63 protein-coding genes and 1 tRNA gene (1 of these 64 running past the window's edge) are annotated in these 57,164 nt (G+C 32.3%); 15 read left to right on the top strand and 49 right to left on the bottom strand.

Going from position 1 to position 57,164, the window contains the following annotated elements:
- The 3 genes from fmt to L3X39_RS14600 all read right to left on the bottom strand — a co-directional run.
- Positions 1–860, bottom strand: partial view of a methionyl-tRNA formyltransferase gene (gene fmt, locus L3X39_RS14610; protein WP_237232606.1) — the 5' portion only. 88 nt of this gene lie to the left of the window's left edge; the window shows 860 of its 948 coding nt (coding positions 1–860); the start codon lies at positions 858–860; the stop codon falls past the left edge of the window.
- Positions 861–943: 83 nt separating this feature from the next.
- Positions 944–2,848, bottom strand: coding sequence for a RecQ family ATP-dependent DNA helicase (locus tag L3X39_RS14605; protein WP_237232605.1), 1,905 nt, complete (start codon positions 2,846–2,848; stop codon positions 944–946).
- Positions 2,849–3,388 (bottom strand): AAA family ATPase, encoded by a 540-nt coding sequence (locus L3X39_RS14600; protein ID WP_237232604.1) that lies wholly within the window; start codon positions 3,386–3,388, stop codon positions 2,849–2,851.
- Positions 3,389–3,577: 189 nt separating this feature from the next.
- Between L3X39_RS14600 and L3X39_RS14595 the strand changes: the two genes are divergently transcribed.
- The 3 genes from L3X39_RS14595 (at position 3,578) to murA (ending at position 5,903) form a co-directional block, all read left to right on the top strand.
- Positions 3,578–3,871 (top strand): DUF493 domain-containing protein, encoded by a 294-nt coding sequence (locus tag L3X39_RS14595; protein ID WP_237232603.1) that lies wholly within the window; start codon positions 3,578–3,580, stop codon positions 3,869–3,871.
- 64 nt (positions 3,872–3,935) lie between these two features.
- Positions 3,936–4,586 (top strand): DUF4290 domain-containing protein, encoded by a 651-nt coding sequence (locus L3X39_RS14590; protein ID WP_237232602.1) that lies wholly within the window; start codon positions 3,936–3,938, stop codon positions 4,584–4,586.
- A gap of 6 nt (positions 4,587–4,592) precedes the next feature.
- On the top strand, positions 4,593–5,903 hold the full coding sequence (gene murA / locus L3X39_RS14585) for a UDP-N-acetylglucosamine 1-carboxyvinyltransferase (protein WP_237232601.1): 1,311 nt from the start codon (positions 4,593–4,595) through the stop codon (positions 5,901–5,903).
- A gap of 50 nt (positions 5,904–5,953) precedes the next feature.
- On the opposite strand, the gene L3X39_RS14580 is transcribed toward murA, so the two are convergent.
- The 18 genes from L3X39_RS14580 to L3X39_RS14495 form a co-directional block, all read right to left on the bottom strand.
- Complete coding sequence (locus tag L3X39_RS14580; RefSeq protein ID WP_237232600.1) at positions 5,954–7,258, bottom strand: cryptochrome/photolyase family protein; 1,305 nt, start codon at positions 7,256–7,258, stop codon at positions 5,954–5,956.
- 2 nt (positions 7,259–7,260) lie between these two features.
- Positions 7,261–7,728: an SRPBCC family protein gene (locus L3X39_RS14575; protein ID WP_237232599.1), complete on the bottom strand. Its 468-nt coding sequence runs from the start codon at positions 7,726–7,728 to the stop codon at positions 7,261–7,263.
- Position 7,729: 1 nt separating this feature from the next.
- Positions 7,730–8,191: a TspO/MBR family protein gene (locus L3X39_RS14570; RefSeq protein ID WP_237232598.1), complete on the bottom strand. Its 462-nt coding sequence runs from the start codon at positions 8,189–8,191 to the stop codon at positions 7,730–7,732.
- Positions 8,178–8,354, bottom strand: a complete 177-nt coding sequence (locus tag L3X39_RS14565) for a Lacal_2735 family protein (RefSeq protein WP_237232597.1) — start codon at positions 8,352–8,354, stop codon at positions 8,178–8,180. The genes L3X39_RS14570 and L3X39_RS14565 overlap by 14 nt, the downstream gene beginning before the upstream one ends.
- A 5-nt stretch (positions 8,355–8,359) precedes the next feature.
- Positions 8,360–8,896, bottom strand: coding sequence for a glutathione peroxidase (locus L3X39_RS14560; RefSeq protein ID WP_237232596.1), 537 nt, complete (start codon positions 8,894–8,896; stop codon positions 8,360–8,362).
- Positions 8,893–9,576, bottom strand: a complete 684-nt coding sequence (locus L3X39_RS14555; protein WP_237232595.1) for an SDR family NAD(P)-dependent oxidoreductase — start codon at positions 9,574–9,576, stop codon at positions 8,893–8,895. Before L3X39_RS14555 ends, L3X39_RS14560 begins: the two co-directional genes overlap by 4 nt.
- Positions 9,577–9,598: 22 nt before the next feature.
- Complete coding sequence (locus tag L3X39_RS14550) at positions 9,599–9,814, bottom strand: hypothetical protein (RefSeq protein WP_237232594.1); 216 nt, start codon at positions 9,812–9,814, stop codon at positions 9,599–9,601.
- 135 nt (positions 9,815–9,949) lie between these two features.
- Positions 9,950–10,174: a hypothetical protein gene (locus L3X39_RS14545; RefSeq protein ID WP_237232593.1), complete on the bottom strand. Its 225-nt coding sequence runs from the start codon at positions 10,172–10,174 to the stop codon at positions 9,950–9,952.
- A gap of 4 nt (positions 10,175–10,178) precedes the next feature.
- Positions 10,179–10,874 (bottom strand): GTP cyclohydrolase I FolE, encoded by a 696-nt coding sequence (folE, locus tag L3X39_RS14540; protein ID WP_237232592.1) that lies wholly within the window; start codon positions 10,872–10,874, stop codon positions 10,179–10,181.
- 52 nt (positions 10,875–10,926) lie between these two features.
- On the bottom strand, positions 10,927–11,199 hold the full coding sequence (locus L3X39_RS14535) for a TIGR03643 family protein (protein WP_237232591.1): 273 nt from the start codon (positions 11,197–11,199) through the stop codon (positions 10,927–10,929).
- Complete coding sequence (locus tag L3X39_RS14530; RefSeq protein WP_237232590.1) at positions 11,196–11,624, bottom strand: hypothetical protein; 429 nt, start codon at positions 11,622–11,624, stop codon at positions 11,196–11,198. Before L3X39_RS14530 ends, L3X39_RS14535 begins: the two co-directional genes overlap by 4 nt.
- A 202-nt stretch (positions 11,625–11,826) precedes the next feature.
- Positions 11,827–13,359, bottom strand: coding sequence for a cryptochrome/photolyase family protein (locus L3X39_RS14525; protein WP_237232589.1), 1,533 nt, complete (start codon positions 13,357–13,359; stop codon positions 11,827–11,829).
- Entirely contained in the window at positions 13,360–14,670 is a 1,311-nt protein-coding gene (locus L3X39_RS14520) for a DASH family cryptochrome (RefSeq protein WP_237232588.1), read from the bottom strand.
- Entirely contained in the window at positions 14,646–14,789 is a 144-nt protein-coding gene (locus tag L3X39_RS14515) for a DUF2256 domain-containing protein (protein WP_237232587.1), read from the bottom strand. Before L3X39_RS14515 ends, L3X39_RS14520 begins: the two co-directional genes overlap by 25 nt.
- Positions 14,776–16,206, bottom strand: a complete 1,431-nt coding sequence (locus L3X39_RS14510) for an SDR family oxidoreductase (protein ID WP_237232586.1) — start codon at positions 16,204–16,206, stop codon at positions 14,776–14,778. The genes L3X39_RS14515 and L3X39_RS14510 overlap by 14 nt, the downstream gene beginning before the upstream one ends.
- Positions 16,207–16,256: 50 nt before the next feature.
- Entirely contained in the window at positions 16,257–16,889 is a 633-nt protein-coding gene (locus L3X39_RS14505) for a flavin reductase family protein (protein ID WP_237232585.1), read from the bottom strand.
- Positions 16,886–18,199, bottom strand: a complete 1,314-nt coding sequence (locus tag L3X39_RS14500) for an ABC1 kinase family protein (RefSeq protein WP_237232584.1) — start codon at positions 18,197–18,199, stop codon at positions 16,886–16,888. Before L3X39_RS14500 ends, L3X39_RS14505 begins: the two co-directional genes overlap by 4 nt.
- 6 nt (positions 18,200–18,205) lie before the next feature.
- The gene (locus L3X39_RS14495) at positions 18,206–18,862 is read right to left on the bottom strand and encodes a TetR family transcriptional regulator C-terminal domain-containing protein (protein ID WP_237232583.1); all 657 of its coding nucleotides are present in this window, start codon (positions 18,860–18,862) and stop codon (positions 18,206–18,208) included.
- 309 nt (positions 18,863–19,171) lie between these two features.
- On the opposite strand from L3X39_RS14495, the gene L3X39_RS14490 reads away from it, so the two are divergent.
- Positions 19,172–20,020, top strand: coding sequence for a DUF2911 domain-containing protein (locus L3X39_RS14490; RefSeq protein ID WP_237232582.1), 849 nt, complete (start codon positions 19,172–19,174; stop codon positions 20,018–20,020).
- A 54-nt stretch (positions 20,021–20,074) separates the two neighbouring features.
- Here the strand turns inward: L3X39_RS14490 and L3X39_RS14485 are convergent, their stop codons facing one another.
- The 13 genes from L3X39_RS14485 to L3X39_RS14425 all read right to left on the bottom strand — a co-directional run bounded on the left by L3X39_RS14485 (position 20,075) and on the right by L3X39_RS14425 (position 32,662).
- Positions 20,075–20,275, bottom strand: coding sequence for a helix-turn-helix transcriptional regulator (locus L3X39_RS14485; RefSeq protein WP_237232581.1), 201 nt, complete (start codon positions 20,273–20,275; stop codon positions 20,075–20,077).
- On the bottom strand, positions 20,265–20,741 hold the full coding sequence (locus L3X39_RS14480; protein ID WP_237232580.1) for a hypothetical protein: 477 nt from the start codon (positions 20,739–20,741) through the stop codon (positions 20,265–20,267). Before L3X39_RS14480 ends, L3X39_RS14485 begins: the two co-directional genes overlap by 11 nt.
- Before the next feature lie 97 nt (positions 20,742–20,838).
- Positions 20,839–21,828, bottom strand: a complete 990-nt coding sequence (locus tag L3X39_RS14475; protein WP_237232579.1) for a Gfo/Idh/MocA family protein — start codon at positions 21,826–21,828, stop codon at positions 20,839–20,841.
- On the bottom strand, positions 21,806–23,518 hold the full coding sequence (locus L3X39_RS14470; RefSeq protein WP_237232578.1) for a sodium:solute symporter family protein: 1,713 nt from the start codon (positions 23,516–23,518) through the stop codon (positions 21,806–21,808). The genes L3X39_RS14475 and L3X39_RS14470 overlap by 23 nt, the downstream gene beginning before the upstream one ends.
- Before the next feature lie 115 nt (positions 23,519–23,633).
- Positions 23,634–26,159, bottom strand: a complete 2,526-nt coding sequence (locus L3X39_RS14465) for a PIG-L family deacetylase (protein WP_237232577.1) — start codon at positions 26,157–26,159, stop codon at positions 23,634–23,636.
- Positions 26,160–26,262: 103 nt separating this feature from the next.
- Positions 26,263–26,733: a hypothetical protein gene (locus tag L3X39_RS14460; protein WP_237232576.1), complete on the bottom strand. Its 471-nt coding sequence runs from the start codon at positions 26,731–26,733 to the stop codon at positions 26,263–26,265.
- A gap of 120 nt (positions 26,734–26,853) precedes the next feature.
- Entirely contained in the window at positions 26,854–27,918 is a 1,065-nt protein-coding gene (corA, locus tag L3X39_RS14455) for a magnesium/cobalt transporter CorA (protein ID WP_237232575.1), read from the bottom strand.
- A 32-nt stretch (positions 27,919–27,950) separates the two neighbouring features.
- A complete protein-coding gene (locus L3X39_RS14450; RefSeq protein WP_237232574.1) occupies positions 27,951–28,493 on the bottom strand; it encodes a mechanosensitive ion channel domain-containing protein in 543 nt (180 codons plus the stop codon).
- A gap of 51 nt (positions 28,494–28,544) precedes the next feature.
- Positions 28,545–29,492, bottom strand: coding sequence for a septum formation inhibitor Maf (locus L3X39_RS14445; protein WP_237232573.1), 948 nt, complete (start codon positions 29,490–29,492; stop codon positions 28,545–28,547).
- A gap of 27 nt (positions 29,493–29,519) precedes the next feature.
- Positions 29,520–30,113, bottom strand: coding sequence for a Maf-like protein (locus L3X39_RS14440; RefSeq protein WP_237232572.1), 594 nt, complete (start codon positions 30,111–30,113; stop codon positions 29,520–29,522).
- Complete coding sequence (locus L3X39_RS14435) at positions 30,113–31,027, bottom strand: geranylgeranylglycerol-phosphate geranylgeranyltransferase (protein ID WP_262910994.1); 915 nt, start codon at positions 31,025–31,027, stop codon at positions 30,113–30,115. Before L3X39_RS14435 ends, L3X39_RS14440 begins: the two co-directional genes overlap by 1 nt.
- Before the next feature lie 356 nt (positions 31,028–31,383).
- Positions 31,384–31,914 carry a KdsC family phosphatase gene (locus L3X39_RS14430; protein WP_237232570.1) on the bottom strand — a complete coding sequence of 177 codons (531 nt, stop codon included), beginning with the start codon at positions 31,912–31,914 and terminating at the stop codon, positions 31,384–31,386.
- Positions 31,895–32,662 carry a Rossmann-like and DUF2520 domain-containing protein gene (locus tag L3X39_RS14425; RefSeq protein ID WP_237232569.1) on the bottom strand — a complete coding sequence of 256 codons (768 nt, stop codon included), beginning with the start codon at positions 32,660–32,662 and terminating at the stop codon, positions 31,895–31,897. Before L3X39_RS14425 ends, L3X39_RS14430 begins: the two co-directional genes overlap by 20 nt.
- 59 nt (positions 32,663–32,721) lie before the next feature.
- On the opposite strand from L3X39_RS14425, the gene L3X39_RS14420 reads away from it, so the two are divergent.
- From L3X39_RS14420 to L3X39_RS14410, 3 genes are all read left to right on the top strand, one after another.
- The gene (locus tag L3X39_RS14420; protein ID WP_237232568.1) at positions 32,722–33,114 is read left to right on the top strand and encodes a group III truncated hemoglobin; all 393 of its coding nucleotides are present in this window, start codon (positions 32,722–32,724) and stop codon (positions 33,112–33,114) included.
- 75 nt (positions 33,115–33,189) lie between these two features.
- Positions 33,190–36,375: a cytochrome c biogenesis protein CcsA gene (locus L3X39_RS14415; protein ID WP_237232567.1), complete on the top strand. Its 3,186-nt coding sequence runs from the start codon at positions 33,190–33,192 to the stop codon at positions 36,373–36,375.
- Positions 36,376–36,388: 13 nt separating this feature from the next.
- Positions 36,389–37,261 (top strand): FkbM family methyltransferase, encoded by an 873-nt coding sequence (locus tag L3X39_RS14410; protein WP_237232566.1) that lies wholly within the window; start codon positions 36,389–36,391, stop codon positions 37,259–37,261.
- Here L3X39_RS14410 and L3X39_RS14405 read toward each other — a convergent pair.
- Positions 37,248–37,973: a DUF3307 domain-containing protein gene (locus L3X39_RS14405; RefSeq protein ID WP_237232565.1), complete on the bottom strand. Its 726-nt coding sequence runs from the start codon at positions 37,971–37,973 to the stop codon at positions 37,248–37,250. The two genes, L3X39_RS14410 and L3X39_RS14405, sit on opposite strands and share 14 nt — an antisense overlap.
- Positions 37,970–38,569, bottom strand: a complete 600-nt coding sequence (locus tag L3X39_RS14400) for a SatD family protein (protein WP_237232564.1) — start codon at positions 38,567–38,569, stop codon at positions 37,970–37,972. Before L3X39_RS14400 ends, L3X39_RS14405 begins: the two co-directional genes overlap by 4 nt.
- A gap of 214 nt (positions 38,570–38,783) precedes the next feature.
- On the opposite strand from L3X39_RS14400, the gene mscL reads away from it, so the two are divergent.
- A complete protein-coding gene (mscL, locus tag L3X39_RS14395; protein ID WP_237232563.1) occupies positions 38,784–39,224 on the top strand; it encodes a large conductance mechanosensitive channel protein MscL in 441 nt (146 codons plus the stop codon).
- Between the two features lie 3 nt (positions 39,225–39,227).
- On the opposite strand, the gene L3X39_RS14390 is transcribed toward mscL, so the two are convergent.
- Positions 39,228–39,887 carry an HAD family hydrolase gene (locus tag L3X39_RS14390; RefSeq protein ID WP_237232562.1) on the bottom strand — a complete coding sequence of 220 codons (660 nt, stop codon included), beginning with the start codon at positions 39,885–39,887 and terminating at the stop codon, positions 39,228–39,230.
- Between the two features lie 198 nt (positions 39,888–40,085).
- On the opposite strand from L3X39_RS14390, the gene L3X39_RS14385 reads away from it, so the two are divergent.
- The 3 genes from L3X39_RS14385 to L3X39_RS14375 all read left to right on the top strand — a co-directional run bounded on the left by L3X39_RS14385 (position 40,086) and on the right by L3X39_RS14375 (position 42,421).
- Positions 40,086–41,492 (top strand): MATE family efflux transporter, encoded by a 1,407-nt coding sequence (locus L3X39_RS14385; protein WP_237232561.1) that lies wholly within the window; start codon positions 40,086–40,088, stop codon positions 41,490–41,492.
- 41 nt (positions 41,493–41,533) lie between these two features.
- Positions 41,534–42,256, top strand: coding sequence for a bacillithiol biosynthesis deacetylase BshB1 (gene bshB1 / locus L3X39_RS14380; RefSeq protein WP_237232560.1), 723 nt, complete (start codon positions 41,534–41,536; stop codon positions 42,254–42,256).
- 89 nt (positions 42,257–42,345) lie between these two features.
- Positions 42,346–42,421 (top strand) — tRNA-His (locus L3X39_RS14375).
- 56 nt (positions 42,422–42,477) lie between these two features.
- Here L3X39_RS14375 and L3X39_RS14370 read toward each other — a convergent pair.
- The 4 genes from L3X39_RS14370 to L3X39_RS14355 all read right to left on the bottom strand — a co-directional run bounded on the left by L3X39_RS14370 (position 42,478) and on the right by L3X39_RS14355 (position 45,882).
- Positions 42,478–43,488: a M28 family metallopeptidase gene (locus L3X39_RS14370; protein ID WP_237232559.1), complete on the bottom strand. Its 1,011-nt coding sequence runs from the start codon at positions 43,486–43,488 to the stop codon at positions 42,478–42,480.
- A gap of 71 nt (positions 43,489–43,559) precedes the next feature.
- Complete coding sequence (locus tag L3X39_RS14365; protein WP_237232558.1) at positions 43,560–44,612, bottom strand: M28 family peptidase; 1,053 nt, start codon at positions 44,610–44,612, stop codon at positions 43,560–43,562.
- Positions 44,613–44,738: 126 nt separating this feature from the next.
- The gene (locus L3X39_RS14360; protein WP_237232557.1) at positions 44,739–45,110 is read right to left on the bottom strand and encodes an FUSC family protein; all 372 of its coding nucleotides are present in this window, start codon (positions 45,108–45,110) and stop codon (positions 44,739–44,741) included.
- A gap of 4 nt (positions 45,111–45,114) precedes the next feature.
- The gene (locus L3X39_RS14355) at positions 45,115–45,882 is read right to left on the bottom strand and encodes a DUF3108 domain-containing protein (protein ID WP_237232556.1); all 768 of its coding nucleotides are present in this window, start codon (positions 45,880–45,882) and stop codon (positions 45,115–45,117) included.
- A 187-nt stretch (positions 45,883–46,069) separates the two neighbouring features.
- Between L3X39_RS14355 and L3X39_RS14350 the strand changes: the two genes are divergently transcribed.
- Complete coding sequence (locus L3X39_RS14350) at positions 46,070–46,909, top strand: universal stress protein (RefSeq protein WP_237232555.1); 840 nt, start codon at positions 46,070–46,072, stop codon at positions 46,907–46,909.
- A 183-nt stretch (positions 46,910–47,092) separates the two neighbouring features.
- Positions 47,093–47,431, top strand: coding sequence for a DUF4870 domain-containing protein (locus L3X39_RS14345; protein WP_237232554.1), 339 nt, complete (start codon positions 47,093–47,095; stop codon positions 47,429–47,431).
- A gap of 49 nt (positions 47,432–47,480) precedes the next feature.
- On the opposite strand, the gene L3X39_RS14340 is transcribed toward L3X39_RS14345, so the two are convergent.
- From L3X39_RS14340 to L3X39_RS14310, 7 genes are all read right to left on the bottom strand, one after another.
- The gene (locus L3X39_RS14340; RefSeq protein ID WP_237232553.1) at positions 47,481–47,858 is read right to left on the bottom strand and encodes a nuclear transport factor 2 family protein; all 378 of its coding nucleotides are present in this window, start codon (positions 47,856–47,858) and stop codon (positions 47,481–47,483) included.
- A gap of 78 nt (positions 47,859–47,936) precedes the next feature.
- Complete coding sequence (gene dnaN, locus L3X39_RS14335; protein ID WP_237232552.1) at positions 47,937–49,055, bottom strand: DNA polymerase III subunit beta; 1,119 nt, start codon at positions 49,053–49,055, stop codon at positions 47,937–47,939.
- An 84-nt stretch (positions 49,056–49,139) separates the two neighbouring features.
- Positions 49,140–50,807: a gliding motility-associated ABC transporter substrate-binding protein GldG gene (gene gldG, locus L3X39_RS14330; protein ID WP_237232551.1), complete on the bottom strand. Its 1,668-nt coding sequence runs from the start codon at positions 50,805–50,807 to the stop codon at positions 49,140–49,142.
- Positions 50,800–51,285, bottom strand: a complete 486-nt coding sequence (locus L3X39_RS14325) for a hypothetical protein (protein ID WP_237232550.1) — start codon at positions 51,283–51,285, stop codon at positions 50,800–50,802. The genes gldG and L3X39_RS14325 overlap by 8 nt, the downstream gene beginning before the upstream one ends.
- Positions 51,282–52,001: a gliding motility-associated ABC transporter permease subunit GldF gene (gldF, locus tag L3X39_RS14320; RefSeq protein WP_237232549.1), complete on the bottom strand. Its 720-nt coding sequence runs from the start codon at positions 51,999–52,001 to the stop codon at positions 51,282–51,284. The genes L3X39_RS14325 and gldF overlap by 4 nt, the downstream gene beginning before the upstream one ends.
- Positions 52,002–52,058: 57 nt before the next feature.
- A complete protein-coding gene (locus L3X39_RS14315) occupies positions 52,059–52,355 on the bottom strand; it encodes a putative quinol monooxygenase (protein ID WP_237232548.1) in 297 nt (98 codons plus the stop codon).
- 5 nt (positions 52,356–52,360) lie between these two features.
- On the bottom strand, positions 52,361–53,254 hold the full coding sequence (locus L3X39_RS14310) for an SAM hydrolase/SAM-dependent halogenase family protein (RefSeq protein ID WP_237232547.1): 894 nt from the start codon (positions 53,252–53,254) through the stop codon (positions 52,361–52,363).
- A gap of 175 nt (positions 53,255–53,429) precedes the next feature.
- Here L3X39_RS14310 and L3X39_RS14305 point away from each other — a divergent pair, with 175 nt between their 5' ends.
- Positions 53,430–54,383 (top strand): PhoH family protein, encoded by a 954-nt coding sequence (locus L3X39_RS14305; protein ID WP_237232546.1) that lies wholly within the window; start codon positions 53,430–53,432, stop codon positions 54,381–54,383.
- Entirely contained in the window at positions 54,384–55,331 is a 948-nt protein-coding gene (locus L3X39_RS14300; protein WP_237232545.1) for a phosphoribosylaminoimidazolesuccinocarboxamide synthase, read from the top strand.
- 109 nt (positions 55,332–55,440) lie between these two features.
- Here the strand turns inward: L3X39_RS14300 and L3X39_RS14295 are convergent, their stop codons facing one another.
- Positions 55,441–56,928: a hypothetical protein gene (locus L3X39_RS14295; protein ID WP_237232544.1), complete on the bottom strand. Its 1,488-nt coding sequence runs from the start codon at positions 56,926–56,928 to the stop codon at positions 55,441–55,443.
- Between the last annotated feature and the right edge of the window lie 236 nt (positions 56,929–57,164).

The following is a 57,164-nucleotide window of genomic DNA, read 5'->3' as shown; positions in this document are numbered from 1 at the left end:
GTTATTTTAAGGTAGCCATTTGATACAGCAACTTTTAATTCTTTTTTATTTGAAATGATAATACCATTCGTTAATGAATGATTTGTAAACTCTTTTTCAGCAGCATAAATTTTTACATCTAATGTTTCGTTGCCATTAATTAGTGTGCACCACGCAGCAGGATAGGGGCTTAAGCCTCTAATTAGATTATAAATATTTTCTAAGGACTCATTCCAATCAATCTTACAATTCTCTTTGTTTAGTTTATAAGCCGTTTTTAAATCTTTTATATCTTTCTGAGGAATTGTTTTTACATTTTCTTTTTCAATTAAAGAAACTGTTTTTAAAACCAATTTGCTTCCCAAAGTCATTAACTTGTCGTGCAGGCTACCAGCATTTTCTTTAGGATTAATTTGTATCGCTTCTTGAAGAATCATATCACCAGTATCAATTTTATCATCAATAAAAAATGTAGAAACTCCAGTTTTTGTCTCACCATTAATAATAGCCCAATTTATGGGAGCTGCACCCCGATAATTTGGTAATAGAGATGCATGCAGATTAAAAGTGCCTAACTCAGGCATTTGCCAAACCACTTTTGGAAGCATCCTAAAAGCTACTACAATTTGAAGGTTTGCTTTTAGTGCTTTTAACTCAGTTAGAAAGTCCTCACTTTTTAAGTTTGTGGGTTGAAGTACATTTAATCCAACTTCTTGAGCATATTGTTTTACCGCGCTTTCATTTAATTGACGCCCACGACCTGCAGGTTTATCGGGTGCAGTAATTACACCAACAATATTATAATTGCTTTCTACCAATGCTTTTAACGTAGTAACTGCAAAATCGGGCGTACCCATAAATACAATTCTTAAATCTTTCATCTACTTAAGTTTACTTTTTTAATTGTCATTGTAATTCGCATCTTTTTTTCCAATAAATATTGATTATTTCAGGAATACATATTTTATAAATGACTCAATTTATATGTGTTCGTTGGCGTAATCGTTATAATATTATGTTCTAATAGCAATTTTAAAACTGTTTTTAATTCAATTTCAGAACAATTTATAACGTCTACCATATTTCTAGAAGAGCAATCGCCATTTTCTAACAACTCTATTACTCTATTTTTTATAGTTTTAATATCTTGAGACTTATCTTTCTTTTTGGTCTTACTACATACGGAGCAAATGCCACAAGGTTTCATGTCTTTTTCACCAAAATAGGCGAGGAGCTGCATGCTTTTACAAACCGAATCGTTTTCAACATAGTTAAGCATTGCGCTAACCTGTTGCTGTTTTAATTTATTTTGTTGTTCTATAATGGACGCTATTCGGTTAATAGTTTTATCATCTTCACGAGGTTCAATAAATGTTATTTGTGCATCAGTTTTAGCTAAATTTAAATTAATGATGTTATCATTCTCTAAGGTTTGAAGCGTATTTACTAATTTACTTTCTGCAACTGAAGCTTTTTCAGCAATTTTACCTAAATCCACTTTTGTAACATGGTCAAAAATACCGCCATACATTCGTAGCATTGATTTTACAATGATATTAAAATCTTGATGTGTTTCTAAATAATGAAAAAGCACATTATTTGATGTTATAAATTGAACAGTTACTTTATTTTTAAACTGCTTTGATAGGCTAATAACACTATTTCGGTCTAATAATAACAAGGCATTATAACACATAATAGAACCAAATTGATAGGTTTTACAAAAGGTGTTAAAGTCAAAATCAAAAGTTACATATTCACCTTCGCCATAGGATATTTGAAAGTAGTTACACAATTTTCGGTATACCTGCTTTACAAAATCAACCGTAGGTAAAACACTTAGAAATTGGTTTTTCACCAATACTTCATCACTATTATTCTTTAAAATAATGGCGAATGCCTTCTCACCATTTCTTCCAACACGACCTGCTTCTTGAAAATAGCTTTCTATACTTTCAGGTAAATTAAAGTGAATAACTGTTTTAACATCTGGTTTATCAATTCCCATACCAAATGCATTGGTAGCTACCATAACTTGTTTTTGATTGTTTAACCACGATGTCATGTTAGCATCTTTTTCTGGATTTGAAAGGCCACCGTGATAATATGTTGCAGATATGTTTTTTGATTTTAAAAACGAACTTACTTCTAAGGTTAGCTTTCTATTTCTAACATAAATAATAGATGGTTCTTTGTATTTTTTTAAAATGACTTCAAGTTTATAGTATTTATCATTCTCATGAAATACCATATATGCTAAATTTTCCCTTAAAAAAGATTGCTTAAATATTTTTGGTTGAATAAAATCGAGTTCTTTAATAATGTCATCTACAACTTCTGGTTTTGCAGAAGCTGTTAATGCTACTATGTTTACTGATGGTTGTATTTGCCGAAGTAGAACTATGTTTTTATAAGCAGGTCTAAAATCACTACCCCATTGCGAAATGCAATGCGCTTCATCAACAGCAATTAAATTAACATTCATTTGCTTAATACGATCTTGTACTAATTCCTGTTGTAAGCGCTCTGGTGATAGATATAAAAATTTATAATTTCCATAAATGCAATTATCTAACAGTGTATCTAGTTGACTATAGCTAATACCACTTGTAATAGCCATGGCTTTTATGCCTTTGTTGTTTAGCTGCTGTACTTGGTCTTTCATAAGTGCTATTAATGGCGAAATAACGATACAAATACCTTCTTTGATTAAAGCGGGTATTTGAAAACAAATAGACTTTCCACCACCTGTTGGTAAAAGCACGAAGGTGTCCTCACCTTCAAGTACTGCATTTATTATAGCTTCTTGCTCAGGTCTGAAATCTGAATAACCCCAATAGCGTTCTAATATGTTTATTGGATGCTCCATTTACATACCTAATACTTTTAAAATAAAATTGGTTCGGTTTTTTATCGTATCAAAAGGGACATCTATAAGGATATAGTTATAATTTTTATAAGTGTTTACTAGGTTGTCATGAATTTTAAGTGCTTCATAAAAACTTTCATAACGCTCACTATCACTAGTGTAAATGGCTTTCCATGGTTTTAATATAAAAACGGCATCATAGGTTGATTGCTGGCAAGCTTCTATAAAATAATCTGGATAAGTATCACCTATAAAATCCATATATGCTAAAACGTCTGGGATGCCTCTATCGAAAAACACGGTTTTATCACCATATATTTCAGCATCTATATATTGTTTTTGCCTGCCTTTTAAAAGAAGCTCACTAAATAATAAGGGATTGGTTAAAAACAACTGTTCTATACCTTCTTTTTTTGCCTCAATGGTGACTTGACGCGATATTTCTTCGAGACAGGTGTAACCTCTATTTACAAGTTCGTTTATTATTGAAGACTTTCCTGTGCTAGGGCCTCCTGTAATAACTATCTTTTTGGTACTCAATGGTGCGAATTTTAGTGTAAAAATCGGAATTTAACTGCGATAAAAAAAACGGAATAAAAAAGATTGTAAATAAAATCCCTACCTGTTTATTTTGAACTTGTTTCAAAAACAGACAACGCACAAATTTTGAGTATTTAATTTTTTTATAATGTTTATAGTAGCTGTATATTTGCAGAAGATAATGAGATTATGAGTACACCTGATAATTCGGAAGAATTTTACGAAAAATTAAAATCACAACTACACGAAACTAATAGCTGGCCAGCTGAGTATTTATATAAGTTTATAATAATATCGGACGTTGTTAAAATAGCTAAATTAGAGGTTATTTTTGACAATATGGGTGCTGTAATAAACACTACGGAGTCTAAAAATGGCAAATATACCAGTGTATCGGTGAATTTGTTAATGCGAAACCCAGATGCTGTGATAGAAAAATATAAAGAAGTTGCGGAAAAAGTTGAAGGTGTTATAAGCCTTTAGTTTTTTTTTGTATTTTGCGCATGCATAAAACTACATGCAAATCATTTAACTCTACACATTTATTTTGACAATAGACGATTTAGAATACAACACAGAGCGTGAACATTTAATCATTCCTGAATATGGACGCCATATGCAAAAAATGATTAATTACGCTAAAACTATAGAAACTAAGGAAGAACGCAATAAAGTTGCAAAAGCCATTATATCTGTAATGGGGAATATGCAACCACATTTAAGAGACGTTCCAGATTTTCAACACAAACTTTGGGATCAACTTTTTATTATGTCTAATTTTGAATTGGATGTTGATTCACCTTATGAAAAACCAACAAAGGAACTTTTTGAAGAACGCCCGGAACCTTTAAAATATCCTCAGAATTTCCCTAAGTATCGTTTTTATGGAAACAATATTAAAACTATGATTGATGTGGCTAATACTTGGGAAGAAGGAGAGCTTAAAGAAGCACTTACTTATACCATTGCTAACCATATGAAAAAGTGTTTCTTAAATTGGAATAAGGATACGGTTGAAGATGACGTAATTTATAAGCATTTATATGAGCTCTCTGATGGTAAAATTAACCTAAAAAATTCTGATGAAGATTTAACAGATGCTACAAGCTTAATGCGTACAAAGAATAAATTTTCTAGTAATAGTAATAAAAAAGGGCACCACAAAAAGAGTTCAAACCGTCAAAGAAAACGCTACTAACACCGCATGGGAACATTTAAAATTGAAGGTGGTCACCAATTAAAAGGGAGCATACAACCACAGGGTGCCAAAAATGAAGCATTACAAATTTTATGTGCTGTTTTGCTAACACCAGAGTTAATAACCATTCATAATATCCCTGATATTGTTGATGTTAACAAGCTTATTAGTTTACTTAAAAAACTAGGTGTTAAAATTGAAAAACTATCAAAAGGTACTTACACCTTTCAAGCAGACGACATAAATTTAAAATATTTAGAATCAGACGAATTTAAAGTTGATGGGCGTGGTTTACGCGGTTCTATCATGATTGTTGGTCCGTTATTAGCTCGCTTTGGTAAAGGATATATCCCAAAACCAGGTGGAGATAAAATTGGACGTCGCCGCTTAGATACTCATTTTGATGGTCTCATAAAACTTGGGGCAAAATTTGGCTATAGTAGAGAAGAACAGTTTTATGGTGTAGAAGCCAAAAGGCTAAAAGGTACTTATATGCTTCTTGAAGAGGCTTCGGTAACTGGTACTGCTAATATTGTAATGGCAGCAGTTTTAGCAGAAGGACAAACAACAATTTATAATGCAGCTTGCGAGCCCTATTTGCAACAACTATGTAAAATGCTGAATAGAATGGGCGCCAAAATTAGTGGCGTTGGTTCTAATATGCTGATTATAGATGGTGTTGAAAGTTTAGGAGGTACCGATCATACAATGCTTCCAGACATGATTGAAATTGGTAGTTGGATTGGTTTAGCAGCTATGACTAAAAGTGAACTTACCATTACCAATGTAAGTTGGAATGATTTAGGCGTTATCCCAAACGTTTTTAGAAAGTTAGGTATTACTGTTGAAAAACGCGGAGACGATATTCATATTCCTGCGCATACTGACGGTTACGAAATCCAAAACTTTATAGATGGTTCTATCTTAACTATTTCTGATGCACCGTGGCCTGGGTTTACACCGGATTTGTTGAGCATTATTTTGGTTGTTGCTACGCAGGCTAAAGGTAGTGTTTTGATTCACCAAAAAATGTTTGAAAGCCGTTTATTCTTCGTAGATAAGTTGATTGATATGGGCGCAAAAATTATTTTGTGCGATCCACACAGAGCAACCGTTATTGGTCACGATTTTAAATCTACTTTAAAAGCAACTACTATGACTTCGCCTGATATTCGCGCTGGAGTTTCATTACTTATTGCAGCCTTATCTGCAAAAGGAACTTCTAGCATCCAAAACATTGAGCAAATTGATAGAGGTTACGAAAATATTGATGAACGTTTACGTGCTATTGGGGCTAAAATTGAAAGAATAGAGTAGTTTTTTCTATTTAATTTTAACAGAATGTTTATTATAATCTGAGGTATTATTCAATTCAGGGCTTCTTTATAAACCTGTAAACAACGTTCTCTCGCCATTTTATGATCAACTATTTCAGCAGGATAACTCTGTTCCTGAAAATCTGGAACCCATTGTTTAATGTATTCTAAATTTTTATCAAATTTCTCAATTTGAGTTGTGGGATTAAAAATTCTAAAATAGGGCGCAGCATCTACACCACTTCCGGCCACCCACTGCCAGTTACCAATATTGCTAGCCATTTCGTAATCGTGCAGTTTTTCAGCAAAATAGGCTTCACCCCAACGCCAATCGATAAGCAAATGTTTACATAAAAAACTACCAACCAACATACGAACCCTGTTATGCATAAAACCTGTTTGGTTTAATTGTATCATTCCAGCATCCACCAACGGATATCCTGTTTTACCTTCGCACCACAATTTAAATTCGGTTTCATTATTACGCCATTCAATGCGGTCGTATTTTGGTTTAAACGACTCGGTTGCAGTATGAGGAAAATGCCATAGGATACACATAAAAAATTCTCTCCATATTAGCTCTTGCCAAAATATTTCATTTTTTTCAGCGATGGCTTTTTTTATCATTTTCCGAATACTAACGGTACCAAAACGCAGATGTGGTCCTAATCTAGAAGTGGCATCTTTGGCGGGAAAATTTCTGGTAGCTTCGTATTCTTGAATAAGTGTTGGTGTAACTGTATAATCAGATATTTTTTGATTAGATTTTGTAAACCCTATGTCAGATAAACTTAGATTAGGTAACCTTGAATGCTCAATGAGGTTGTCAAGGTGACTGTTTGTATAATAGATTTGTAAATCATATGATTTGAATTTCTCTTTCCAAACTTTCATGTAAGGTGTATAAACCACATAAGGTGTTCCATCTCCTTTTACAACTTCATCTTTTTCAAAAATAACTTGATCTTTAAAAGTTAAAAATTCAATATCATGTTTTGATAATAAATCTTTTACTTCAGAATCACGTTCTCTTGCATAAGGTTCATAATCATGGTTGGTGCAAACCGATTTTATATGGTAATCTTTAACTAATTGTTTAAAAATATCAATTGGTTTTCCGTAGAACATGGCAATACTACTATTGTGCTCTTCTTGTAGTGTGTTACGCATTTTCTGAAGAGTGTTGAAAATAAAAGTAACACGGGCATCGTCCTTCGGTAGTTTTTCTAGAATCTCAGAGTCAAAAATAAAAATTGGCAATACGGGATAATCACCCTTTAATGCTTCAAAAAAACCTAGGTTATCATCCAATCGTAAATCACGTCGAAACCAAAATATGTTTACAGGTTTATTCATTTTTATTTTGAATATTTGCCAAATAACTCTTCAAGCTTGTTTGTTCTATAATTAAATATTTCTTCTAGTTTTGGTTTTACTAAAATAGGATGTGCCAATTGCCCTAAAATACCAAAAGGGATCTTATAATCGATAATATCTTCCATTTCTACACCACCATCTATTTGTTTTATAAAATGTTTATGATGCCATAAAGCGTAAGGACCAAAACGTTGCTCATCAACAAAATAGTGCTTGTCAATAACATGGGTAATTTCAGTAACCCATTTGGTTTTAATTCCTAAAACAGGCGTTACAATATATTGAATTATTTGACCTGCATACATCGGCCTATCAGCACCAGATAAAATATTAAAGCCCATATAATCAGGTGTAATTGTTTTTAAATTTTTAGGGTCTGAAAGAAAATCCCAAGCCTGATTTATAGTTATTGGCAAATTTTGCTTTTTATGTAGTCTGTAAATTTTCATGTTAGTTATTGAGTAAAATGTAGGCATTTAAAGATGAAGCAATGCAAAGCCAAATTAAATAGGGGAGTATCAAAAGGGTTAGTAGGCCCATTTTGCCAATGTATTTTATTGTAAAAACAGCAACTACAACGGTTAACAACACAATTGTAGTAAAACCTAAACCAACTAGATGCTGATTGAAAAAGATGTAATTCCAAATAACGTTTAATAAAAATTGAACTACGAATAAAATAATAACACTGGTCTTGTTGATTTGCTTATACAAATATGCCATATAGATTGAAAAACAAATCATAATACTTGTCCATGCGAAACCGAAAACCCATCCTGGAGGTGTCCAAGGGGCTTTATTAAGACTTTGGTACCAATCTGTTTGTGGTCCGTTAGCCATAAGCCAACTCCCTATTGCAAGTGCTCCAAAATTTAATATTAAAAATACAATGATGTATTTAAAAAGTGTCATGTTTTAATGAACTAATTTGTTGAGCAATTAATTGAGCTTCGGCATATTTTTGGTCGCTAGCAGCTCTGTTTACAGATGATAACCTATGCCATTCAGCCATAAGTTTTTTAAATTTTGCTTCTAATTTTTCTTTTTTTGATTTCTTTTTAAATAATGAGAACATAGCAATTATTTTAAGTGTTTAATTATTTTTTGACTTAAAGGATTTGTTGATGATAAATAATAGTTAATTAAATTACCATTTGTATCCACTAAATATTTTTGAAAATTCCATTTTACCTCAGAATTAATACTTCCATTATTTATTTTTTGAGTCAACCAAGTGTATAGCGGATGTTGATTTTTTCCTTTTACATCAATTTTTTCAGTAATTAAAAAAGTTACTCCGTAATTGACTTCACAAAACGATTTTATAGTATCACTATCACCAGGTTCTTGACCACCAAACTGATTACAAGGAACTCCTATAACTTGGAGTTTATCTTTATAAGCTTCATGAAGTTCTTGCATAGCTTTATATTGTGGTGTAAAACCACATTCTGAAGCAACATTTACAAATAATATATACTTTCCTTTAAATTCGGACAACTGAATAGGTTTTCCTTGTAACGAATTTATTTGAATATCGTAAATAGAGTTTACATTCATTTTTATTTGTTTTGATTTTGAAAATAGAGTAGCTAGAAATGTTGTTAATGGATTCATATTTTGAAGCTTACAATCCCACAATCCATTTCAAAAATTTGTCCAGAAATTGAAGCTGTTTTATCGGATAATAAAAACTCTGCCATATCAGCAACTTCCTCGGGATTTAAAAACTTTTTTAATGGGTGTCTTTCGGTAATGTTTTCAATCATTTTTTCGTTGCGTAATAGCTTAGAAGCTAAATCGGTATCTGTAACAGTAGGGGCAATGGCATTAATTCTAATGTTGGGAGCAAGCTCTGCGCCCAATGATTTCACTAAGCCTTCAACACCAGATTTTGCAGTAGCGATACTAGCGTGAAATGGCATACCCAACTTTGCAGCTACAGTACTGAAGAGCACTATGGCAGAAGAATTACCGTTTTTAAGTGTTGGTAAATACTTTTGAATTGATTTAACCGCACCTAAAACGTTAATATCGAAGTCATCTTTAAAATCGTCAATACTAAGTCTGGAAATGGGCTTTAAATTAATGCTACCAGGGCAATACACTAAGCCTTCTGCAGATTCAATATCTGGTAGGTCATCTTTCGTAACATCGCAAGAAAAGTGAGTTAAATTACTATGACTTATTTCAGGTTTAGTTCTACTTATGTTTATTACTTTGGAGTGCGTAAGTAATTTTTTTATAATGGCTTTTCCAATGCCCTTACTACCACCAATTACAATTATTGTTTTCATATGGTTTCAGGGCATCTTTATTTTATGGCCTACCCTTTAGCCTTTTTTCAATTTTTTGTTTAATTACTGTTAATCGTTTCATTAAATCCATTATTTCTGGATCCTTTTTCTTTTTATAAACAGAATTTAAACTTAATATTAAGTCTTTTACTTCTCTAGACGATTCAATACGTTCACTTGTTGTTTTGAAAGTGTGTTTACGTTGCTCAAATTCTAGAGCCTTATCAATAATCTCCATAAATTTTTAATGTTTGAAATTTTTATAAGAAATATAGTTTTTCTCACAATTTGACAATATAATAAAAACTAGGAGAATTATGGTTTTAATGTCTATTTATTAAGTAAAATTTAATAATTAGACTTTTTAAATGCGTTATGCACTCAAAGGTAAACCACGCAATCGTTTTTCAACTTTTCGCTTTATAACGGTTAACCTTTTCATGATATCCATTATCTTTTCATCTTTTTTTACCTTATAAATTTGGTTCAAGTCTAATATTAAGGCTTTAGCTTCTCGTGAAATTTTAACACGGTCACTAGTCGATAAAGATTTCATTTTTCTTTTTTCAAACTCTAATGCTTTGTTTATTAAATCCATGATATTAACTATTTATATAATTCTGTAATTCTGTTATTTTTTCTGAAATATTAAATTGCCCACCATAATACGCCGTTACCGTAGAGGATGTATCGTCTTTTATACCTCTCGATGACACACATAAATGTTTGGCATCTATAATTACTGCAACATCATCGGTTTCTAAGGTAGATTTTAACTCGTTTGCAATTTGGTTGGTTAAACGCTCTTGTACCTGTGGTCGCTGAGCAAAATACTGCACTATTCTGTTTAGTTTTGAAAGTCCAACAACTTTCCCTGATGATATGTAGGCCACATGTGCTTTCCCTATTATGGGTACAAAATGATGCTCGCAGTTGGAATAAAACGTAATATTTTTTTCAATCAACATCTGGTTGTATTGGTACTTGTTGTCAAATAAAGCAACCTTTGGTTTGTTGGCTGGATTTAAACCAGAAAAAATCTCATCAATATACATTTTAGCAACTCGATGAGGTGTTCCTTGTAAAGAATCATCATTCAAATCTAAGCCCATTACATCCATAATTTCCTCAAATAAAATAGCAATGCGCTCTTTCTTTTCTGAATCAGATAATTTGAAAGCATCTGGTTTCATTGGTGTTTCTAAACCTGTAGATAAATGATCGTTTCCAATGTCTTCCAATGAGAAACCATTCAAATTATTACCATTTTTTTTCGCAATTAATTTTTCTATTTGCATAGCTTCTTTTTTATGTGCTGTCTTGAAGTTTTAATTCAATCAAAGCACGTTGTTAACGTTTTGAAATATTGTTGTGTGTAATTTGTTTTTGTCTGCTGCATTTAAATCGTCCTTTTTCAAAAACTCTTAATTTTTCATGTTTGGTTTTTCTTCCTTGAACACGTTTTCGCCAAAGCCTGAAACTACTTGGTTTCAATTCTTTTCTCATGAGCTCAATAACTTGTTGCTCATCGAGTTTAAATTGATATTTAATGGCTTCAAATGTGGTTCGGTCTTCCCAGGCCATTTCAATTATTCTATCAATTTCATTTATGGTTAAATTCATACGCCTAAAAAATTATACTTTTCATCGTACCTAATCTTTTCATCAAGCATTTTTGTAAAAAAGGACTTATTCTCTTTAAAAGTTTTGTTGTTTTTAAAGTGAATGTATCTTCCTTGAGCATGAATGCTTGCACCATTTGTTTTGTATATAACTAATTGATAGTAAGGAATGGCCCAAGTAAAATTTTGAAGCCCTTTATTAATGAAAATGAGAACACCATTTTTACGCAACTCGATGTTGGCATAATTAATATCTGAAACCAGATTCATATATAACTGTAAATTTGGACTCACATCTTCAATAATCATACGTTTTGATCCGACACCTTTCATTTTAAAAGCTTCTAAAAAAGAAAAAGGCATGCCAACTAAATCGTTTAGCAACTGTTTGTACTCTTTATTAAAATGTGTTGTGTTTAATATCATTTAGTAATCTTGACACTCAAATGTACAAAATGTTTAACTTTTTATGAAATAAATTAAACAAAAATTATCATAGTACTATTGATATTTTCTATTGTACTAGTTAAAGCATTGAAAATCAGTATAGTAAATTTATAAAAATTTATTATTTAAGATTTGATTGTTAAGAATTCTTTGGCTTTCTAAAGCTAAATATATGTGGTGCTTAGTATTTATCTTGATGATTAATAATATGTTGAGCTCTTTTTTTGATTTCGTCTACATCTTGCTTTTTCATTTTATCTAAAACGCTGTACATCATTTTCATCCTAAAATTATCTTGTAATTGTGGTCTTTTAGAATCTAGAAAATGCCAGTATAGGCTATTGAATGGGCAGGCATCTTCTCCAATTTTTTTATTTTTATTGTAGTGGCAGCTGTCACAGTAATTACTCATTTGGTTAATGTATGAAGCGGAAGATACATAGGGTTTTGTTGCTATTTTACCGCCATCGGCAAATTGACTCATGCCTCGCGTGTTGGGGAGTTGCACCCATTCTACAGCATCTACATAAATCCCCAAGTACCAATGGTCCACTTCATCTGGGTGTATTTCTGTTAATAGCGCATAATTTCCAGTAATCATTAAGCGTTGAATGTGATGTGCATACCCGTTATCTAAGGAATTGTGAATAGCCTGCTTTAAGCAATTCATCTTGGTATTTCCTGTCCAGAAAAAGTCAGGTAACTTATTTTGATTATTCAATTGGTTTTGATTCTTAAATTCTGGCATTAAAGCCCAATACATACCGCGCACATATTCGCGCCATCCAATAACTTGCCTTATAAAACCTTCAACCTGGGAAATATCGATATCCTCACCATGTTTACGATAGTAATTCAAAACACTCTGCACGACATCCTTAGCAGAAATAAGTTTTAAATTCATCGCAAAAGATAATCGCGAATGAAAGAGATACGTTTCATCTGTATGCATCGCATCTTGATAATCTCCAAAATGAATTAATAACTGTTCGCAGAAATATTTTAGTTGCTCTAAAGCTTGTGCTCTGGTAATAGGATAGGAGAAGGTTTTGGTATCAAATTTACCTATTGTTTTTACTTTAGATTTTTCGATTTCAGAAACGATATCATCAACCTTGTTTTTAAATAATTTATAAGCAGGTATTTCAACATCGCCTTTCCATTTATTTCTATTGCTTTTATCGAAATTCCATTTACCACCTTCAGGTTGGCCTGCATGAATTAATATATCATGTTTTTTACGCATATCTCGATAAAAATTTTCCATGAGATACTGTTTCTTTCCTTTAAAGAAAGTTTGCAAATCGTAACGCTTGGTATAAAAATGTTCGGTAGAAAAAATGCTAGATTTTATGTTGCGCGAATTACAGAACTCGACTAATTGTTGGTCTAACCGATATTCGTCGGGTTCCAGATATTCAAAGGTTTCAATGTTGTTTTTTTCTAATAAGTGTGAAAGGTTATCAGTTAAATTTTGGTTGTTTTTTGAATCGTTAATTTTATAATAAACAACGTCGTGTCCTTTGCTTTTTAAATCTTCGGAAAACTGACGCATTGCCGCGAAAAATCCAATAACTTTTTGAATGTGATGCGTAACATAATCTGTTTCTTGACGCATTTCAAACATACAATACAAAACACTATCGTTAGTTTCTTTAAACCACGAGTGTTTCATGTTTAGTTGATCGCCAAGTATGAGTCTAAGTGTTTTCATTTAGAAAAGGGTTTCTTGTAACCATAAGTTTTGAAATTTCCCATTTGGGTCGTATCGTTCCGCTTGTAATTGCACATTAAATTTTCTATCTCTTGGATCGTTGCCTACACCCGATACATACATCCAGTTGCCATAGTTGCTATGTACATCATAATCTATGAGCATCGATTCAAAATAGGCAGCACCAATTCTCCAGTCTAGCATCAATTCTTTTGAAAAATATGAAGCGACATTCTGTCGACCTCTATTACTCATCCATCCTGTTTTTTTAAGCTCTAGCATATTCGCATTAACGAAAGGTGAGGCTATTGTTCCATTTATCCAATGCTCGACCATAGTTTGGTTGGTATTCCAGTCGTAATTTTTTTCAAGAATACCTCCAATTTTAAAAATGGCATTGCCGTGTTTTAACGAGATGTATTTAAAATAATCGCGCCAAATTAATTCGAAAATGAGCCAATACGTCGATTCGTTTTTAACGTGTTCTTTTTCAAATCTTTTAACTTCCCAATAAATTGTTCTAGGTGAAAGACTACCGTTTGCTAGCCACGGCGAAAATTTCGAACTAAAATCAGTCCCTATTAATCCGTTTCTTGTTTTCTTGTAAAAGCCCAACTTTTTAGTTTCAAAAAAATAGATATCTAGTCTTTTTAAAGCAGCGGTTTCTCCACCTTGAAATGGAAACGCGGTGTTCGCATGTGTTTCAAATTCGGAAAAACCTAAATTGCTAAGCGATGGGATTTCCGTCGGGTTATTAATTTCTAATGCTTGTTGAATTGAAAGCTCGGTTAAAGAAGGTCTTACTCGACTTTCTTTTTCTACTTTTTTTCTGAAGTTGGTAAAGACTTGAGGAATCTCTGGTATTTCTAAATTAATATCATCTGGATGAAACAAAAACTGATTGTAAATCGAATGCCATGTTACGCTTTCAGGAAGTGAAGATTTTACATTATTAATCGTTTTACATTCTTCACTGGTCCATTCGTTTTGAAGATAAATGTTCTGTATTTGATAATCTGAAACTAGATTAGGTATGATTTTTTCAGGTTGAGCGTGGTGTACAAAAAGCTCAATATTTAAAGACTTAAGTTGCTGTTTTAAATCAATAATGGTTTCAATAAGGAATTTAGCTCTGTATTTTTCTGTTTTTCTGAATCCGAATGGGTCTTTCTCGAAAAGCTGAGGTTCAAAACAAAATAAGCCTATAATTTTATCGTTTTCTGAAATAGCTTTATTTAATACGGCATTGTCATGAACGCGTAAATCGTTTTTAAACCAAACTAATCCTATGTTGTTTTGTTCCGTCTGCATCGTTCACTGCAATATTTTACATTCATCCAATTCTTTTCCCATTTTTTTCGCCAGCTGAATGGCTTTTTACAAACAACACAAGTTTTTTGTGGTAAGTTGTTTTTTTTATGATTGGACATCAACTAATTTGTTAATCATGCCGTTAAAAATTAACCCGTGAAATGGCAAAACAGTATACCAATAAAGCCTTCCCCAAAGTCCCCGAGGTCTAAAAGTTGCGGTTTGTTTTAGTAAATTATCTTCAATTTTAAATTCTAACCATGCTTCACCAGGCAATCGCATTTCAGCATATAGAAGTAGTTTCTGTTGGTCTTTATCAGCAAAAATAACACGCCAAAAGTCCAATGCATCACCTGCATCAAGTTCTGTAAGGCTTGTGCGCCCGCGTCTTAATCCAATACCACCAACAAGTTTATCGATGTAACCTCGAATACGCCATAAAAAAGTACCATAATACCATCCAGTTGTACCACCAATGGCCCAAATTTTATCGATAGTTTTTTGCGCATCTGTAATTGGTCGTTCTTTATAATCTGTAAAGCATCCGTACTTGGGGACATTAACGTATTTATGCAATTGCTTTCCCAACCTGCCGCTACTTACCATAGAATCTTTCCAACTTGAAATGATGCTATTTTGCTCTATTTTTTCAAAAGCTAAGGCAACGGCTTCTTTGTAAGTTAAAGGGTTAACGTCTAATAATGAATTAATATCGCTGGCTTTTCCAATAATTTGAACTCCCATACTGTCTACCAAAGAAGTTGCTAATTTGTATGACGTTGAGGTTACAAAATACAACCAGTAAGATGACAATTTTGGGGTCATAACTGGCACCGTACGAATGTATCGCTTTAAGCCTCTTACTTCAGCAAATTGTAACAGCATTTGTTTGTAGGTTAACACTTCCGGACCAAAAACATCGTAAGATTTATTGTAAACCGCTTCGTTACCTGCAGCTCTGGTTAAAAATGCTAATACATCGCGAACCGCTAATGGTTGCGTTTTGGTATTTAACCATTTAGGCGCAATCATTACTGGGAGTTTTTCAACGAGATCTCTTATGATTTCAAATGATGAACTACCGGAACCCACAATAATTCCAGCTTTAAAAATGGTTAAGGCATAGTTTGAAGATTCTAACAGCTCTTCAACGTTTTTTCTAGATTGTAAATGTTTTGAAAGCTTATCTTCATTGGTAATACCGCTTAAATAAATAACCTGCTTAACATCTGTAAATTCCAGAGCTTCTTTAAAATTAACGGCACATCGCTCTTCTAAAGATTTAAAATCTTTGGAGGTGTTAGACATAGAATGAATAAGATAATAAGCAATATCTATGTCTTTCGGAATGTTGTGTAAAGTTTCAGGTTTTAAAAAATCGACTTCAACAACATCAATCAGTTCTTCTTCAAAATAACTTTTCTCAGCTCGTAACTTGTCTCTAACGGCACAAACCACTTGATGCCCTTCATTAACTAAAAAGGGAACAATGCGTTTACCAATATATCCTGTTGCACCAGTTACAAGTATTTTCATGACTTAGTTTAATACGCATTGCACGAATTATTACTAATTCGAAGATTAATTTAGAAACTAGCTTTTAGTTCTTTTGGGCGTTGGTAGCCATAGCGTGTTTTGGTTTCTGGAATCACGTATCCGTCTAAACCATTAATTGCAGCTACTTTGGCTTTTGTTAAGTTAACAAAACCATCGTCCTCCACCAAATCGCCATTAATATATAAACCCACAATTTTACCAATAACTAAAATAGTATTGTTGGCTTTAATATTATACTCTTCAACAAATTGCATTGCTAATTGAATAGGCGCTTCCTTTACAAAAGGCGCCAAAAACTCAGATTTATATTCTGATTTTAATTGAGTCGCATCAAATTCAGAAATTGAAGCATCATATTTCGCAGAGGTATGATGTGCTTCTTCAGTTATGTTTTGATGAATATGATTTATGGTATAAAATCCTGTGGATTTTAAATTTTCGTAGGTGTTTCTAATGACTGTTGTTGGCCTTAAAAAGAAACCAAGCATAGCAGGACTTGAGCCTATATGTGTTACTGAACTAAAAACTGCTACATTTTCAATACCATTAACAGATTTTGTTCCGATAAGGTTGGCCGATTTGTATCCAGAACAACTATTTATCAAGTTGATTTTGTAGATATGCTCTAAATTCTCTATGTCGGATTCACTAAAATAAGTCATGATAATTTCAGATAATTATTGATTTGAATATCTTGAGCTTTTAAATCGAACATGAGGTTGTAAAGTCCAAAAAACGTACGATTAATGTAAATGAAGTGTTTCGAACCACGATTACCATTCATCTTTTTTAAATCGGTACTTTTTGAATAGCGTTCACCTAATTCGGCAATTTTACCAAAGAATTCGCCATCGGAAAAATCGAAAGTATCTTGATGAAAAGGCTGTGTGAACAAACTCAGCATATCGTGAAACATGGCTGTGAAAAATTCTAACTCTTCCTTGCTATCGTCGTTTCTTAGAATTTCAAGTTCGTACAATTTATCAATAAAATACGCTTTGTTACTAATGTTTTCTTTTTTGGCTAGTTCAAAATAGGGTGTATAAAATGCCATAGGTATGGTTTTCATACACCCAAAGTCTAGTGCTATTAATTCTCCTTTTTCAGAAACTAAGAAATTCCCCGGATGCGGATCTGCATGTACTTTTTTCAGATTATGAATTTGGTACATGTAAAAATCCCAAAGGGCCTGTCCTAGTTTATTGGCTTTTTCTTGATCTTGATTGTATGCAGTAAACTCAGAGAGGTGCTCACCAACCATATAATCCATGGTAATGATGCGTTCTGAGGATAAATTTTCGTAATAGTTTGGAAACGATAAATTAGAAATGTGCGAACATGCTTTGGCAATTTCCTTACTTTGTTCAATCTCTAAAATATAGTTGGTTTCTTCAACCAGTTTGTTTTCAACTTCCTTAAAGTATTTATCAGAATCTTTTCCTTTGATATTAAACATACTCATAGCAACAGGTTTAACCATAGCTAAATCTGAAGCAATACTTTCCGCAACTCCTGGGTATTGGATTTTCACAGCAAGTTTTTTCCCATTCTTTTCTGCTAAGTGCACCTGACCGATGCTGGCAGCGTTTACAGAAGTTGCGTTGAAAGTATCGAATATATCATTTGGATGTTTTCCAAAATATTTTTTAAATGTTTTGATTACTAATGGTGGCGATAATGGTGGTACCGAAAATTGTGCTAAGGAAAATTTCTCCACATAAGCCTGGGGAAGTATACTTTTTTCCATGCTTAGCATTTGTGCCACTTTAAGCGCACTTCCTTTGAGTTGTTTTAGCCCGTCGTAAATATCGGTCGCATTGTTTTTGTTTAAACGTGCTTTGGCAACTTCTTCGGTATTTACAATCTTGTCGCCGTAATATTTCAAGTAATTCACACCAACTTTAGCACCCGTTGACACCAGTTTGGTGGCACGTTGTATTTTTGAAGTTGGTATTCTATCTATAGTTTTCATAAGGTCTTAGTTCATTTGAAATTTTTCTTTAAACAGAAACTTTCCTAAATCTAACACGCTTTTAAGCGGCGCAATATCTAGTACGTCAAAAGTAGTGTTGACTGATTTTTCTATGAAAATATCGGTCTTCTCGAAAGATGCTGACGTATCGTCTAACCAGAATTTTATGGTGAGTAACAATTGTAACCACGCCGATTCTTTCAGCGCTTTATCTTGAATTTTTTCTATTTGCTCTTGCTTAATCTCTAACATTTGAATACCCAAAGCACCAATGTATGCGGTAAAGTGTTGCTTTAAACCAGAAAGCATTTTTAACCCTTTTAAGTCGCTTTTATATTTGTCTAAAACGTGTGTTACATAACTGCGGTTGGCGGTAAGGTTTTCAAAGAAGGTATAGTAGAAACTTAATAGTTTGTTTCTGGCATCAAAAATGTTGTAATCCTCATTATTGTTAAGTGCTTCTAAAGAGTTTACAAAAAAGGCTTCGAAAATTCCTTTCTCTATAGCTTCGAACGATGCAAAATGTTCGTAGAATTTAGCCTCGTCAAAATTATTGGCTTTTGCGAAGGCGTAAACACTTTTTGGATTTTGGTCGTGCTCTAACACATAACCCATATAATTGGTAATGATATCCTTTTTTGAAACGGTTTTTTTCTTTGCCATAACTTCTAAATTTGATGTAAAGATATAAAATGTTTAATAAATATTAAAAAAAGTTAAACAAAATATTTTATGGTATGATAAGATAATCTTATAGATGCTAAAAACTATGGGGTTGTGTTAGGGATTGTAGTGGTAGCTTTTGGCGAGGGGAGCATTGAGCCAAAACTTTAACGGAAAGCCCGACCCTTGGGGAACATCCAAATATTTATTTTAATTAGACCTTTTTTTAAGTTTTTGTTAACACTAATCGAAATTTTGATGTGTAATTTTAATGCAGACATATATCTATAAACTATTAATACTATCAAAATGAAAAAACTATTATTACTTTTATTAGCTTTTACTACTGTTTATGCAGTAAATGCGCAAATTCAAACACCAGCACCAAGTCCGTCTTCTAAGGTGGAACAAATGGTTGGTTTAACTACGGTAAATTTAGATTACTCGCGCCCTGGTGTTAAGGGAAGAACTATTTTTGGAGATTTAGTGCCTTATGGAAAACTTTGGAGAACAGGTGCAAATGCCAGAACAAAAGTAACATTTAGTACAGATGTTGCTGTTGATGGAAAAGAACTAAAAGCAGGAACTTATGCTATTTTTACTATCCCAAATGCTGAATCTTGGGATGTTATATTTTACACCGAATACGGTGGAGGAGGAGTACCTGCTGAATTGGATGAAACGAAAGTAGCTGCTAAAGTAACTGCACCAGTGTACCCTGTTCCTTTTAATGTTGAGACATTTACCATGGATGTTAATAATATTACAAACAGCAGTGCGACTTTAGAGTTTATCTGGGAAAAAACATATGTTGCAGTTCCTTTTACTGTACCTACGGATGCTGCCGTTGTTGCAAGCATTAAAAGTGTAATGAACGGACCAAGCGCTAACGATTATTTTCAGTCGGCTCAATATTATTTAGCTGAAGGTAAAGATATCAACGAAGCCAAAAAGTGGATTGATAAGGCTGTTGAGATGACCAAAGATCAACCGCGTTTTTGGTTTTTAAGATTACAATCTTTAGTTCATGCAAAAGCAGGAGATAAAGCCGGTGCCATTGCAGCAGCTAAAAAATCTTTAGAAGGAGCACAGAAAGCAGGAAATGATGATTATATAAAAATGAATAAAGAGTCCTTAAAAGAATGGGGAGCTATGTAATTCAGATTATTAGAAATAAAAAAAACGTAACCAATTTGGTTACGTTTTTTTTTGCTAATCACTGTCTTCTAAAAAGAAAATGTCCTCAACAGGTTTTTTAAAATACTTAGCAATTTTTAGTGAAAGTACTGTAGATGGTACATATTTGTGTTTTTCCATAGCATTAATAGTTTGCCTACTAACACCAATTTTTTCGGCTAAATCTGCCTGGGTCATATCATGAATTGCGCGTTGTACTTTTATGTTATTCTTCATGACTCGCCGATTTTAGTTTTAAGAAATTGAATCGAATAATAAAGAATAGCAATGGTGTAAACATATTAAAGACTAAAACATGAAAATAGGCTAAATCATAAATAAATACGGTAGCAAAGAGTAATACGGCATAATTAAAAATTATCGCCCAAACTAAAGAATCTTTCCTTAGTTTATAGATGAATTCGTCTTCAATTTTTTCTTTTGAAAACCCAACTAAAAGCCCTCCAATAATAATTGTAATTGTTATAAGTTCGTCAACAATACTGTTTTCTTCGATGTTAAAGAAAGACGGTTTTCCATTAACGGTTACATTAAGGCCATTATAAACTGAAAGTACTTTGGTTGTTAGAGCATTAGATTCATAACCATTGACTATAAATATAACTCCAGCTATTATCCCTAGAATTAATAGTAACCAGCCTATGGTTTTGTACTTGTTTGGTAATAAATAATTTGATTGCATAACTGTTTGTTTTAAAATTGATATTTCAAAAGTAAAATAAACTTTACATATAGACAAATAAAATTAACATAAAGTATAAAAAACCATACTTTTAATATTAATAGTTAAGTTTTATGACGCCTCTTACGTCGTCTAAAAGTTTGATGAGCTTATTACTAAAATCAAAGGACATTAAATCACTTTCTATTTTTCCTTGTTTAATAAGCTGATTAAAATGGTTGATTTCAAAATTATAGCCATTGGTATTATATCCGAACTCAACAACATCTTCTTCGTTTCCATTTATTATAATTGAGACCGTAGAAGGTGCATGAAATTGTCTGTTAATTTTGATTATTCCTTTCTCACAAGTAAAAATGGCTTCCGTTGCCAATTCTTCAAGTAAAGAACTTTTTAAATAGGCTTTAACATCATTATCATAAAAAAAGGTTATATCACAAGATGAGTCAGCACCGTTTTCAAAGAACGTGCTATTAGCGTCAATTTCATTGGGCATTCCTAGGGATGATAACGCTGCAAAAATAGGGTAGATGCCAATATCTAATAAACTACCACCACCCAACTCTTTTTTAAAGAGTCTTGATGCGTCATTAAACTCTCTATAAAACCCAAAGCTTGCTTCTAACTTTAAAACGTTTCCATAGGTTTTGTTTTTAATTAGATTCAATGCATACTGATAGTGCGGTAGAAAGCGTGTCCATAGAGCTTCCATAAGAAGCAGTTTTTTATCTTTTGCCAGAGCAATCATGTCATTCACCTCTTGAGCATCCATGGCAAAAGGCTTTTCACATAAAACGGCCTTACCATGATTCAAACACAATAAAGTGTTTTCTTTATGTAAAACGTGTGGTGTGGCAATATAAACTGCATCAACATTTGAGTCACTTGCTAAAGATTCATACGAGTCGTATGCTTTAGTAGCATTGTATTTCTGAGCAAATTCGTCTGCTTTATTTTGAGATCTCGAGGCAACAGCGTATAATTCCGCGCCTTCAACTCCTGATAAATCTTTGGCAAATTTATTAGCTATATTTCCTAAACCAATAATGCCCCAACGAATAGTTTTAAGATGTAATTGTTTTTCCATTTGGTGTTAAAAATTGAAGACTACAGGCAATAATAACTACTATTAAACATCCCACAAAGTTCAACCATAAAAAAGGAAGGTTAATTATTTCGTATTCATTTAGAAAAAATAGCGCAATCACAATTACTTGGGTTATTAATGCTGCAATAAAAACAGCATTTCCTTTTACAAATTTAAAGAAGAAGGCTAGTAAAAAAATACCTAAAACATTACCATAAAAAATGGAACCAATAATATTTACTAACTGAATTAAATTTTCGGCAAGATTAGCAACACACGCAACACCAATAGCCATAATACCCCAAACAAGCGTAAACCATTTGGAGGCTTTTACCATTTGTTCTTCAGTTTTATCGCTTACATTTCTTTTGTACAAATCAATAGTCGTTGTTGAACCTAAAGCATTTAGCTCGCTAGCAGTACTTGACATAGCTGCACTTAAAATAACAGCTAGTAATAAGCCAATTAAACCTCGGGGTAAATTGTTTAAAATAAAATGAATAAAAACGTAGTCTTTATCATTGCTCTCCACTTTTACACTTTGATTTTCAGAGGCTTTGTCAATCAATAATCGTGCTTCTGTTCTGATATCGTCGTGAGCTTCATTAGCTAATTCTATATATTTTGAGGCATTTGGAGACTCTTCGTTTATAAAAGATTTTATAATTTTCTGTTTATCATTAAAAACCTTTTTCTGTTCATTTTGAAGTGCTTTATAGTCTTCAGCGTATTCAGAATTTAAAACGACCTCAGTTGCAGTTGGATTGAAGTTTATAGGAGCTTCGTTAAATTGATAAAAAACAAACACCATGACTCCAACTAACAAAATAAAAAACTGCATCGGTACTTTTAACAAACCGTTAAAAATAAGTCCTAGCTGCATTTCTTTTACTGATTTACCAGAAAGATAACGTTGTACTTGACTTTGATCAGTTCCAAAATAAGAGAGCATTAAAAATGTACCACCAATAATTCCACTCCAGAAGGTATAACGATTGTTTAAGTTGAATGAGAAGTCTAAAACTTCCATTTTTCCACTGGCTCCTGCAATATCTAAAGCTTTTCGAAATGTAATATCCTGCGGCAACTTATCTACTATTAAAAAGAAAGCCACTAACATTCCAATAAAAATAACAATCATTTGATGCTTTTGTGTCACGTTTACAGCACGCGTGCCCCCTGAAACTGTGTAAATTATAACCAATAGTCCTATTACAATGTTTAAGGTTAATAAATCCCAACCTAATACAACCGATAATATAATGGCAGGAGCAAATATGGTTATTCCCGCTGCTAAACCTCGCTGAATTAAAAATAAAATGGCGGCGAGCGTTCTGGTTTTTAAGTCGAATCGGTTTTCTAAAAACTCATAAGCGGTATAGACTTTCAGGCGATGATATAAAGGAATAAATACCATACATATTACCACCATAGCTATTGGTAGTCCAAAGTAAAACTGAACAAAGCCCATACCATCATTAAAGGCTTGCCCTGGCGTTGATAAAAATGTAATAGCACTAGCTTGAGTAGCCATTACGGATAAGCCAATAGTCCACCATTTTGATGTATTACCACCTTTTAAATAGTCTTGTACATTTTTACTACCACGAGTTTGGTAGGTGCCATAGGCAACTATAGCTATTAATGTAACACAAAGTACTGTCCAATCTATCCAATTTAATAAATGCATAGATTAAAAGGCTTTTGTTATTAAATAAAAAAGGATAAAATAAAGGGCATTCGCTATTAAAACTATGGAATATAGTTTTAACCAAGGTTGTTTTTTCTGTTGTTCTTCAGACATTTTAATCGGTTAATTTGGCTTCTAGTTTCAAGTCTTCTTTCCCGATGGAAAGCATATTGGCAAACAATCTATAGGCACCCGAAACTCCTTCAGGGAACTCTCTAAAAAAGCTTAAACCTGTGTATATATAATAGCCTTTGCCATGCTTTGCAACTAATAAACTACCATCTTTAGGCGTTTCGCCTTGGTCGTTCATTGATAAAACCGGTGTAAACTCTTCAGCCCATTCATCAGGGAAATACAACCCTCGTTCTTGTGTCCATCCCTCAAAATCTTTTGGAGTAATCTTGTTTGGGTAATTAAGAATCTCATGGTTAGGGTTTAAAAAACTTACTTTGGCATTTTCATCGGTTACTCTATCTCGAGATAGCTTTAAATTATAAGGGGCTAAATCATCAACTTTCAAACCTCTGCTTGTATTATATTGTACAATCATATTGCCACCATTAGCAACAAAATCAAATAATTGCTGTTGCTTAAATTTTAAATTATCAAGCGTGTTATAAGCTCTTATTCCAACTACAACGGCATCAAATCTGCTTAAAGTTTCAGCATTTATATCGTCAGGGTTCAATACTAAAACATTATAGCCAATTTGTTGTAAACTTTCAGGAACCACATCACCAGCACCTTGAATATAGCCAATGTTTTCACCTTTCTTTTTAATGTCAAGACGCACAATTTTACTTTCACTAGGAAGTAAAACGGTTTGAAAAGGGATATGTTCATAGTTAATTTCAATTAATTCTTTAGTGTAGTTTTTGTCACCAATGCTAACGATTGGACTGATAAAGCCTTCATTTTGATTTTTTGGAGGAATTATTGTAAAAACCAACGATTGTTCTTCACCTTTATTTTCGATTGTTATTTTTTGTTTTTCTGGAAAAACACTCCAGTCATTTGGATGGCAAACTTCTACGACGCCTTCTAGATTATCTTTTCCAGCTTTTACGACTACAGTTATATCTCGTTGTTTGTCATTTTCAAAAATGATGACTTTCTCGGTTATTTTAGCAGAAGCTTCAGGAATGATTTCAAACGGACGATATAATTCGCCTTTTTCTGGTTTTGAGTAACGCTGAACCACATCCTTCGTAAAAGTAACGGGAACATTATTTATTGAAACATTGAAATCTACTTGGTAAGTTCTTGGTGTTTCGGGTAACCCTATTAAGTTTTTATCATCTACTTGATACATCCCTAAAGTTCCTTTTGTAGTAAGCCAATAAGGTGTTGTTGGTTGTGCATCATTTTCAATTTTAATAACTTCATTAAAATTATATTGATTATTGTTTTCAAGTATCATGTTTTTCGAAATAGTAATACCATTACAAGTTGTCATGCTTACAAGCGTAATTGGTAATTTACTTCTGTTTAAAACCTCAATATCTAACTTAATGTTTTCGTTTTGCGTAGCCCAATTGGTTTCAGCGGAAGCCTCTAAATACAAACCAGCACACATCTCAATAACAGCTTTTATCTCTCGTACTTTTTGAGTTTTCCAGTGCTCATTTTCTAATTTATTAATTAATTTATAAGCTTCTAGTAACTGTGGAATATGTTCTGAAGGATTTTTAAAATTAAAATGGCTCTCAATTTTACTTAAAATATCAGCAATAGGTTTTCCGCCTTTTACTCTATTCCATGAAGTATCAATACCGGCAAAAATATTTTGGTTATCGGTTAAAGGATCACCTTTTAAAAACTCAATATATTCGTTTTGTGAACCACGTTGTGCTGAACGCCCAAAACCTTGACTTAAATGTTGACTACTGGCTAACGATGCAATTTCGTTGTTTGAAAGCCCTTTTAATGGATAATAGGTACCAATATCGAAACTAATCATATTGCTTTTGTCGGCCTTATCAAAGTTTTCCTGACTGCCATAAAACCACCAACCGGTGTTAAAAAATAAGCGTTTTGGCTGCCAAATACTCATACCTTTGTGTAAGTTAGGATACGAAGATTCATTACCAGCTAAATCAAAGGCTTCCATACTAAGCATTGCAGAACTGGTATGATGACCGTGTGTAGAACCTGGAGTTCGGTGGTCAAACCTGTTTATTATTACGTCGGGTTTAAATTTCCTGATGGCTAAAACAACATCGCTTAGAACAGCATCTTTATTCCAAATTTCAAGGGTTTCCTCTGGATGTTTAGAATAACCAAAATCGTTCGCTCTGGTAAAAAGTTGTTCGCCACCATCAACACGTCTGGCAGCTAATAATTCTTGCGTTCTTATCACACCCAATAATTCTCGAATTTCAGGACCAATAAGGTTTTGCCCACCATCACCTCGTGTTAACGATAAATACGCTGTACGAGCTTTTAAGTGATTAGATAGGTAAGATATTAATCGTGTATTCTCATCATCTGGATGTGCTGCAACGTATAAAACGGACCCTAAAAAGTTTAACTTTTGGATGGATTCATAAATCTGAGAAGATGAAGGTGTTTGAGGTTTTTGAGCTTGCGTAAGCAAAAAAGAAAAGGTAATTAATAAAAAATAAAGTATTTTTTTTTGCATCTTAATTTTATTAGCTAAAATCAAATATAAAAAAGAAACCAGCACTTATGCTGGTTTTAATTTTTATTTAACGCTTTATCACGTTAAACATTACATTATAAATTTATATTTTTTTGTAATTCATTTTTTCAGTTTCTGGTTCTGCGGGTATGATACTTCTTTGGTTTTGATTAAAAAATAGTTGTTGAATAGAATCCATACGTTTCATCATACTTTTAATGTGAGTATCTTGATTCATAAAACCATCAAAGAAAAAGTTTTCAGGATTAAAATGTCCTGTAATTGAATCGCGTTTAAAAAAATCGTTAAAAAAGGAGTCATTAAAAAAAGAATGGTTGTTAAAATGGCGCTGAAACTGCATTTTTATGCTATCGTTTAATTTCCCATTTGATGAGTAGCTGTAAGAGTAAATAGAATCATAACGTGTTAAATTACCGTATTCGTCATATTCTTTGTTAACTTGAATATTCTCGTCTGGTTTAATGGCAGGTTCTTTGTTTTCTTGTTGTTTTTGTTGGCCAGAACAATTAAAAAATATAAGAAAGAAAATCGGGATAATTTTAAGTGTTTTCATTTTTTGATACATTTTAAATTAAACAAATAATCATGTAAAAAAGCGACAAAAAGTGTACCATGACAGGGTTGTGTCATTTTAAGATTTTGTTAAAATATTCTGGGTTTTTTCAAGAATTTGTTAAAGCCACTTTTTCTTCTTGAAATAATAAAGCATTCCTAAAAAAAGAACCACCATAACACCCCATAAAATAAAGTAAGAGTATTTATATTTTAGTTCTGGAATGTATTCAAAATTCATCCCGTAAATACCGGCAATAAAGGTTAATGGTATAAAAATGGAAGCCATTATGGTAAGCACCTTCATTACTTCATTCATTTTATTACTTATGGTAGTCATGTACATATCCATCAATCCCCAAATCATCTCTCGGTAAATATCTATGTTTTCAGACACTTGAATTAAATGGTCGTAAACATCTCGGTAATAAGTAATAGTTTTTTTTTGAATTAGGGTATTTTCGTTTTTTTCAATGCGATTGATAACTTCGCGAAGGGGGAAAATAGCACGTCGAACTCTTAAAATTTCTCGTTTTAAATTTTGTATATCCTTACTTATGTCGTCATTTATGTTACCAGAAAAAATTTCAGATTCAAAATCTTCAATTTTATCACCTAAAACCTCAATAACACTAAAGTAATGGTCGACAATAGAGTCAATTAAAACATACAATAAATAGTCAGACTGCAAGGTTCTAACTCTACCTTTATTATTTCTTATGCGGTCTCTTACATTATCAAAAACATCGCCTTCAGCTTCCTGAAATGATAGCACATAATCTTTACCTAAAACAAAGCTTACTTGCTCGGATACCATTTTATCATTAGTATCATAATAAAGCATTTTTAAGGCTATAAAAATATAGTCGTCGTACTCATCAATTTTAGGACGCTGAGATACATTAACAATGTCTTCGAGCACGAGTGGATGTAATTCGTAATGGTCTCCAATTTTTTCAATGGCATCAACATGATTTAAACCATTTATATTTATCCAAGTAATAGAGCCATACTCAAAATTAAAGCATTCTTCAACATTAATAAGTTCTTTTTCGATGTACTTATCTTTGGTATAATCAAAGGCTTCAATAAATAGTTTTTGGTCTGGTTTATTCCCAGTATATATAACACTTCCAGGGACTTGTCCTAAAAGCTTTTTAGAAGATAATTTTCTCTTTTTACCCATTAAAAATCAATAATGTTATAAATATAACAAATTTATACAGCTTCACCGTCATCTTCGACAATATCCTCAATGGCATCTTTTTTTACCAAAGTAACACCTTTTTGTAACATTAAGTTGTTTGGGTAAGTAACTAAATCACCATTATCTAATCGTAAATGCAATTGAAAGGCTCTAATATCTTCAATAATGGCTACTATAGGAAAATCTTTATCATGAATTTCTATTTTATCACCCACTTTATATGGGAAGTTAAAGAACATAATAATACCAGAAGTAATATTGCTGAGAATAGACCAAATAGCAAATAAACCAATACCTATTACCGCAAAAACTGATGAAAAGATAAGTGCTAAGTCTTTAAATTCTGTACCAAAAACAAAGGATTCAATAAGAATTGCAATTAAAACAATGGTTACTGTTATGTATCTGCGAATCAATCTAATTCGAGCATCATTTATGTCATTTTTTCTCGCAATTTTTGTAATCGTAAAATGGATGATGAACCTAATTATTAGTAGTGAAATTATGATGATTCCACTCGCAATGAGTTCATTTTTATAGTCGGTAAAAAACATTATATTTTCTTTAAAATTTAGTGCAAAGATACACTACAAAATGGAACCGTTTTAATTTAGTTGAAGTGTTTCTCTAAGAACTTCATCTTCAATATGATTTTTTTGCCAGTAAGCAGTTTTAATAGTTTTTAGTTTAGTAGCTTTTGATGTTAAAATTTTGGGATCGGGTCCAAATCCGCTTTTAAAAGTTTCTTCCCATTCTAAAATATCATATGGAAAGTTAGGATTGAATTGAATACAAAGTGTTCGGTTTAAATCCGGATAATTTAAAGTGTATTTTCCGTCCGTTAAAGTTGCTGTGGCAGCGTAAGCTTTTATTGGAATATGTCGGAGTCTAGTAAATTCTAAAGAAGGAATTATTTGTAAATCACCTGTTGGTAAACTTTGTGGGTTAATACGTAGTTTTGTCCATAATTCATTTTCTAAAACTGTTTTATCTAAATTGAAATGAGCATCGGCTTCGCCTTCAAAATATGAATGCGACATAATTTCAAACGACTCTCTATTATTGAGTTGAACATAAACATGACCACACCATTCTTGAACCGAACAGGATACTTTTAAAGCATGACTTTTGTTTGAAACAGGGTAAAAGGTGCTTTGCATGATAGAATATGGATAGATTCCAGTAAGGAATTTTTTAGTGGCATTCAACTTTAAAACAGGAATGTTACTCGCATTTTGGTTATCTGCTTTTACTTGAATAGACGGTAAAAAATCTTCGGTTACAAATACTAAAACAGCATTACCTTCTCGAATTTCACCATAGCGTGCTTGCTCTAGTTTATATGATGAAACTTCGGCTTCTCCAGAGTACCAATAAGATTTAAATTCTGATGACAGGTTTTTTTTGTTGAAAGGTTTATCTTCAGTGGTATTTATTTTTGAAATGGCTGCTGATTCTTTTACAGGTATATTCTCCTTGCAAGAACATATTAAAGACAGTAAGGCAACAACAATCCAAAAAAGTATTTCGGCTTTTATAATTCTTTTTAACATGGTGTGTTTTGTTATAAAGTTACAAACTTAAGAACCTTCTGCAATGGCATTTAACGTTTTATAAACAACATGGACGGGTAAGCCCATAACATTAAAATACGAGCCTTCTAACTTCGTCACACCTATTTGACCTATCCATTCTTGAATACCATAAGCGCCTGCTTTATCAAAGGGTTTACAGGTATTTATATAATACCATATTTCGTCGTCAGACAAGTCTTTAAAGGTTACTTTAGTAATGTCATGTATTGTTTTTTCAAAATGTTGTGTTGTAAAACAAACCGAAGTTATAACCTCGTGGGTTTGGTTGCTTAATGATTTTAAAATGCGAAAAGCGTCTTCTTCATTTATTGGCTTACCTAAAGCGGTGTTTTCGTGCCAAACGATAGTATCACTGGTTATGAGAATATCATTAGAGTTTAAGTCCTCTTTGAATGGTAAGGCTTTTAGTTGAGCTAAATAATTAGTAATCTCAAAATGCGTTAACCGTGGTGGGTATTCTTCTTTTACGGGTTTTAATCTTATCTCGAAATCTAAACCTAAATTTTTAAAAAATGTTTGTCTTCTAGGAGATCCTGAAGCTAAAATTAAATGATGTTTTTTAAGTTTTTCGTTTAGCATTAATTAAGAATAATGTACTTGTATAAAAGTAATGAAAGTACTCCAGAAAGCATAACCCATTTATACGTATTACTTAAGTGATGAAAGTCCTTTTTACTTTCAGCACTAAATGTTTTTATAGTGATGTAGAGTAATGGAGCAATAACTAATAGTAAAAAATAGCCAACCGCTATAGGTTGTTTGTACAGTGTAGTAACAACATAATAAATAAGTGCTAATAGTGGTATAAAATTTAAAGCAGTTAAAATATTTTTTGCACGTTCTCTACCAATAGCAATGGGTAAAGTATTCATTTCTGCTTTATAGTCGCCGTCAATATCTTCAATGTCTTTCGCTATTTCTCGAAGTAAATTGATACAGAAAGCAAACAACGCATAGTCAAAAATAATTTTAAAAAATGTAAACTGAATTTGTTGATTTTGAGGTGTAATCGTTGGAAGTAATTCAAAAACACCTACAATAAGGATGCTTAAAGCCACTAGTATGGAAATAACAATATTACCAATTAATAAAATACGTTTTAAGTAAGTTGAGTAAATGTAAAGTAGTACAGAAATAATAACAAAAATAGAGAAGAAGGGCGCTCTATTAACAGAGTTAGAAAGATAAAAACCAATACCAACGCCTATTAAGTTGAATATTATAAACAAATTATAAGCTGCTTTTTCAGAGATCGTTTTGCCTATAATTATTTTGTCAGGTTTATTTATCAAATCGATTTCTACATCATTAATATCATTAATAATATTTCCAGCAGCAGCAATAAAAACAGTGGCTATAACTAAAAGAAAAATACCCAAACCATCTAAACTCGTTTGAACACCGAATGGTTCTAAGAGTGCATATTTAATAAGTAGTTGCACAAGGGCAATCATAAGTAAGTTTTTCCAGCGAATAAGGTTAAGGAAGATCAACAGCTTAAATTTAAAGTTTTGACATGTAAATGTCTATTAAGATTTTTAAGGTCACTATGACTAAAATTAATAAGATAAAAGTCGCTACCAAAGTCTTTATTACTTTGTGCTTTTCATCCTTTCTAATTTTATTTTTTATCAAATTCTTTTCATTTATTGAAAGTGTTTTATGACTAAAATTTGTTTGAAAATGATTTTGAGATTCTCTGTTTAGCTTGTCTTTTAAGTAAGAAAAAGCTTTTTTTGATTTTTTGTTAAAAACGCTGTGGTTATTACCAAAACCAATATATCCAAAACCTGTGCTGTGTCTTCTTTTGTTTCTTTCCAATGATTACGATAATAAAAAATAATAGTTGTCAATCAATTTTACCACTAAAATCGCTGCCCCATTTTCCTTGTACTTTCAACACTTGTTCAATAACATCCCTCACAGCACCTTTGCCTCCTTTTTTATGTGAAACATATTTTGAAATACTTTTTATTTCTGGAACGGCGTCTTGCGGACAACAAGGTAAACCTATTTTTTTCATCACAAGAAAATCAGGAATATCATCACCCATATAAAGTACATTTTCAGGTTTCACATGCCTTTTATCAATATAATCATGCAACTGTTCCATTTTATTGTGAGCTCCCAAATAAACGTCTTGAACCCCTAAGCCACTTAACCGAATTCTAACACCTTCATTGGTTCCTGCAGATATTATACAAACATTAAACCCAGCATTTATGGCAGTTCTAATAGCATAACCATCTTTAACACTCATAGTTCTAAGCATGTCACCTTCAGTGGTAATCATTACGTTTCCATTGGTTAAAACACCATCAACATCAAAAATAAAAGTAGTTATGTGTTCTAAATATTCTTTATAACTTTTTGCTTCCATGGGTGTGTTGTATCGAGGTTGTTAGTAGTTTGTAAATCGCTTTATGTTGGTCGTTTTTCAAAATTTTCAAGTGCTTGTTAATGGTTTTTTTATCATTTCGTTTGGCAGGCCCCGTTTGTGCCATATAGGGTGATACGTCCTGAATTTTTTTTGCAGATTCAAGTATTAGCGGTTTTAATAAATCAAACTCTGCGCCTTCGCTTTCAGTAATTTCATGTCCTATTCTGTATAACTGATTAGTGAAATTATTAACAAATACGGCGGCTAAATGTAACACTTTACGTTGGTCGCTATTAACTCTTTTTGTTGGGCTACCTATACTCACAGCCAGTTCTTTTAAAAGCGGATAGCTTTTTTTATCCACCGTTTCAATGCAAATAGGCACATTTTTAAAATCCATTTTTACTTCTTTGCTGAATGTTTGTAATGGATATAAGACACCACGTTTATGCTTTTTATCTAAATCATAAACGCTAACACTACCGGAGGTGTGAACCACCAGTCTATTTTCAAAAGGGAGTTGTTGGGATAGACTTGCAATGGCATCATCACTAACGGCTAAAATATAAATGTCAGCTTCTTTAAGTTGGTTCAAATCATCTGTAATGTCTACATTATTTTTGTATGAATTTAAAGCATCTATTTTTCTATTAAAACATTGAATAACAGATGTTTTTTTTGCATCATTTAAAGCTTTGAATAAATGGGTTGCCACATTGCCTGCGCCAAGAATTACTACTGAAATCATATTGCTAAAATAGTTAATATTACGCTATAAAGAAACCAAATGTTTTATCTTTGTTTTATATGCAAAAGAAAGATATTAAAAGTAAAGAAGATGTGTTTTTGTTGGTTTCAACTTTTTACAAAAAAGTTAGGAAAGACGATGTTTTAGGTCCGTTTTTTAATGATGTTATAAAAGACTGGGACGAACACTTGGAGCGTCTTACAATATTTTGGGAGTCTAGTTTGTTTTTAAAAACACGATATACAGGTAACCCATTAGATGTACATGTGAAAGTTGATAAAGAAAACAACCATACAATTACCGAATTACACTTTGGTTTATGGTTAAATCTTTGGTTTCAAACCATAGACGAGCTTTTTGAAGGTGACTATGCTGAAAACGCAAAACGACGTGCTAGAAAAATGGGTACTTTTCTTTATTTAAAAATATTTGAAGCAAGAAAAAAAGGATAGACTTTTTTGAATACTTTAACACTTCAAAATAAACTTTAATGCGTAAATTTGCACGACCTTAAAAGGGCTATGATTATGCAAGAAAAACTCGCCAAAATTCTTTTCTCTACAAGACTTACCGCTATTTTATTTATTGTTTTTGCCGCTGCCATGGCAACTGGTACATTTTTAGACGCAGGACAAGATACTTCACCTACGCCTTATACCAGAAATCTAATATATAATGCATGGTGGTTTGAAGCTATTATGGTGTTTTTTATTATCAATTTTATCGGTAACGTTTTTAGGTTTAAATTATATAAAAAAGAAAAGTGGGCAACTTTTACTTTGCATTTGGCATTCATACTCATTTTGCTTGGTGCTTTTATTACACGCTATGTTAGTTTTGAAGGCATGATGGCCATACGTGAAGGTGCTACCGAAAATAAGTTCCTATCTCAGAAAACATATATATCGGGTAATATTTATGGAGATTTTGTGATAGATGGGGTTAATCAAATGCGCGTGATTGAAGAAGAAGTAGATTTCTCAGGGCGATTAGAAAACGATTTTAAAGTTGAAACTGAATACAACCAACAGCCAGTAACGATTGAGTTAGAAAAATTTATTGTTGGTGCTGAAGAAGATATCATACCTGATGAAAATGGTGAAGCATATTTAAAAATTGTTGAAGCTGGTAATGGAGCACCACATAATCACTTTTTAAAAGTAGGGCAAGTATCTAGTATTCATAATGTTTTATTTGCTTTAAATAAACCTACGGAAGGTGCTATCAACATTATTTACGAAGGCGATTCTTTAAGCATTAATTCACCTTTTGAAGGAGAGTATATGACTATGGCTACCAGAGCACAAGGCACGCTTGTTAAAGATAGTCTACAGCCACTTTATTTACGCTCAAGATATGTGATAGGGAATATGCAAATAGTGTTTCCAAAACCTGTAGTAAAAGGTATTTTTGACATTGTTCAAAAATCACAATTACTTAAAAATGATGAAGATGGTGTAGTATTAAAAGTAACTACCAATGGCGAAAGTAAAAGTATTGGTTTACTAGGAGGGAAGGGAATGAACAATAACTATAAAGAAATTAAAGTAGGTGGTTTAGAGTTTGCTTTTAAATATGGTTCTAAAGTTTTAGAGTTACCGTTTTCAATCAAATTAAACGATTTTGAAGCGGAGCGTTATCCAGGAACTGAACGAGGTTATTCGGCTTATTCCAGTGAAGTGACTGTTTTAGATGAAACCAAAGGCGATTATGATTATAAAATCTATATGAATAATATCCTAGACCATCGTGGATACCGATTTTTTCAGTCGAGTTTCGATCCCGATGAAAAAGGAACAATTCTATCGGTTAATCATGATTATTGGGGCACTTTAATCACTTATATAGGCTATATGATGCTTTATTTTGGATTGATGGCTATTTTGTTTAGTAAGCATTCACGTTTTGGTGATTTAAAGAAAAAACTAGAAAGGGTAAAAGCTAAAAAGGCAAAAGTATTCACTTTGATTGCTTTATTTTTTGGGTTGAATATGTTCTCTCAAACACATTCTGAAAATGATGGCCATGACCATTCTAAACCAACAAAAGCGCAAATTGATTCTATTTTAAGAGCGAATATTACACCAAAAGCACATGCTGATGAATTTGGACATTTAGTGATTCAAGATCTTAGCGGACGTATGATGCCGGTAAACACGTATGCGTCTGAAATGCTTCGAAAGTTAAGTAAATATGATACTTATGAAGAGTTTGATGCAAACCAAGTGTTTTTATCTATCCAAGAGAGTCCTATGTTATGGTATAATGTCCCAATCATATATTTAAAACCAAAGAAAGGGGATTCTATTAGAAAAATAATAGGTATTGGTAAAACCGAAAAGTATGCTGTACTAGCTGATTTCTTTTCGGATAGAGGAGAGTATAAGTTGGCTCCTTATTTAGACGAAGCTTACAAAGCTCAAGTCCCGAATGGTTTTCAAAAAGAATTTAAGGAAACTGACCAACGTGTAAACTTACTATATAATACCATAGAAGGGATGTCTTTAAAAATATTCCCAATTCCTAATGACGATAATAATAAATGGATTTCTACTTACGATTATAAACAGGGTGATTATAAAATATCAGATTCTCTCTACGCTAATTTTATAAAAAATGGTTTTGGAGTTTACTTATATACATTAAACAACGCAAAAAAAACTGGTGATTTTTCTGAAGCATCAAAGTTGTTGAAAGCGTTTAATAAAACACAGAACAAATTTGGTAGTAATGTGATGTTGAGTGATGATAAAGTAAAAACAGAAGTGCTTTACAATAAATACGATATATTCAAGAAGCTTTTTAGTTGGTATATGTATGCTGGTACCTTGTTGTTTATTTTATTAATTATTCAAATATTTAAAGAGCACAGTAAGCTTATAAATTTAGCGATAACCATTTTTAAGTATATAATTTTAGGGTTGTTTATAATACATACCTTAGGTTTAATTACACGTTGGTATATTTCTGGTCATGCGCCTTGGAGTGATGCTTACGAATCTATGATTTATGTGGCTTGGGCAACTATGTTTTTTGGATTAGCCTTTGGAAGAAAGAGTGATTTAACTATAGCTTCAACTGCATTTGTAACGTCAATGATTTTAATGATTGCACATTGGAATTGGATGGATCCAGCTATTGCAAACCTACAGCCTGTTTTAAATAGTTATTGGCTCATGATACATGTGGCTGTTATTGTTGCGAGCTATGGTCCTTTTACTTTAGGAATGATTTTAGGAGTCGTGTCGTTATTCTTAATGATTTTTACTACCCAAAAGAATAAACAAAAAATGGAGCTTAACATAAGGGAACTAACCATTATTAACGAAATGGCACTTACAGTTGGTTTAGTTATGCTTACAATAGGAAACTTTTTGGGTGGTATGTGGGCCAACGAAAGTTGGGGACGCTATTGGGGTTGGGATCCAAAAGAAACTTGGGCTTTAATTAGTATTATGGTTTATGCTTTTGTTATCCATATGCGATTGGTTCCAGGGCTTCGTGGTCGTTGGTTTTTTAATCTTATGTCTATTGTGGCTTTCTCAAGTATTATGATGACCTATTTTGGCGTTAATTTCTATCTGGCAGGTTTACACAGTTATGCGAGTGGTGATCAAATTGTAAGTCTACAGTTTATTGGTATTGCTTGCGTTTTAGTAGCTATTTTAGGATTTTTTGGATATAGAGGTTATGCTAAATATTATAAGAAATAATTAAAGATTTGTTATGAATGAAATATTAGTAAAAGTTTTAAATAAGTTAAAAATTTTTAAATATTTTAATTTTAGCAAAACGATAAGGATTAATGATAAAAAATTTATTGTCCCAGTAATTAATGATGTGGGTTCTTCCAATCTATATATTTCTGAACCATGGATGATAAATGTATTAAAAATTGCTTTCTCAATTTCTGGTAAAAGCTTTATTGATGTAGGTATTAATACTGGGCAAACTTTACTAAAAATAAAAAGTGTTTCCCCCGAAATAAACTATATAGGATTTGAACCCAATCCCTTTTGTATTAATTATTTACAGAGGTTAATACAAGTAAATAACTTTCAAAATACAACAATTCTTCCAGTTGGTATTTCAAACAAAACTGAAATAGGTACATTACATTTTATGAATGATTCTATCGTTGATAGTTCTGCATCATCTATTGGAAATTTTCGTGAAGAGCATAAAGAAAAAAAGAAGACGTATATCCCACTTTTCGATTATAAAGATTTAAAAGACAAAGTTAATCTTGATAAAATTTCTATTTTAAAAATAGATGTTGAAGGTGGTGAGCTGGAAGTTATAAAAAGCTTTAAAGAAGATATTGCTAAAGACGAACCAATAATTCTTATGGAAGTTTTACCAGTGTATAATGACTTAAGCACTTTTAGAATAGAAAGACAAAATAAGATTCAGGAACTATTACGAAACTTAGACTACGAAATATTCAGAGTAATTAAGCAAAATAAGCTATTGCTACGATTTGATAAAATAAAGGAGATAGGTATTCATTCGGATTTAGATAGGTGTGATTATGTGATGGTGCCTAAAAGTCGAGTTACACAGTTTATAGAAATTGCCAAAGATTTTATTGGCTACTAATCAAGCTCAAGACGTATTCATAGCCTATTCCAAACAAAATGGCTAAACCAAAACTCAATAACGTTCCTATTAAAATATACTCTGTAAGCTTTCTGTCTTTTGCTTTAGATAAGTCTCCAAATCTAAATACAGATTTTGCGGCGATTAGAAAGCCAATACCTTCCCAGTGTTGTGTAATTATAAAGGCAAACACAAACAGGCGTTCTAACATGCCAATATAAGCACCAGCCTTTTCTAGAGAAGCTTCCTCGGTAAATTCCTTTAAATCCCATTTGGATATAAGGGTTTTCATTATAATGGAAGAAACTATGGTTATCCCTAATAAACTTGTAATTAGTAAAAGGAATTGAGGATGGTAAAGCATTTCTATATTAAACTCATAGGGTTCATAAATACCAACGACTAAGGCAATTATTATGAAATGTGCAAGTTGGTCTAACCCAAATAGAAGTCTATTATTTAATTTAGGTTTTAAATGAAGTTTTATAACGTCGATGATATAATGAGAAATGGTTATAATTAAAATACCTAACCAATATTTAAAGTTTACTTGTAATACTAAAATTAAGGTAACAAAATGCACTAAAATATGCCAATATAGGAATTTTGACTTATGCTTATGTGTTTCTTTATGAAGCACCCACTTTTGAGGTTGCAGTAAAAAATCACCAATAAAATGGGCGAGTATTAATTTAATTGATAAGGCTATCATATCTTTTTTATTTGGGTTTCGTAATAGTACAATAGTTTTAAAATTTCATCAATGCCGCCACGTTTAAGCCCTTTACTAATGTTGCTTTGCGTAGAGCCGTAAAGTTTAGCAAGCTGTTCTTGATTTAAATCAGGGTTTTCTAAAGCCGTTTTAATAAGTTTTGCTGAGGTTGCCGTCCAACTATCTATAGTTAATAACACTAAATCGAACATTAAATTCATTGTAATGTTGAAAGATTCATTAGGAGACTTTATAGCAAGCGTTGTTTTTTTTAAACCTTCAAAACATTCTCCAGAATTAACAAAAGCACTTCCATTGGATTCTGTTATTTTTTCTGATTCATAAGTTTTATCACCTATACCAATAGCAAGTCTAACGTCAATATTTTTAAATTGTTTTATGGTAGCTTTTATTAAAAAAGCAGCTTCTAAAGCCTGTTTTGGCTTTGTTTCCAATTGAAAGCTATCACCTCTAAAAACTTCCCATACTTTGGGCTCCAATCCATAACGATTTAAACTGCCCTTAAGAGCATGCAACCATATTTTTGGGTCGCTGGTTTTAGAATTAATAATATCTCCTGTTATTATTGCAATCATTTTTTTTAAATATAACCAAATATAGTAATATTTTTTATTATTACCAAAAAAGGTAATATTTTAAATTATTACCCAAATCAATAATAATTATGAAAAAGCATCATATAAGTGATCATTACGTCAATAAATACAAAATTGGTTTTTCTTTTGAATGCACTAAAAATGATTATTACAAACTAATATATTTGCTAAGTCAACTATTAAAAAACTAATTATGAAAATATTCAAAGAGTTTAAAGAATTTGCAGTAAAAGGAAATATGATGGATATGGCTATAGGTATTATAATAGGCGCTTCCTTTAACAAAGTAATTGATGTATTAGTAAAAAAAGTATTTCTACCACCATTATCATTACTAACGGATGGTGTTAACTTTCAAGATAAAAAAATCATCCTAAAAGAAGCTGTTAAAAATGTAGACGATACTATAAGTACTGATGAGGTAGCTATTGGTTATGGCGCTTTAGGTGAAGCTCTTTTAGACTTTTTTATTATCGGTTTTACTGTTTTTATTGTCGTTAAATTTATGAATAGACTACGTACTAAAGCTCAAGACACAAAAGATAAAACCGTAGCAACTCCAAAAGATATCGAGCTACTATCCAAGCTTACTGAGTTAATGGAGGAGCAGAATAAGCTTTTAAAAACTAAATAATATTTAAGTAAAAATAGGTTGGATTTTATCAAAAGCAATTTCCTTAAAATCCTTTATAACCAAATCAGCCCTACTATAATCTTGGTTTTTGGAGTGAAAACTGTCATAGCCCACGCAAAAAAGACCTGCTGCTTTTGCCGCTAGAATGCCATTAGTAGAATCTTCAATTACCATACATTCTTCTCTTTTAAAACCAGTTGCTTGAGCTGATTTTATAAAAATTTCAGGATGAGGTTTGGATTGTTTTAAATCACCTCCACTAAATTTTGCAATAAAATATGAGTTTAAATCAAAACGATCAAAAATTTGGTTAATACTCGTCATAGCAGCCGAAGAGCCTAAAACCAATTTTAAACCATTACTGTGATAATCTTTTATTAAATCAAAAACCCCATCAATAAGGGCAAGATCTGAATTGCTATCAAAAAACTGCTTATAATGTTTTCGTTTGATAGCAACTAGAGCTTCGGGTGTTTGTTTAAGTTTAAAATGGTCGCACAAACGTTTGCAAATATTGATGGTAGATTGTCCTGTAAACGATTCGTAAAGTTGGGTTGAAACTTCAATTCCAACTTCATTAAACATATCATTGTAGGCTTTAATATGCATAGGTTCGCTATCTATAATAACGCCATCCATATCAAAAATAACGGCTTTTAGCATTTTTAAACTTTTTGCGAATATATAGGAAATGAAGTTAATGCCATAAAAATCTATTTTGTAGTTTTCAATAATTTTTTCAATATTTGTGCCTTATGATTGTTTAATTTGACTTCCGGATTAGCATCGAGGTTCTCTCGGGCAATACAAATGCTAAACGCTCTACGTGTTTGGTAAATTATTACGTTTAAAAAAATCAAAATGCAATCAAATAAAATTTCTTTAAAACAATTCATCAAATATTTTAAAATAGCGGTAACTGGTAAAGAACAGGAATTTACTTCTGGCAGTATTCGTAAGGCGGTTTTTATGTTGTCTATTCCGATGATAATGGAAATGCTTATGGAATCTATTTTTGCCTTAGTAGATATCATGTATGTTTCGCAAGTAAGTGTTAACGCCGTGGCTACCATTGGTTTAACAGAATCAGTAATTACCTTAGTATATGCAGTAGCCATTGGTTTAAGTATGGCGGCTACAGCAGTTGTTGCACGACGCGTAGGCGAGAAGGACTTAAAAGGCGCCTCAAATGCTGCGGTACAAGTTATTTTTCTCGGTGTTTTCGTTGCATCGATAATAAGCGTCATAGGTATTTTATATCCTAAAGAAATATTAGGGTTAATGGGTGGGGAACCTGACTTAATAGCAGAAGGGTATGGTTATACAAGAGTTCTTTTAGGTGGTAACGTAACTATCATGCTACTGTTTTTAATTAATGCTATTTTTAGAGGTGCTGGTGATGCTTCAGTGGCTATGTGGACGCTGGTTCTATCTAACGGACTTAATATAATTCTTGACCCTATTTTTATTTTTGGATTTGGACCTGTGCCAGCTTTTGGTGTTGAAGGTGCTGCCATTGCGACTACAATAGGTCGAGGTACAGCAGTTCTATTTCAATTGGGGATTTTATTTTTTGGGTTTAGTAAAATAAAAATAGCCGTAAAAGATTTAGTACTGCAAGTAGGTGTAATGCTAAATTTAATTAAAGTATCACTAGGTGGTATTGGTCAATTTTTAATAGGAACCTCTTCATGGGTATTTTTAATGCGTATTATGAGCGAGTTTGGTAGCGAAGTATTGGCAGGATATACTATAGCTATTCGGGTGATGATGTTTACTTTAATGCCTGCTTGGGGCATGAGTAATGCTGCGGCTACATTAGTGGGACAAAATTTAGGCGCTAAAAAGCCAGAACGCGCAGAACAGTCGGTTTGGAAAACAGGAAAATATAGTGCCATTTTTATGGGCTTTGTTTCTATATTTTATTTGGTTTTTGCACCACAGATTATTGTATTGTTTAACTCAACTCCCGATGTTGTAAAATATGGTAGTCTATGTTTGCGGGTTATAGCAGCTGGCTACATCTTTTATGGTTATGGAATGGTGGTAATAAACGCCTTTAATGGAGCAGGTGATACTAAAACGCCAACTTATATAAACTTTGTCTGTTTTTGGTTGTTACAGTTGCCCTTTGCTTACTTAATGGCAATTATTTTGGATTTTGGACCTGCAGGTGTTTTTTGGGCTATTACTTTAGCTGAAATTATAATCGCCATTGTTGCTATAGTTTGGTTTAAAAAAGGAAAGTGGAAAACTGTAGAAGTGTAACCGAATATTTGTAAATTGTTCGATAATATAAAGGTAATTAAATGAAATTAGATATTCTTGCTTTTGGATCACACCCTGATGATGTTGAATTGGGTTGCGCTGGCACATTGGCTAAAGAAATTTCCAAAGGAAAAAAAGTTGGAATTATTGATTTAACTAGAGGCGAATTAGGAACTCGTGGCACTGCAGAAACGAGAGATGAAGAGTCTTTTAATGCAGCTAAAATTTTAGGGGTTAGTATGCGTACTAATATGGAATTTGCTGATGGATTTTTTGTGAATGATAAATCACATCAAATAGAAATTATCAAAATGATACGTAAGTATCAACCAGAAATTGTGATTTGTAATGCTATTGACGATAGGCACATAGATCATGCAAAAGGTAGTAAATTAGTGAGTGACGCTTGTTTTTTGAGCGGACTACTTAAAATTGATACAAAGGTAGAAGATAGCGATGGTTGGCAAGAACCTTGGCGACCGAAACAGGTCTATCATTATATTCAATGGAAAAATTTGCAACCGGACTTAGTTGTTGATATTTCTGAATTTATGGATTTAAAAATGAAATCGGTATTAGCTTATAAAACGCAGTTTTATGATGAAAAAAGTAAAGAACCAGAAACGCCTATATCAAGTAAAAATTTTACTGACAGCGTCAAGTACAGAGCGAGAGATTTAGGACGAATGGTTGGTGTAGAGTACGCCGAAGGTTTCACTGTTGAACGTTATGTAGCTGTAGATAGTTTATTCGATTTGAAGTAGAGAAACTTCATTAAAAATATTAAAAAAGTCTTTGTAGATACCATTGAAATAAATTACATTTGCACTCGCATTATTAGTGCATGCTACATGGTGGTTGTAGCTCAGTTGGTTAGAGCATTGGTTTGTGGTACCAAGGGTCGCCGGTTCGAGCCCGGTCTTCCACCCAAAAAGTAAAGCCTTTCAAGAAATTGAAAGGCTTTTTTGTATTTCTAATAGACTTTTTAGTCCACTTTTATACGTTCTTCTCTATTTGCCAATTCCCAAGCAGTATGAAAAATTAAACGTGTACGGGTTTCTAAAAATTCGTAATTAATTTTATCAGGTGTGTCACTTGGTCTGTGATAGTCAGCATGCGTACCATTAAAATAGAAAATTACTGGAATGTTGTTCTTTGCAAAGTTATAATGATCGGATCTGTAATAAAACCGGTTCGGGTCGTTATCATCATTATAAGTATAATCAAACTCTATGTTAAAGTATTTTTTATTAACCTCTTCTGATATTTTATGTAATTCTTTACTCAATTTGTCTGACCCTATTAAATAAAGATAATTACCTTTTTCTTCATGTTTAGAATCAACGCGTCCAATCATATCAATATTTAAATTAGCTACGGTATTTTTTAATGGGAAAATGGGGTCTTCATCAGCGTAATAACGCGAACCATAAAGTCCAATTTCTTCACCTGTAACATGAAGAAATAAAATTGTACGTTTAGGCCCGTTCCCATCTTTTTCAGCTGCTTTAAAAGCTTCTGCAATTTCTAAAATGGCCACCGTACCAGACCCGTCATCATCAGCACCATTATTGATGTCACCATTTTTTGATACACCAATATGATCTAAATGTGCTGAAATAACAATAACCTCCTCAGGTTTTTCAGAACCTTTTATATAGGCTAACACATTCTCAGAATCTTTTGTATCTCCTTTAAAATAGGAAGCTGGTATTTCCTGAAAATAATCACCTTCTGCTATTGGTGAAGGAATTCCAGCAGAGACGTATTGGCTTTTCAAGTATTCTATCGCCTTTTTTTGCCCTGGTTCTCCAGTTCTTCTACCTTCAAATTCATCCGAAGCATATGTAAAGAGCATTTCTTTTAACTCAGTTGAAGTAATGGTTTTTGCGTAAGTTTCTGGGGTTACTGTTTTTTGAGTTTTATTTTTATTTTGAGATGAACTACAAGAAGTCAATAAAAGTGTAGTGCATAAAAGAATAGCTAATTTTTTCAAGTCTTTAAGTTTTAAATAATTTTTACAGTGCTATATTACAAAAATGTAAGAGGAGAACACAATATTTATTTCTAATTTAACAGTTCATTTTCATCATCAATAACAACACGATGTTCCCGATTGGCTATTTGCCACGCCGTAGCAAAAATTAGCTTCGTGCGTTTTTCAAGCAATTGGTAATCTATTTTGTCAGGAGTATCAGTGGTTTGATGATAGTCTTTATGTTCACCATTGAAGTAAAAAATAACAGGAATATCATGAATTGCGAAGTTATAATGGTCAGATCTTGAGTAATATCGGTTGCTTTCGCCTATTACGTTATATCTATAATCTAGATTAATATTAAAATAACTACTATTAACTTTTTCCGATATGTAATGAAGTTCTTTACTTAGTCTATCGGAACCAATTAGGTATATATAGTCTTTATCACTTTTGTGTAAATCATCAATACGCCCAATCATATCAATATTTAGATTTGCTACCGTATTTTCTAAGGGAAATACAGGGTGTTCAGTATAGAATTCAGAGCCTTGTTTTCCTATTTCTTCAGCAGTGAAATGAAGAAATAAAATGCTCCTTTTAGGACCTTCTCCTTGTTGTTTAGCTATCTTAAAAGCTTGTGCCATTTCCATTATAGCCACAGTACCTGAACCATCATCATCAGCGCCTTGAAATATTTCGCCGTTATCCGAAATTCCTAAATGGTCTAAGTGAGCTGAAATAACAATAACTTCGTTTGGTTTTTCTGTACCTTCTATATATGCTAAAACATTCTCTGTGCTTTTTATGTTTTTTGTAAAGAAATTTGAAGGGATGAACTGATAATAATTATCTCCTCCATAAGGCGATTGTATACTTTCTTTTTGGTAATAAGATTTTAAAAATTCAGATGCTTTTTTCTGACCAACTTCGCCTACTTTTCTTCCTAAAAATTCTTTAGACGAAAATTTATATAAATGGGTCTTTAATTCATCTGAAGTTATAGTGTTAGCATATTTGATGACTAATGTACTATCAACAAGTTCAATACTATTTTTTAAGTTTTCAACTTTAACACTGTACTTTGGGGTTGAGCATGTACCTACCAGTATGAAGAGTGAGAGAATAAAAAAAGTTTTCATGTGTTTTAATAGGTTTTAATCCCATGTAACCTACAATGAAAATATTCCCGGGGCAAGAAAACGTTTCAGTATGTTAGTACAACAAAATAATCTTATTGGCAAATATACAAATATTGAAGAAATTACTTACTCATCAACAGAAATATTCTCCAATTCATCTTCAATTTCTATATCGTCAAATTCTAATTCCTCGAGTTCTTCAATGGCTTCCTCCTCAAGTTTTGTTTCAGTAGCTTCAAGTGTTTCAGTATTAGCTACTTCAGTCTTTGTAAAAAGAGCTTTATATATGGTTATTGAAAGCGCCATTATGGTTAACAAAAAAGTAAATTGAATAATTTTTTTAACGTTGCCTGATTTTTTTGATAAGTAAAAAGCAATCAGACCAAAAATAAGGGCTGCTATAGCTGGAAAAATAGCCAAATTTGAAATAGGTAAAACAGAAAATATAATTGCCACAACAGATGCAACTAATGCTAAAATTGTAAATAGTTTTTTCATTTATTTAATTTTTTAGTCCTGATACTGATTTTATTTTTAATTCTCCATTTCCTACAGGTATTTTAAATTTACCATAAACAGGAATTTTATTTGCATCAGCCGTTAACCACAAAAAATTACTGTTTTTACCTTGAAGTACATCCGGTTCACTTGAGCCAATAGCTAATTTATAACATTCTTTCTGACCAATAGCTGTTGATATGGTTTCTTTACCTAAAAAGGTAATCTGTCCGTTTATCTCTCTTCTATCAAATATAATAACGAAAGTTTTGGTTGTTCCTTTTACCATGTTTGCAAAATCAAATAACCTGATGTTATACATAGTTGATACAATGTCTTTTGTACCAGCACTAATATTAACCGTTTTGTTTTCTATTTTGTTATTCTTTTTTTTCTGAATCGATTTAACTGTATTTGTTTTATGGCTAAAGGTATATTTCATGTTTTTGTAATAACTACCTTCATTAATGTCTCGATTGTATATGTAGGGCGTTAAATTTTTTGGATTAACATAGCTTTCATATAAATCTCTAATTTTAAAGAAATTATCCCATTTGCTGTATGTGGTAGCAGTACATTTTAGTCTTAAAAGAGTAGCTTTAGAAGTTTTTACTTCACTGGTTTCCATAGTGACTTGTGCTATGTCGGTTAAAATTCCAGACATATTATAGGAAGCCGTATAAACAAGTTTTTCGCCTGAAATGAAGGCATTATTTTGAGCATGTGTGGTTAGTGTAATTAAGAAAGTCAACAAAAGGTGAATACGCTGCATATAAATTTTTTATTTGGGTTATAACGTGTTATTTTACATTTATTGTGCCGAAAAATACAATGCTTTAAATAATTATACTAATTTTTCTTTTCTTAAAGAAAGTGGTTTATTTTGATACCTGATAAATGTCATAGTTTTAGATAATTACGGAAGTTACATTTACTAGATAATTTTGATTTATCTATAGATGAAAACCATTTTGTTACCCACAGATTTTTCAAAGAATTCAATTAATGCCATTAATTATGCGGTGAAATTGTTAGAACATGATACTTGCTCTTTTTACGTAATGAATGTTCAGAAAGCATCATCATTTATTTCTGATGATTTAATGACGGTATCTTCATCTGCAACCATTTACAATACGCTTGTTGATGCTGCAAAACGATCCATCTCGAATATTATTTCTCAGTTGAAAAAAAAGTATAAGAATAAAAGCCACACGTTTTATTCTATTGTTGATTATGACAACTTTATAGATGCAATAAACCAAACCTGTGAAGTGAATAGTGTGGATTTGATAATCATGGGTACCAAGGGCGCCTCGGGTTTAAACAAAATACTTTTTGGAAGTAATACGGTACATGTTATGCAACGGTGTAACGTTCCAGTTTTAGCAATTCCTGACACCTGCAAATTTAAAAAAATTGACACTGTTGCTTTTTCTTGTAGTTTTTCTACATCGTACGCTGCTCAAAGCTTTAAAATATTAATAGACTTAGTTTCAAATTTTAAAGCAAAACTAAAAGTTTTGCATGTGATAGAGGATTACAATTTTGAAGAGAAACGAATCGAGAATATGAATTTCTTTAAAGAAAATTTCATTGAAGTTACCGTGGATAGAAAGCCTTTAGAAGACAAAGATGTTTTTAAAACGATTCATGATTATATAATATCTAATGATGTAAAAATCATTGCGATGCTAAGTAAAAAGCATTCTTTTTTAGAAAGACTATTTTCTAAACATGTCGTTGAGACATTCGCTTTTAAAATTGATATTCCTTTTTTGGTATTAAAGCAACATTGAATAAAACCATAAAGGAATCTAATTGTATTAAAGGGTAAAGTAATGAAAGCAATATGTTGTAATGCAACGTTGTTGAATAATGTAATGCTCAACAAAAAGTAGAATATTTGAGATGGAAACATAAAATTTGTAACATTTTTTGTTTTGATGCGTCAAATAAGTATCAATCAAAACATTACCATCATGAGACAAGACAACCAATTAATCGTTATTACCCATTTAAGCCAATTAATTAGTCTAATTACTGGTTTTGGAAGCTTAATATTGCCATTAGTACTTTGGCTTACACAAAAAGAAAAGGTATATAAAATGGATGACCATGGAAAAAATATAGTAAACTTCCAATTAAGTTTAATTCTTTATTTTATTATATGTATACCGTTAATTTTACTTTTTGGATTAGGCCTATTAGGTTTTTTAATTTTAGGAATCATTTCTATAATATTTCCCATTATTAATGCTATAAAAGCTAGTAATGGAGAAACACCAAAATACCCTTTATCTCTTAATTTTATTAGTTAGTTTAGTTAGAACGAGATAAAACAAAAAGCTCACCATTTGGTGAGCTTTTTTATTTATTAAGGTTTGCAACTAATTGGCGTGTTATTACGGAATCGTAAATAATATTCAGATGTTTTATTTTATTGTCTGCATCAAACTCAAGAATATCTACAACGTCAAATTCAACAAAGGAATTATCAATCAATGTCCAGTTATAATTAAAATAAATAGCTATTTTATTAGAGTCATTGTCTTCGAAAATCCCCTTTAATGTCAATTTAGAATTAGTGGTATCTTCAAATAGTTTTTTATAAAACGTACGCGCTTTTTTTATTCCATAAACAGGAGATGTTACAAGTCCATTTTTACTAAAAAGGGTTATAATATTATCTATCTCATTATGCTCTAAAAAATGAAGATACTTTTGTGCTATCTCTTTTTTATTCATGATTTACGGTTAAAAAGTATAAAAGTCAATAACTTGGGGTTATCGACTTTTATTATAGAACTATTTTTATTAATATTTTTAGTTGTTAAGCATCACTGGCATAACCAACATAGTAATTTGTTCACCTTCATCTAAACCGTCAATAGGTGTTAAAATACCTGCTCGATTGGGCATACTCATTTCTAATTGAACTTCATCAGAACTTAAATTATTCAACATTTCAGTTAAAAAACGAGAATTAAATCCAATTTGGATGTCATCACCTTGATAATCGCATGTTAAACGCTCTTCAGCTTTATTGCTATAATCAATATCTTCAGCAGAGATATTAAGTTCTGCTCCTGCAATTTTTAAACGAATTTGGTGTGTTGTTTTATTAGAAAAAATACTCACACGACGTACTGAATTTAAAAATTGATTCCTGTCTATAACTAATTTATTTGGATTCTCTTTCGGAATAACTGCTTCATAATTTGGATACTTTCCATCAATTAATCGACAAATTAACTCTGAATTTTCAAAGGTGAATTTAGCATTAGATTCGTTGTATTCAATAATCACATCATCTTCGCTAGCAGCCAAAATCCCTTTTAGAAGATTTAATGGTTTTTTGGGCATAATAAATTCTGCAGCTTGATTAGCACTAATATCTTCACGTGTGTATTTTACCAATTTATGAGCATCGGTAGCAACAAAAGTTAAGCCTTGAGTTGAAAACTGAAAAAATACACCACTCATCACAGGACGTAAGTCATCATTTCCAGCAGCAAATATAGTTTTGCTAATAGCCGTAGCCAAAACATCACCTGTTACCACCGTTTTGCTTGGATCTTCAAGTGCAACAGCTTTAGGGAATTCAGCTCCATTAGCATAAGCCAACGCATATTTACCATGATTTGAGCTAATTTCAACGGTATTATTATCCTCAACTACAAAAGTTAGGGGTTGCTCTGGAAAGGTTTTTAAAGTATCTAATAACAAACGCGCTGGTATAGCTACACTTCCTTTACTGTCACTTTCAACGTCTAAGGATGATGCCATAGTGGTCTCTAAATCACTTGCTGATACAGTTAATTTTGTTTTGTCTAATTCAAAAAGGAAATTATCTAAAATAGGTAAGGTGTTGGAGTTGTTAATAACACCACCTAATACTTGTAATTGTTTTAATAAATATGTACTTGATACTATAAATTTCATGCGTTTAGCTTAGTTTTAATTGTAATTATGCTACCTACAAATATATTCCAATCAGTCTATATTTCGAAACAAACTTATTAACATTTAGGAGGCGTATTTTTTCTTTCTGAAGTAATTAAACACAAACCCAAATAGACCTAATAATACTAATGGCAGCACAATGTTTATCAGCTGCCACTTGATTTTTTCCGATGCTATTTTTTGTTGATTTAAAAACGCCACCGTTATTTCTTTTGTACGAATGTTTATAAGTCCATTATCGTCTAGCAAGTAATTAACGGTATTCAATAAAAATTCTTTGTTTCCATAAGTTTGTCCTGTCCATCTATCAAATCCCAATTCTTGTGGAGTGTTTCTAATAACATCGTTTTTTATAATGTCACCATCCGCAATGATTATCATTTTTGTAGAAGGACTTATGTTTTTTTCTTCAGATAGTTTAAAAGGTTTTATACGATTACTGTAAACTGAATTAAATTCACCTTCAAGCAACACAGCAAGCGTTTGATTGCCTTTATTGAAGATTGAAGGGTCTTGTTCCTGTGTCACTAAACTTAAACTGATTTCTCGCGGAGTGCCTTCTAATTTTGTTAAAGGAGCAGTTTCTAAAAGAATCGTTTTTTTAATGTCGTTTTTAAGGGTGTCAATTTGATTTGCAAAATCAAAACGTACTAAATTCAGATTGTTAGTAATGGGATGATTATTTCCTGTAGATGCTAATGGAGAATAAGGCCATCTTAAGTTCTGAAATTGCGAATCGCTACCACTTCCCATGGCCAAAGTAATAGGAGCAGAGTATAGGGTACTTATTATAACTGGATTTATGCGCGCACCATATTTAAAGAAGAAATCCGTTAAATTTAGGTCTCTCGTAATAGCGAAGTTTGACCCTGTATCGTTGTATAAGCTATCTTTTTCAATAGCGACAGCATCAACAAGCCATAAACTTTTACCGCCGTTCATTGTGTACTGATCCAAAACTAATTTTTCTTCTTCGGTAAAAGGCTCTGTTGGTTTCGCCGATATAATTAAATCGAAATTATTTAAATCATTTAATGTTTTTTGTGGGTTAGAGGACACACTATCTAAAGTAAATGGGGCAATAAAATAGTACTCTCCAATTTTCTTTACAAAGTCAGCAATGTATTTATCTTCTAATTGTTTGTTCCCTTTTAAAATAGCGATTTTACGCTTTTTGGGCTGAGTTAGTTTGCTAAATCCGTCTGCAAAAGCGTATTCAAGATGTTGTACGGAGTTGCTAACTAAATCTTGTTGAGAAGCACCTATTTTATTTTTTACTAGCGGAATAATCACCGTTTGATCGTTATAGCTGGCCAAAGCCCATGGAAAAATAATAGCTTGGGAAGACTTCCCGTTTTCCTGAACACTCAATTGCATAGGTGTTAATCCACGTTGTGTTAACTGCCTAATATTCTGTTCACGCGTAGCATCATCTTCTAGCGGGTTAATAAAGTTAAAAATGATATTGCCATTCTTAGATGAAAACTCTTCGAGTAATTGTTTAGCTTCATTTTGCAGTCGTCTAAATTCCGAAGGAAAGTCTTCGCCTTCTAAAAATATATCAATCACAATTGGTGACTCAATATCCTTGATAATATCTATAGCCGATTCACTTAAGGTGTAACGTTTATCTGAAGTTAAATCAAATCGCTTATAAACCTTACTACTAATAACATTTATAGCAATGATAGCTACGATAAGAATTAATATGTGTTTTAGTGTCTTATTCAAAAGTCTGCTCTAATTGATATTGATTTGTTGATTGTACTTTATTGTCTATAAAAACGAGTTCTAAACACTCCTGCATGTTATTTAGCGCACCTGGTTTAAAACCTAAATTGTAATTCCATTTTTCAGGCGAATTCGCTTTAATGCTATCATCCCATCCAAACCATTCAGGTTTTCCTAATACACGTTCTACATCGCTTTTAGTTTTTCCAAAAAACACACTATCCCTAATAATGTTACCACTCATTTCGTAACGTAAAGCGGGCTTTTCTGTCCAAGCTTCAGCATCAAAATATTTCTGGTGATGATAACTACTAAATATATTTAATAAGGGGTAGAACACGTAAAAATAAACAATAGGTGTTAACACCAAACTTATTAAAAAACTTAACCATTTACGTTTATCGATGGTATTTGTAAACAGCCAAACCAATATAAATAGTGCAACTAAAAAAACAATAAATAAGGGTGTATAAATCATCTTTTTTCTTTGTTAATATTTAGTTTCGTTAGTATTAAAAAGAAAACAGTAATGCTTATAAAGTATATAATATCTCTTGTATCAAGAACACCACGACTCATACTTTTAAAATGTGTACTCATTCCTAATTGATTTATAAAATCACTTGAAGTAAAGTCTGCAACTCCCTCAAAACCAATGTAAAACAACAAACAAATAAAAACAGCAGATATAAAAGCAACAATTTGATTATCAGATAATGTAGATGCAAAAACACCAATAGCTGTATAAGCCGCAATTAAAAATAACAATCCAAAATAGGACCCGAGAGTACTTCCCATATCTAAATTACCAATAGGGTTTCCTAATTGGTAAACGGTATACACGTAAATTAAAGTAGGTAATAATGCAATCAAAATTAAAATGAAAGCCCCAAAATACTTTCCAAGTACAATATTTATATGCGAAATAGGCTTTGTAAGCAATAGCTCTAAAGTACCTTGTTTTTTTTCATCTGAAAAACTCCGCATCGTTACTGCTGGAATAAGAAATATTAAAATCCAAGGGGCTAATAAAAAGAATGACGATAAATCTGCAAACCCGAAATCTAAAACATTAAACTCACCTTTAAAAAGCCATAAAAACAATCCATTTAAAACTAAAAAAATAGCAATGACTAAATAGCCTATTGGAGACGCAAAAAATGAATTGATTTCTTTTTTTAAAATTGCTAGCATTAATTTAATTAAAAGTTAAATAAGTTTTTTATTCGGTTTACTCTAAATGAATTTTTATTATTCAAGCTTCTCAAGTCTTTCAACGCTCCATGCTTTAGCTGGTTTGCTAAAAAGCGGTTTTGTTTTAGACCAGACATTATAAAATAGTTTCGATTTTCTATAAAGCTCTAAATGCTCTTCATTATCCCAATGGCTGTAAGTAAAAAATACAGTTGGGTCGTTTTTATCTCTATACAGTTCCAATAATTGACAACCTTCAAAATTTCTTATTTGTTGTTTGGATTCATTAAAATTTGAAAGAAAGCTTTCAATATTTTGTTTGTAAAATCCCATTTTTACTATTCTAATCAGCATATTTTTTAATAATCATTTGCTTTTGAAACATCTTCAGGTACCTCTATACCTTTTGGAATGATAGGTGTTGAAATAAAATGCACACTTATAGCATCCATCAAACCTAACCCTAAAAGAGTTGACGCACTTCCAACGGTTTCACTATTACTTTTATAAACTGCAATTTCTAAAAAATTGCCAGAATTAAAAACCACGAGTCGTCTACCTTCATCATGTCTTTTATTTTCAGGAATTTCAAAATTAACAATATCACTGTACTTTTGGTATATTTTTTTAAAGGTATAGTTGCGTGCTGAAATTTCAAAATCTCTCCCTTTTTGAATGGTTTCAAAAAAGCTTCGTTTTATGTTAGTTACCACATTACCATAATTATCTATGTAAATAACACTGCCTATTATTTGAGTTTTATCATCATTTACATAAGGCACGATGTTCTTAATGGGTTTAATTTCAGAAATCGTTTTACCTATAACGTCTAAAGTTCCACCACGCGCAATATGGCACGCCACTTTTACAAATACATCTAGAACAGGAAAACTGGTTTGTATTTTATCGTGTATGTTAATTTCAACTATCTTTTCGGGTGCAATTTCAGAACATATCATGCTCATAATACCATTGTTGGCACAAATAAAATAGTGTCCATCCAACTTAATGGCAATATGTTTATTCTCAGGATTTATTTCGGAATCAATACCAATGATATGAATCGTTCCTTTAGGGAAACTCGGGTATGCATTTTGAATAATATAGGCAGCCTCAGGAATATTAAACGGCGAAACAGAATGCGAGATATCAACAATTTTAACATTGGGAAGCTCACTATAGATAGCGCCCTTTGTTGCGCCAGCAAAGTGATCTTTTTCTCCAAAATCTGTTGTTAATGTTATTATCGCCATTGGCAAAATTGTTGATATGTTTTTAACGCTAGGTCACCCAAATTTGGTATTTTTGAGTTTTAACAAACCTACATAAAATTTTCGTTTTCATTTTTATGTTTTCCATGAAAAATATGTAGTGTTATCAACAGTATTTTTTAAAATATCAATGTAAACATAAATTAAATTTACGCCTTTGAACGAAATTAGTATCGAACTTGAAGAAATTACTCCGAAAGAGTTTTTTGGAGCCCAAAACGCCAATATTGAACTTCTTAAACAATACTTCCCAAAACTTAAAATTGTAGCTCGTGGAAATAAATTAAAAGCCTTTGGAGATGAAGACCTCCTAGAGGAGTTTGATCGCCGTATTACCATGCTTTTAGCACATTTTGCTAAATACAATAAACTGGATGAAAATGTTATTGAACGTGTTTTAACAAGTCAAAGTAGTGACGACTATACAACCTCGAAACAAAGTGGCGAGGTTATAGTACATGGTGTTGGTGGTAAATTAATTAGAGCACAAACAGCAAACCAACGCAAGTTGGTGGAGAGTATGCGTAAAAACGATATGGTTTTTGCTATTGGACCAGCTGGTACAGGTAAAACCTATACGGGAGTTGCTCTAGCGGTTCAAGCCTTAAAAAATAAAGAGGTTAAGCGTATTATTTTAACGCGTCCAGCGGTAGAAGCAGGGGAGAACTTAGGGTTTTTACCAGGGGATTTAAAAGAAAAGTTAGACCCATATATGCAGCCATTGTATGATGCATTACGTGATATGATAGCAGCTGAAAAACTAGCGCATTACATAGAAAACGGAACGATTCAAATTGCACCCTTAGCCTTTATGCGTGGACGTACCTTAGATAATGCTTTTGTGATTTTAGATGAAGGCCAAAACACGACCCATGCGCAGATGAAGATGTTTTTAACCCGTATGGGAAAAAATGCGAAGTTTTTACTAACAGGTGATCCTGGGCAAATAGATTTACCACGCAGAACCATTTCGGGTTTAAAAGAGGCATTACTAATTTTAAAGAATGTTGACGGTGTAGGTATGATATTTCTAGATGATAAAGATGTAATACGCCACAAATTAGTTAAAAAGGTTATTGAAGCTTATAAAAGCATTGAAAACAGAGAGTAAATGAGTAACACCATAATAGATACCAATTTTAATTTTCCGGGACAAGTAAGTGTTTATAAAGGGAAAGTAAGAGAAGTTTATAATATAAATAACGAGCAATTAGTTATGATTGCTACCGATAGGTTATCAGCTTTTGATGTGGTGATGCCCAAAGGCATTCCTTATAAAGGGCAAATACTAAACCAGATTGCTACTAAAATGATGGCAGCTACTGAAGATTTGGTTCCTAATTGGCTAACTGCAACTCCAGACCCTAATGTAGCTGTAGGGTATTTGTGCGAACCCTTTAAAGTTGAGATGGTTATTCGTGGATATATGAGTGGTCATGCTGCGCGTGAGTATAAAGCAGGTAAACGTATACTTTGTGGTGTGCCTATGCCAGAAGGTATGAAAGAGAATGATGCATTTCCAACACCAATTATTACTCCAGCAACCAAAGCGGAGATGGGAAATCACGATGAAGATATCTCTCGCGAAGACATTTTAAAGCGTGGTATTGTAAGTGAAGTAGATTATGCAGTGCTTGAAGATTACACACGAAAGTTATTCCAACGAGGTTCAGAAATTGCGGCTATTAGAGGACTTATTTTAGTAGACACTAAATACGAATTTGGGAAAACAAAAGACGGAAAAATTGTTTTGATAGACGAAATACACACTCCAGATTCTTCACGATATTTTTATGCTGACGGGTATCAAGAACGTCAAGAGAAGGGTGAACCACAAAAACAGTTAAGTAAGGAGTTTGTACGCCAATGGTTAATAGCTAATAATTTTCAAGGCTTAGAAGGACAAACGGTACCTTTTATGAGTGACGATTACATTGAAACCGTTAGCGAACGCTATATAGAATTATACGAAAACATTACTGGCGAAACCTTTATTAAAGCAGATGTTAGTAATATTCAAAAACGTATTGAAGCGAATGTTTTAAAGTATTTAAAGTAAATAGTATAGTTAGAGCGATTTCTAATTTACATACATATATAAACTAAAAAAGACCTAATAATTAGGTCTTTTTTTGTGCTTTTTCTTGGTTCTAAAGATTTAAAAAATCTTACTTTAAAATCATAAACTGTTTTTTCTTTTTACCATCACTCGTCATTATAAAAGTGTCGTTTTCATAAGTCCCGTAAAATGGTACGTAGTAGGTATTTCCACTATTATCTTGTATTTTGTTATACGATACTTCGCCATTTGAAGTATATACAAAGTCATAAAGTGCTGACGATTCAAATATACCTTTAGATACTTTAGTTCGTCCATCTTTTTTCTCGAGAAGGTTCTTTCCAGAATTTAAAATAACATGCAAATCGTCTCCTTTTAAAAATGCATTGTATGAAGGACTGGTCGATTTTTTAAATACACTTCTTCCCCAATTTAATTCACCCTGAGCATCAAACTTCAAAATTAATATATCGTCATAATGAGGTGTTGTAACCATAGTAACACCATAACCAGTAGATACGTAGGTTTGAGTTACATAAAAGGCTTCCGCCAATACGTAGGTATTGCCGTTGGTGTCCTTTAAAACATAATCGACATAAAAGTTAGACAGTTCTTTATCCTTTTTGTTATCGGCTTTATCTTCGCCATATAAGTCTTCGTAGATTTCTATGGGTAGCTTATAAATCTTTTTAGACTTTACAGCAAAAGCATCCATATCGATAATAAAATTACATCCACCTTTTATTTTAAAGACATTTTTTTCTGAATAAAAGCCTAATAAATTAAGTTGATTTGATACCATTGATATGTTTAACGACAAAATATGTTCTTCTGCCAAATCAATAGTAATTGCATTCGTATCTGCTTGTGATAATTTGTTTAACACAAACTGGTAATTGGCTTCTCCATTCTTTTTTTCTGAACGCCCTTTAATATATAATTTCCCGAGTGAATAAACCGTTGCATCATTATCTATAGCTAAATCGTTATGCTGAAAAAAGCGTTCTTCATGTTCTTGATACGCTTTTTCAAAAACCAACTCTAAATTTGAAGCATTAAAAACCCTTACGGTATAAGAATTTGCATTTTTCTTGATATTATCTGTGGCAACCGCAAAATAATTGCCGTTTGGAGACATCGCAAAACTAGTTTGACGCTTATTACCTCCAGAAAAAAGCTCCTGACTTTTTTCTACAGTGGTTTCAAAAAGCTTTTCTTTAGTAGCTGTTTTGTTTTGTAAATTAAACGTGTGGCAATACACAATGCGTTCTGTTTTTTCGGGAGCGTAAACCGTAAAAAATTTAATTTCATCACCATAAAAAACCTCTCCAACAAATGTTTCTTTTCTGTCACTGTCTATGGTTTTTGAAAACACTTTGTTGAGATTAGCATCAAAAATATCGAACAGAATATCTTTTTTGCTATCTCTAACAACACCAGTAAAACCAGTGCTAGTAGTATGGATGGCGAGAATATCGTTAGCCGTAACCTCGTCATTATATTCGGCGCTTTCTATAATTTTTAATGTTGTTTGATTTTGTGCCGAAACAAAATTATACAACAGCAACCCTAAAGAGAGTAAAATCAGTTTTTTCATGTTAAATTCATTAAAAATTCGACCGAAAGTACGAAAAAAGAGTATCCATTTTACAAGCTGTAAATAATTTATTTTAAGGTGGAATTTTTATGTTTTTTGGAAGTTGCGCTTATCGGTATTGTATATGGTTTGTTGTGTGGTTAAGCAACTAAGTTAACAAATAAAAACCGAATAGAAAATCCGCAAGGATTTTCGTAAGTAGGCTAGGACCAAGCAATAAATTATATACAGTGTTG

Source organism: Flaviramulus multivorans (genome assembly GCF_021728415.1).
Classification (GTDB): domain Bacteria; phylum Bacteroidota; class Bacteroidia; order Flavobacteriales; family Flavobacteriaceae; genus Sabulilitoribacter; species Sabulilitoribacter multivorans.
This window is presented reverse-complemented; position numbering and strand designations above follow the sequence as displayed.

Excerpts from the sequence above, each read along its gene's own strand:
- L3X39_RS14605 (WP_237232605.1), bottom strand. The coding sequence starts at position 2,848 with ATGGAGCATCCAATAAACATATTAGAACGCTATTGGGGTTATTCAGAT.
- L3X39_RS14595 (WP_237232603.1), top strand. The coding sequence starts at position 3,578 with ATGAGTACACCTGATAATTCGGAAGAATTTTACGAAAAATTAAAATCA.
- murA (WP_237232601.1), top strand. The coding sequence starts at position 4,593 with ATGGGAACATTTAAAATTGAAGGTGGTCACCAATTAAAAGGGAGCATA.
- L3X39_RS14580 (WP_237232600.1), bottom strand. The coding sequence starts at position 7,258 with ATGAATAAACCTGTAAACATATTTTGGTTTCGACGTGATTTACGATTG.
- L3X39_RS14575 (WP_237232599.1), bottom strand. The coding sequence starts at position 7,728 with ATGAAAATTTACAGACTACATAAAAAGCAAAATTTGCCAATAACTATA.
- L3X39_RS14570 (WP_237232598.1), bottom strand. The coding sequence starts at position 8,191 with ATGACACTTTTTAAATACATCATTGTATTTTTAATATTAAATTTTGGA.
- L3X39_RS14565 (WP_237232597.1), bottom strand. The coding sequence starts at position 8,354 with ATGTTCTCATTATTTAAAAAGAAATCAAAAAAAGAAAAATTAGAAGCA.
- L3X39_RS14560 (WP_237232596.1), bottom strand. The coding sequence starts at position 8,896 with ATGAATCCATTAACAACATTTCTAGCTACTCTATTTTCAAAATCAAAA.
- L3X39_RS14555 (WP_237232595.1), bottom strand. The coding sequence starts at position 9,576 with ATGAAAACAATAATTGTAATTGGTGGTAGTAAGGGCATTGGAAAAGCC.
- L3X39_RS14550 (WP_237232594.1), bottom strand. The coding sequence starts at position 9,814 with ATGGAGATTATTGATAAGGCTCTAGAATTTGAGCAACGTAAACACACT.
- L3X39_RS14545 (WP_237232593.1), bottom strand. The coding sequence starts at position 10,174 with ATGGATTTAATAAACAAAGCATTAGAGTTTGAAAAAAGAAAAATGAAA.
- folE (WP_237232592.1), bottom strand. The coding sequence starts at position 10,874 with ATGCAAATAGAAAAATTAATTGCGAAAAAAAATGGTAATAATTTGAAT.
- L3X39_RS14535 (WP_237232591.1), bottom strand. The coding sequence starts at position 11,199 with ATGAATTTAACCATAAATGAAATTGATAGAATAATTGAAATGGCCTGG.
- L3X39_RS14530 (WP_237232590.1), bottom strand. The coding sequence starts at position 11,624 with ATGATATTAAACACAACACATTTTAATAAAGAGTACAAACAGTTGCTA.
- L3X39_RS14525 (WP_237232589.1), bottom strand. The coding sequence starts at position 13,359 with ATGAAAACACTTAGACTCATACTTGGCGATCAACTAAACATGAAACAC.
- L3X39_RS14520 (WP_237232588.1), bottom strand. The coding sequence starts at position 14,670 with ATGCAGACGGAACAAAACAACATAGGATTAGTTTGGTTTAAAAACGAT.
- L3X39_RS14515 (WP_237232587.1), bottom strand. The coding sequence starts at position 14,789 with ATGTCCAATCATAAAAAAAACAACTTACCACAAAAAACTTGTGTTGTT.
- L3X39_RS14510 (WP_237232586.1), bottom strand. The coding sequence starts at position 16,206 with ATGAAAATACTTGTAACTGGTGCAACAGGATATATTGGTAAACGCATT.
- L3X39_RS14505 (WP_237232585.1), bottom strand. The coding sequence starts at position 16,889 with ATGACTTATTTTAGTGAATCCGACATAGAGAATTTAGAGCATATCTAC.
- L3X39_RS14500 (WP_237232584.1), bottom strand. The coding sequence starts at position 18,199 with ATGAAAACTATAGATAGAATACCAACTTCAAAAATACAACGTGCCACC.
- L3X39_RS14495 (WP_237232583.1), bottom strand. The coding sequence starts at position 18,862 with ATGGCAAAGAAAAAAACCGTTTCAAAAAAGGATATCATTACCAATTAT.
- L3X39_RS14490 (WP_237232582.1), top strand. The coding sequence starts at position 19,172 with ATGAAAAAACTATTATTACTTTTATTAGCTTTTACTACTGTTTATGCA.
- L3X39_RS14485 (WP_237232581.1), bottom strand. The coding sequence starts at position 20,275 with ATGAAGAATAACATAAAAGTACAACGCGCAATTCATGATATGACCCAG.
- L3X39_RS14480 (WP_237232580.1), bottom strand. The coding sequence starts at position 20,741 with ATGCAATCAAATTATTTATTACCAAACAAGTACAAAACCATAGGCTGG.
- L3X39_RS14475 (WP_237232579.1), bottom strand. The coding sequence starts at position 21,828 with ATGGAAAAACAATTACATCTTAAAACTATTCGTTGGGGCATTATTGGT.
- L3X39_RS14470 (WP_237232578.1), bottom strand. The coding sequence starts at position 23,518 with ATGCATTTATTAAATTGGATAGATTGGACAGTACTTTGTGTTACATTA.
- L3X39_RS14465 (WP_237232577.1), bottom strand. The coding sequence starts at position 26,159 with ATGCAAAAAAAAATACTTTATTTTTTATTAATTACCTTTTCTTTTTTG.
- L3X39_RS14460 (WP_237232576.1), bottom strand. The coding sequence starts at position 26,733 with ATGAAAACACTTAAAATTATCCCGATTTTCTTTCTTATATTTTTTAAT.
- corA (WP_237232575.1), bottom strand. The coding sequence starts at position 27,918 with ATGGGTAAAAAGAGAAAATTATCTTCTAAAAAGCTTTTAGGACAAGTC.
- L3X39_RS14450 (WP_237232574.1), bottom strand. The coding sequence starts at position 28,493 with ATGTTTTTTACCGACTATAAAAATGAACTCATTGCGAGTGGAATCATC.
- L3X39_RS14445 (WP_237232573.1), bottom strand. The coding sequence starts at position 29,492 with ATGTTAAAAAGAATTATAAAAGCCGAAATACTTTTTTGGATTGTTGTT.
- L3X39_RS14440 (WP_237232572.1), bottom strand. The coding sequence starts at position 30,113 with ATGCTAAACGAAAAACTTAAAAAACATCATTTAATTTTAGCTTCAGGA.
- L3X39_RS14430 (WP_237232570.1), bottom strand. The coding sequence starts at position 31,914 with ATGGAAGCAAAAAGTTATAAAGAATATTTAGAACACATAACTACTTTT.
- L3X39_RS14425 (WP_237232569.1), bottom strand. The coding sequence starts at position 32,662 with ATGATTTCAGTAGTAATTCTTGGCGCAGGCAATGTGGCAACCCATTTA.
- L3X39_RS14420 (WP_237232568.1), top strand. The coding sequence starts at position 32,722 with ATGCAAAAGAAAGATATTAAAAGTAAAGAAGATGTGTTTTTGTTGGTT.
- L3X39_RS14415 (WP_237232567.1), top strand. The coding sequence starts at position 33,190 with ATGCAAGAAAAACTCGCCAAAATTCTTTTCTCTACAAGACTTACCGCT.
- L3X39_RS14410 (WP_237232566.1), top strand. The coding sequence starts at position 36,389 with ATGAATGAAATATTAGTAAAAGTTTTAAATAAGTTAAAAATTTTTAAA.
- L3X39_RS14405 (WP_237232565.1), bottom strand. The coding sequence starts at position 37,973 with ATGATAGCCTTATCAATTAAATTAATACTCGCCCATTTTATTGGTGAT.
- L3X39_RS14400 (WP_237232564.1), bottom strand. The coding sequence starts at position 38,569 with ATGATTGCAATAATAACAGGAGATATTATTAATTCTAAAACCAGCGAC.
- mscL (WP_237232563.1), top strand. The coding sequence starts at position 38,784 with ATGAAAATATTCAAAGAGTTTAAAGAATTTGCAGTAAAAGGAAATATG.
- L3X39_RS14390 (WP_237232562.1), bottom strand. The coding sequence starts at position 39,887 with ATGCTAAAAGCCGTTATTTTTGATATGGATGGCGTTATTATAGATAGC.
- L3X39_RS14385 (WP_237232561.1), top strand. The coding sequence starts at position 40,086 with ATGCAATCAAATAAAATTTCTTTAAAACAATTCATCAAATATTTTAAA.
- bshB1 (WP_237232560.1), top strand. The coding sequence starts at position 41,534 with ATGAAATTAGATATTCTTGCTTTTGGATCACACCCTGATGATGTTGAA.
- L3X39_RS14365 (WP_237232558.1), bottom strand. The coding sequence starts at position 44,612 with ATGAAAACTTTTTTTATTCTCTCACTCTTCATACTGGTAGGTACATGC.
- L3X39_RS14360 (WP_237232557.1), bottom strand. The coding sequence starts at position 45,110 with ATGAAAAAACTATTTACAATTTTAGCATTAGTTGCATCTGTTGTGGCA.
- L3X39_RS14355 (WP_237232556.1), bottom strand. The coding sequence starts at position 45,882 with ATGCAGCGTATTCACCTTTTGTTGACTTTCTTAATTACACTAACCACA.
- L3X39_RS14350 (WP_237232555.1), top strand. The coding sequence starts at position 46,070 with ATGAAAACCATTTTGTTACCCACAGATTTTTCAAAGAATTCAATTAAT.
- L3X39_RS14345 (WP_237232554.1), top strand. The coding sequence starts at position 47,093 with ATGAGACAAGACAACCAATTAATCGTTATTACCCATTTAAGCCAATTA.
- L3X39_RS14340 (WP_237232553.1), bottom strand. The coding sequence starts at position 47,858 with ATGAATAAAAAAGAGATAGCACAAAAGTATCTTCATTTTTTAGAGCAT.
- dnaN (WP_237232552.1), bottom strand. The coding sequence starts at position 49,055 with ATGAAATTTATAGTATCAAGTACATATTTATTAAAACAATTACAAGTA.
- L3X39_RS14325 (WP_237232550.1), bottom strand. The coding sequence starts at position 51,285 with ATGATTTATACACCCTTATTTATTGTTTTTTTAGTTGCACTATTTATA.
- gldF (WP_237232549.1), bottom strand. The coding sequence starts at position 52,001 with ATGCTAGCAATTTTAAAAAAAGAAATCAATTCATTTTTTGCGTCTCCA.
- L3X39_RS14315 (WP_237232548.1), bottom strand. The coding sequence starts at position 52,355 with ATGCTGATTAGAATAGTAAAAATGGGATTTTACAAACAAAATATTGAA.
- L3X39_RS14310 (WP_237232547.1), bottom strand. The coding sequence starts at position 53,254 with ATGGCGATAATAACATTAACAACAGATTTTGGAGAAAAAGATCACTTT.
- L3X39_RS14300 (WP_237232545.1), top strand. The coding sequence starts at position 54,384 with ATGAGTAACACCATAATAGATACCAATTTTAATTTTCCGGGACAAGTA.
- L3X39_RS14295 (WP_237232544.1), bottom strand. The coding sequence starts at position 56,928 with ATGAAAAAACTGATTTTACTCTCTTTAGGGTTGCTGTTGTATAATTTT.